The sequence below is a fragment of the Bacillus cereus group sp. MYBK245-2 genome (assembly GCF_051916145.1).
Classification (GTDB): Bacteria; Bacillota; Bacilli; order Bacillales; family Bacillaceae_G; genus Bacillus_A; species Bacillus_A pacificus.
Map to the genome: position 1 here is coordinate 173,015 of NZ_JBQAGB010000010.1, position 43,182 is coordinate 216,196.

Below are 43,182 nucleotides of genomic sequence, written 5' to 3' on the forward strand. Positions count from 1 at the left end.
CTGATTTTCCTTTCACGTAAATACGAAGCAACGCTTTACCAATTGTCTTTCCATTCGTAAAGTATGGAATGATAATAAAGTAAATAAAGATCGAACACGTTATGAAAATGAGTTCGTATATGTTCGTGTAAGATTGAATATTAGAAATAAAGAAAGAATTTCCTTTGTTTTTAATGACAGGTACAACGATGGATAAGAAAATCCAATCAATTTGCATCGCGATAAGGCGACGAACAAATCCGACTGGTTTCGTTTCCAAATTAATATGACTATCTAATTCGTTTGCTTTCGGAAGGAAGTACGTAAATATTGGTGCAATGATAAAGCCGATTACGCCGCCTAATGTATTTAAAAACAGATCGTCTATATCAAATAAGCGGTACGCACAATTGTATATACCGTATAGTCCAGTCACTTGTGTTAGCTCGAAAAAGAGTGAAAGACAAAAAGAAATACAAATTGTTTGTAAGAAACTACGTCGGAAATAATAACGTAAGTAAATACCGAATGGAACGGTTAATAGAACGTTAAATGCTACTTGTAAAAACGCAGATTCTTTTAATAGGTAGAAATAAGTAGCTGGTTTCGTTAAAATTGCCGAAGTATGATTACTAATTTCTTGTATGAAATAAAATGGTGATAGTTGCATGTGCTGCGTATTAGCCGGTTGTAGGCTACAAGTATCATATGTTTGTGGTAACGGCAAAATCACAAGAAAATAGGCATTTAATAAGTAAAGTAATAATGAGTACAAAATAAATGAACGCCATTTATTTAAATAACCGTACTTTCGGTAGTTAAATATTAAAAAAGGTATTAAGAGGAACATTGCTAAAATAGGAAATAAAATAAATGCTGTTTTTATTGGAAATATATATGCAGTCAAAATGAAGCTCCTTTCAATGAAAATTCGTTTATCATTATAACGTTAAAAGAACCTTAAAACAAAATTAAAATATTTCGAAATAGAAAAAATTACAAATTTCAATGGAATTAAGTTATACTAAATTTAATATAATGATATTATGATTATTATAAGTTGAGAGAGGGTACAAAATATGCGATATGAGCTTTTTTCTGTAAGTGGGGATCATATTACAACTTTTGAAAGTGCATGGCGTTTTCAAGAGGGAGAACAGATTTTTGTTCATGATGATCAAATAAAACGAAATTTTATTATTATCCGCCTAACGCATGATGTATTTCAACAAAATAAACATGTTATTCGTTTGTATTGTCAAGAAAAGAAAGTATATGCATAAAAAAACGAGTCGTTCTAGTGTAATAGAATGACTCGCTTTTTGATTTGTAAGTTTCACCTTATAAGAAAATAAGAGTAAGTACACCTACGATAATGCAATAGAAAGAGAAATATTTTAAATTTCCTTTTGCCATAATGTTCATAAACCATTTTAATGAAATATACGTCATGATAAATGTTGCAATAAATGCAACGATATATGGTACGAATAGTGTATCTAGATTTGGATCTTTTGCAATGTCTGTAATACTTAGTAATAAACCACCTAAGCTAACAGGGATATATAGTAAGAATGAGAAACGAAGAGCCGTTTCTTGCTTCATACCAAGTAACATCGCAGCTACGATTGTTGCACCTGATCGGCTTATTCCAGGAATTAGTGCGCAAGCTTGTGCTAATCCGACGATAATTGCGTCTTTCATAGAAAGATCGCCATCATTTTTACGTCCACGCAAGTTTCTAATAATCCAAAGTCCGACAGCGGTAATAAGAAGGGAAATCCCAACCATTTTCACACCTTTTAAGTACTGATCGATGTAATCTTTAAATAAAACACCAATAACACCTGCTGGAATGGTCGCAATAACAAGGTAAATAATAAAGAAGAAATCTGATTTTGCATCTTCTGCTCTTGTAAATATATAAGATAGACCATTCTTTGTTAGACGAATTAAATCATTTCTATAAATAAGTAATACAGCTAATAATGAAGCTGAATTAACAAGTAGTTCAAAGCTAAACCCCTCTATTTTTAGTCCTAGCAAATGCTGTGCCAAAACGAGGTGACCGCTTGAAGAAATCGGAATCGGTTCTGTTAGTCCTTGGAACAGACCAAGAATTAAATATTTTAAAATGTAGTAAAATTGTTCCATAATAACCTCCTTGTTTAATAGTCGAAAGAAACAACTTGTCCATTATAACAAAGATACGGCTCAATATTGAGAAGAAATAAATATTCGAAATATAATAAAAATCCCTCATAACAGTATAAGGGATTTTTACTATTAATGAGAAACTACTGTTTCTTCAAGACTTTTCGCTAATTGAACATCGACTTTCTCAGCATCATGAATGTGATTCATAATAGTAGTATTTAATTTTTGGAACATTTGTTGTGTATTAGCGAATTCTCGTAATATATCATCATTACAAGTCTTTTGGTTTTCAATAGCTTTAATAACATTTGTAGCGCCGTTTTGTAACGTTTGAATCATAATTAAAATATTTTCGATTCTAGCGTTTGTATCGGCACTCATTTCTACACCTTCATCGACTAAATGCAAATTATCTTTTGTATTATCGTATGCTTTTTCAATTTCTTCTTGAATTTTTTTCGTTAAGTTGCCGATGTTTTTTGTACTTTCAGCGGTACTTTCTGCTAGTTTTCTTACTTCATTGGCAACGACAGCGAATCCTTTACCGTGCTCTCCAGCACGAGCAGCTTCAATACTTGCATTTAAAGCAAGTAAATTTGTTTGTGCTGCAATGTTTTGGATGACTTCTACAATTTGCTCAATTTCTTTTGAGCGTTCACTTAAATGATTCATACTATTAGACGTGCGCTGGGATTGTTCACCTAATTTATTAATTACAATAAGTAAACGATGAACAGATTCTTTTCCTTCGTTAGAACAATCAATAATTTCTTCAATAGATTGAATTAAGCTTTGTTCTTTTTGTAGCATTTCGTTATTCAATTCATTGGAATGTGTAGTGCGTGTTGAAACATTTTCGAAACATGAGCTTAATTGTTGAACTAAATTTTGAAGTGTATGGTGTTGATTATTTACAAGTTTATGTTCTTGAATAACGCTGTGTACACGAGTGTGGATAGAAGAAATAGTCTCTTGTTGTTCAATATCCTTTTGTTTTAATTCTGCTTCTAGTTCTTGTATACGACTTTCTAATTGATCAATTTTATGTTGGAGTGATTTCTTTTGAGTAAACATAGATTTATTTCAACCGCCTTTAGAAGTTATATTTTCTCTATATTTGGATTTTAGCATCTTTTATAATTTTTAAATATAGGAATTGTTAAATATTTAAGAATCTATTACATTTTATGCATAATTCCCTTTTTTTCGTCATGAAAAATAAACTGTATTTAATGGTATTGTAAACAAACTGTAAAATAAATCATGTATAACTGTATAAGAAGGGAGTCGGATTATGAACTATTTTAAGCGAATCAGTAGTCTAGTATTAGCAGGCATTATAGGTCTTTCTAGTACAGTCGCTGTTAAAGCAGAGTCAAACGACGAGAAACTTAACAACATGCAACAGCAATTGCAGCAAAACGATGCAGAAATGCAAAAGAAAGAGCAAGAGAAGCAAGCTGTTAGTAAAGAAATTCAAGGTATCGAAAACGAACTACATAATTTAAATAATACAATTGCAAAAAATAAAGAGGATCAAGCTGCTATTCAACGTAAAATCGATGAAACACATAAGCAGATTGAACAAAAAAAGAACGAAATTGTCGTTTTAGAGGATAAAGTCCTTGCTCGTAAGGATATTATGAGAAAACGTATGGTTTCTGTTCAAAACAGTTCAAATACAAGTTTAGTAGTAGAAGTTGTAGTAGAGTCAAAGAACTTTGCAGACTTCTTACAACGTATGAACGCAGTTTCTACTATTCTAGAAGCTGATAAAGAAATTTTACGTCTACAAGAACAAGATCTTCGTCAAATTGAAGAAGATAAGAAAACAATTGACGAGAAAGAAGCATCTTTAGTAGTAGACAAACAAAAATTAGCAAAAGCACAAGCTGAACTGCAAGATAACTTGAAAAAACGTCAAGCTAACTTACAAACAGTTCAAGCTAAATATAATCAGGTTGCAAGCCAACTTAATTTAGCTGCAGAAGAAAAAGCTAAAATCGAATCAAACATGAAAGCAGTACAAGAAACAATTGCTCGTGAGCAAGAAGCAGCAAGAATTGCAGCGGAAGAGCGTGCGAAAGCAGAAGCAGCTGCAAAGGCTGAGCAAGAAGCTTTAGCGAAAGCACAAGCAGAAATTGCTGAAAAGCAAAAGCAAGAGAAAGCTAGTAAACCAGCTGAACCTGTAGCAAAAAATACAGAAACAGAGTCTAAGCCTGATACGAAACCAACTCAAGGTGGAAAAGAATTTTACGTAACAGCAACCGCTTATACAGCTGACCCATCTGAAAACGGCTATAAACCGGGTGAAACTGTAAAATCTAGGTTAGGACATAATTTAACTGCAAATCCAAACATGAAATTAATTGCTGTAGATCCATCTGTTATCCCACTAGGTTCTACTGTATATGTAGAAGGATATGGAACAGCAATTGCTGGAGATACTGGTAGTGCAATAAAAGGGCATATTATTGATTTATTAATGCCAAACTCAGCTCAAGCTAATGAGTGGGGTAGAAGAACAGTTAAAGTTAAAATTTTAAATTAATATGCAATCCAACTTTACAATATGTGAAGTTGGATTTTTTTGTAAAAACAATGTTAAGTTGAGTTTACATTTTGTTAAGGATAGCATACAATGATGGTGAGAGGTGGTAAATTTGACCATTTTAAATAGAGTGAAGGAATTAAGAGCTCGATTTAATTTTTCGCAAAGTGTATTAGCAGAAAAGGTTGGAGTGACGAGACAAACAATCGCGGCAATTGAAAAAGGGGATTATGTTCCTTCATTGTTATTAGCGCTTACGATTTGCGATGTGTTCGAGCTCAAGATGGAAGATGTGTTTGTTTTAAATAAGGAGGGGGAAGAGGATGAATAGACTTGTATTTTCCTATATGTTGAATGTACTCTTAATGGTATTAGCAGGTTGGGCATTTATTGAGTTGTATTATTTTACTATCGAAGTTGCGAATTTTATTCAAACGAAGAGGGTACCATTTGAAGTTTCGGTGAGTTTAATGCCAATAGGATTGCTTTTAATATTTGGTATTGTATCGACTGTTCTTTATAAAATTCAAAAGAAAAAATATAAAGAGCTATCATATTGGATGTTTCCACTATTATTTCCTCAAGAAGACGAGCGGGAAAAGGCAATTACAGAAAAGGCTTGTCGTACTACATTTATGTCACTATGGTACGTGTTGCCTTGTGCGGTTGGTTTTTTAACGCTTTCTCCAATTGCTAATCTATATGTTCCTGCATATCCAATATATATTGCATTTAGTATTTTCTTTATTCAAATGACAATTTTCCACGTATCTTTATATCGAAATAAAATCGCTTAAAAAGAAACCTTCTTGCATCGGCAAGAAGGTTTCTTTTCAGCTTATACTTGTACATATAGCAATATTATCTTATCATTTTATATAGAGTAAGATTTTGTAAGGGAAAGGAATTGTATATGAATAAGCAAAGAATTTATAGTATAGTAGCAATCCTCCTATTTGTTGTAGGTGGTGTATTAATCGGCAAGCCATTTTATGATGGATATCAAGCTGAAAAGAAACAGACTGAAAATGTACAGGCTGTCCAAAAGATGGATTATGAAAAACATGAGACGGAATTTGTAGATGCTTCCAAAATTAATCAACCAGACTTGGCAGAAGTAGCGAACGCATCTTTAGATAAGAAACAAGTAATTGGTCGTATTTCGATTCCAAGTGTTTCATTAGAACTTCCTGTTTTAAAGTCTTCTACTGAGAAAAACCTATTATCAGGTGCAGCAACAGTAAAAGAAAATCAAGTAATGGGAAAAGGTAATTATGCATTAGCAGGACATAACATGTCTAAAAAAGGTGTTTTATTTAGTGATATAGCGTCTCTAAAAAAAGGCGATAAAATTTATTTGTATGATAATGAAAATGAATATGAATATGTGGTTACTGGTGTATCTGAAGTAACTCCTGATAAATGGGAAGTTGTTGAGGATCACGGGAAAGATGAAATAACACTAATTACATGTGTATCTGTGAAAGATAATTCTAAACGTTATGTTGTTGCTGGTGATTTAGTAGGAACGAAGGCGAAGAAATAAAAAAGATGAGGGGAAATCCCTCATCTTTTTTAATCCATCCATTTTACTAACTTCTTAGAAATTAATAATAAAACACAACCTAAAACGATTGCTACAGCGCCAATAACTGTAAATACTTCAGCATACCCAAGTGAAGTTGTGAAGCTTGCAAGTTGTCCACCTAAAATGTTAGCGATTCCTGAGCTTGCTAACCATACTCCCATTAATAAAGAAGCAAGTTTTACTGGGGCAAGTGCACTAACCATTGATAGTCCAACAGGTGATAAGAATAGCTCACCTAACGTATGGAAAAGATACGTAAAGACGATAAATAGTAAGTTTGCTTTTTCTGTAATGTTATGTTCATCACTACCTGTTTTTAATGTAGCAATAACGAGAATGATATAACCGATACCGAGCAAGATCATACCAAGTCCCATTTTAGTTGGGATTTTTAAATCCCCACGCTTGCGAGTTGCAAGTTTTGCCCATAATGCTGAAATGACTGGAGCAAGTAAAATAATAAATAATGGATTGACCGATTGGAACCAAGATGTTGGAATTTCCCATCCGAACACAGAGCGGTCTACAAATTTGTTTGTATATAATGTTAATGAGCTACCAGCTTGTTCAAAGCCAGCCCAGAAGAAGACAACGAAGCATGTTAAAATGACGATAACTGCAGTACGTTGTTTTTCTTTTTTTGTTAACGGTGTATCACCTACTGATGGTTGTCCATCTGTTGTTTGTAAATCGCGAGTTGGTTTTTTACCAATATCACCAAGGAAGCGATTGGATAGTGTTGTAAATAAAATTTGTCCAATGATCATTCCGATTGAAGCGGCTAAGAATCCGTAACGGAATCCGTAATGTACAACGCCATCAACCGTTGTTTTGAATAAATTTTCTGATAAAAATCCGCAAACGAGTGGAGCTAAAAATGATCCGACATTAATACCCATATAGAAAATGGTAAATGCACTATCACGTTTTGGATCGTTCTCTTCATATAATTCCCCAACCAGTGTAGAGATGTTCGGTTTGAAGAATCCGTTACCGATAATAATAAGCGCTAATCCGAGGTATAGGCCGACTTGGTTTTGCAAGGCAAATAGTGTAAGGTTACCGATTGCCATTGTTATACCACCAATTGTGATTGCTTTTCGTCTACCTAGGAACCGGTCTGTTAAGTATCCACCAATCATTGGTGTGAAATAACAGGCTCCAGTGTAAAATCCGTAAATAGAGAGTGCCCATGCGGGACTAAACCCAAGACCACCGCTTACTAAAGCTGTCGTTAAATATAATGTTAATAATCCTCGTAATCCATAGTAACTAAATCTTTCCCACATTTCTGTAAAGAAGAGTAAGTATAAACCTGGAGGATGTTTCTTTTTTCTTTGTTGTTCTTTTTCTAGTTGTATCGCTGATTCCATGTTATTTTCCTCCTGACACAAACAAAAACAAAGTTAATAATTTTGTACATTTAATATTTTACCTTATTAAATATTATAAGTCAATAAAGGTTGATTTTTCAGAAGAAATTGGAAAAGGGATATAGCTATAGAATGAGTGTTTCTTTTATGTTAGACTATGGACTATGTTTTCTTTGTAAAGAAGCGGTTTATTGCACTTTTTTATATGTGAAATTGATTTCATAAAAGGTGAAATTATAGAAGGAGAAAGAGATGAAATTGTTACAGAAAAAAGAAATTTTACTTGTTAGTCTTATGTTATTCTCGATGTTCTTTGGAGCGGGGAATCTTATATTTCCACCTTTCCTTGGGTATGAAGCAGGGGAACATGTGTGGATTTCATTAGTAGGGTTTATTATATCAGCAACAGGTCTTCCGATATTGGGAGTTATTGCGATTGCAAAAGCAGGAAGTTTTCAAACGCTAGCGGGTAGAGTTCATTCTTCATTCGCCATTATTTTTCCATGTATCGTGTATGTATTTATTGGACCAGGCCTTGGCATTCCGCGTGCAGGAAGTCTCGCTTTTGAGATGGGACCGGGTCAGTTATTCCCGGAAGCAGGTAGCGTAATCTTATTATGTTACACAGTTATTTTCTTTAGTATTGTGTACTGGTTAAGTTTATCCCCGTCTAAATTAATGGGGTTGTTCGGAAAAGTTTTAACACCGTTATTATTAGGTATGATTGCTCTTATCTTTATAAAAAGCATGTTTACATCAGTAGGTAGTGTGAAAGAGGCTGCTGGAAATTATGGACAAGCGCCTATGTTCCAAGGGTTTTTAGATGGATATTTAACGATGGATGCATTAGCAGCTTTAATTTTTGGGATTGTGATTGCAAATGCTCTTCGTGCAAAAGGTATTGAAGATGATAAAGGTTTAGCGAAATATATGAGTATTGCTGGAATTGGTGCAGGACTATTATTATCTATTATTTATGTCATACTTGGATATGTCGGTTCAATGAGTGGGTCATTGGGGATATTTGATAATGGCGCGCAAGTGTTAGCACAAGTGATGACTACATTATTTGGACAAGGCGGAGTCGTTTTATTAGGACTTATTTTTACGATTGCGTGCTTATGTGTTTCAATCGGACTTGTTACATCTTGTAGTCAATTTTTCGCAAGTGCATTTCCAAAAGTAGCGTATAAAGTGTGGGCATTTATCTTAAGTTTTGTTAGTATGATTTTAGCTAATTTAGGATTAACACAAATTTTAAAAGTATCAGTACCAATTCTTGGATTTATTTATCCAGTTGCATTGACGCTTATTATTTTAGGGCTATTCCATAAGTATATTGGAAAGTATGTATGCATATATCCAGTTACAATTGTGATTGTAGCAGTATTTAGTGCAATCGATATTTTCAATAAAAATGTGATGATGAATCAGTGGACATTAGTATTGAAATACATTCCGTTTTATATAGAAGGTGTTGGGTGGATCATTCCAGCTATTATAGGTGCTTGTATTGGTGTTATCGTGAGTAGTGTTTTAAATAAGAAGAAATGAGTAAAAAGGTGTTTTCCTATTTCGGAAAACACCTTTCTTTTTTTGGGAAAAATAGTATTGAAAATGAATAGACTAAGAGTATGATAAAGATAATTGGTAATATATAGGTTTCGAACGGATGATGAGGGGGGAGCGCATGAAGGAGGATTTAAATAAGAAAATAGAAGCACTCGAAACGGCAATTGAAACGATGCAAGAAGCACTTTTTGAATTGAAAGCAAAACAAAGAGAAATAGAAGTAGAAAATGCTCAGCAACATGTTAGTAAGGAAAAGAAAGAATATATTGAAACGGTGATGGAGGAAAAACAAAAAGTAGAAGTAGCTACAATAAAAGAGCCTGTGCAAGAACGTGAGGTAAAACAAGTGGATATATCTGCTTTTAAGCCGGAACCATTTAATATTATTAAGTTTTGCCAAACGTGGTTACCACGCATATTTGTCGGTATTATGTTGCTTGGAGTAATTTGGTTATTTAAAGCAGGGGTAGATGCAGGATTATTAACACCAGCAATACGAATTGTGTTTGGTATTGTCCTATCAATCGGTTTTTATTATATAGGGGATATTCAAATTAAACGCGAGCGGCAAGCATTAGGGTTAGTACTAGCAGGAGGAAGTATTACGGGTATAGTTTTAACGACATTTGCGGCACATTATTTATATGGATTTATTCCAGCGAGTGTTGCGTTTGTATGTAATATTGCATGGGTCATTTTAGGTATTTATATAGCGAAGAGGTATCAATCGGAATATCTTACTATATTCGTAGCGGTAGGAGCTTTCTTCGTGCCGTTCTTATTAAATAGTACAACTCCTAATCCGTATGTTTTCTTTGGATATGAGATGATACTAACGCTCAGCTTATTATGGTATGCGTTGAAAAATCGTTATCAGTATTTATATATGATTTCTTATGTTGTTGCTGCTATTGTTCTTTTTGTCTTCTTTGCTGTTATGTCAATGTTAGTAGAGGATTTGCAAGTCCAGTTAACAGTAGTTTATGGTTTAATTCACTTACTATTATTTTGGCATATGTTTACGGAGAGAAGTTTTATAGTAGAGCCACGCTTGGCGATATTTAGTGCGAATGCAGTCTTCTTTATATTAGCCATTTCAAAAATACCTGAATTTACAACATGGGGATTAATGATAAGTGCACTCGTGCACGCTATTATGTTTGTGTTTGAATATAGGAAGAATAGACATTCTACATTTACAAATCTTTTATTTGGTTTCGCAATGGGAGCATTTAGTTTAGCGATTTTATATGAGTATAGTTTAGTGAATGCAGCGATTGTACTATTATTACAAGGTTTCCTTGGTATGTTTACTTCTATTAAAGGAAAACAACAGATAAAATTGTATGTTAGTGCGACGGTTTACGCAATTGGAATGATACAGACTATTTTTAGCCCGTTTGATCAATTTATTTCGGCAGGCTTTGTTGCCCATCTTATTTTAATTGGAACGCTCTATTATTGCATGAAACAAGCAAAAGAAGTATTAGCAAGCTTTGGCAAGTATGTGTATTCTATAGCACTCTATTGGTTTATGGTGATTGTATTTATTACAATTACTAGAATCGGTGAAGTTTTGTCCACAGATGGAAGCATAATAAGCATATCTGTATCGTTATTATGGATGGTATATGCATTATTTGCAGTTTGGTTTGGACGGAATAAAAATATGAATGAAATATTGTATGCAGGCTTAGTCGTGTTAGTCGTAACGATAGGAAAGCTATTTCTTCTAGACTTACCAGAAGTTTCAATGATGATTAGGGCAGTGTTATTTTTAATAGTAGGTAGTATAGGTATCGTTATTTCAAGAATGTTTTTCTCAAAAGAAGAGAAGTGAGAAGAAGGCAATCCATATCTGGATTGCCTTTTTCATTATTTCTTATTAATCGTTACAGCTTCATTATATTTCGCTGTTGTATTTTGGCGTAAACGAAGTGTTGCTTGTCCAGTCGTATTTGGATCGATTTGTACGTTCACAATTTTTTCAGCAGAACCTAAGCTATTTGTTGTGAAAGAAAATGCACTACTATATCCGAAAGTAGATGGCCAAGTGCCGTTTGTATTTTGAACTTTTGCTACTTGTGTACCGCCAGTAGTGAATATACCTAAAGAGTAATTAGTGTATGTTGTATTTGGTAATAAGTTATTTACTTGAATTTTGATTTGGAACACTTCATTGTTTGGTAGAGTGCTAGGGTGTGTAACTACGTAGTCATTTGCTGTTACTGCACCGTTATAGCCATATGAACCAGGTTTAAAAGTATTTGTATTAAACCATTGATAACCTGCATTTGGCGCACTCCAAGGTTCAGGTTGTGGCTCAGTTGATAAGCTTGGTTGTTCAAATGTTTGTAAAGTGGTAGGTAAATCAAGTTGTAAACCATTTACTTGATCTAAACTTGTAAATGTTTCTTTATTCGATAGCCAATTTACGATATTTTCTAGTAAGATAGCATCGTTTTCTTCTTTATATCCATCGTAAGTTTTCTTTGTTTGACCAGAGTCTTCACGAACGTATTTTGGCGTAGCATCTTCAACAGGAGAAGAGTCTCCAATAAAGGCAGCTTTTCCAAGTCCTACTTTTGCGATCGCAGCATAAGGACCTTCTGCAACACCACCGCCGTTATATACACCGCTATCGACAGCGTTATTCCATTTTGACGGATTCTCTGGAAGATAAACAATTCCTTTTGCTAGTTTTGGATTTGTAATTGCTAAAGTAGAACCAGCATGCATTGCTACAGATGAAACCCCTTCTGTAATTCCGAATGATTGTTCAGGTGATACAATATTTTTAGCGGAAACATCACCGATTGCATTATAGCGGAAGCGAATACCGAAGTTGTCAGATAGCCAATCAGAGCTTTCTACTCCTTGCATAGCTTGTGAATTGGCTTCTTCGTTAGACATTCCTTTTGCTGGATTATCCCAAGCACCGCGTCTATATCCGTTAAATACTTCAGAAGAGTCCCAACGATTTTTATTACGATCTGCATTATAATGATCGGCAATGAAGAAGATACTACCGCCATTTTTCACGTATTGTAACATAGCATCTTGTTCAGATTTTTTGTAAGGAATATTTGCTTCTGGAACGATAAACACATTGTAGTCTTTTAAATCTTCGTATGTAATCGGTGTTGATTTACGTAGTTCTTTTACATGATAGCCGTTTTGGGCAATGCCGTTTCCGAAATCAGAAAAGCCACCATCAATAACCCAGTCAGCAGTCCCGGCAGTTTGACCGTGTGTATTATCGAATAATACTTTTTTCCCATTGTTTTGATTTACAACTTTTGCAGCAATTTCAGGAGCTGGGTCTACAGAGCTTTCTGCATAAGTAGACGGTATGAACGAAGTCCCTATACTTAGTGTAATTGCTGTTGCTAAAGAAAATGTAATCCATTTTTTATTCTTCATAGAAGAATCCCCCTAATAATAAATATATGTGCTTTAATAATGTAATTTATTTTTCTGTAAAAATAAAGACGGAAAACATAAAAAATATTAAAAATTTGTAAAAATACAGTGAAATTTGTTGAGAAATATTTATAGAGATTTAAAAATATCCCTTCCAAGTAATAAGGAAGGGATGTTTTGCTTAACTAATTTTTGAATTAGGTGTTTCATCAATTTTATGAAAACCTTTCATGTAATACACGACAGCTAAACCGATAAGCCAAATTGGTCCAACAATTAATGCAATCCTTGTATCTTCTGAATACGCCATTATACATAATACGAGTGCAAGGAAAGCAAGTGAGAAATATGAACTTAATGGGTATAAAGGCATTTTATACGATAACTTTTGTTTGTTTTGCGTCGGCAAACTTTTACGGAACTTAATTTGAGCGACTAATATAATACCCCAAGTCCAAATTGCCCCGAAAGTTGAAATACTAGTGAGCCATGTAAATACTTTTGCAGGCACAAGATAGTTTAATATAACACCAACGAGTAAAACGATTGCTGTTGCTACAATTCCTTGACTTGGAATGCCATTTTTATTTAAACGACCGAATCTTTCAGGAGCTTTTTTCTGCTGAGCTAATGTATACAGCATGCGGCCTGTACTAAATAAACCACCATTACAAGAAGAAAGAGCTGCTGTTAATACGACAAAGTTAATAATTCCTGCTGCTTTTGCGATACCGATTTGCTGGAATGTTAATACAAATGGACTTCCTTTCTCACCAAGTTCGTTCCATGGATAAATTGCCATCATAACGAATAGAGCCCCAACGTAGAACAGTAATATTCTCCAAAATACGTTATCGATTGCTTTTGCGAGTGTTTTTTTCGGGTTTTGCGCTTCACCCGCTGTAACGCCGATTAATTCAACGCCTAAATAAGCGAATAGCACCATTTGCATGGAGAGGAGTAACCCAGAAAAACCATTTGGGAACCAGCCACCATGTGACCAAAGGTTTGAAATGCCAGTAGCGATACCACCGTTTCCGAAGCCAAATAAAATAATACCAGCCCCAACTACTATCATACAGATAATTGTGACAATTTTAATGAGAGCAAACCAAAATTCAAGTTCTCCAAATACTTTTACAGATAAAAAGTTGAAAGCACTCATTAATAATAGAGCGAGTAAAGCCCAAGTCCAGCGCGGAATATCTGGGAACCAGTACTGCATGTAAATGCCAGCAGCCGTAATTTCAGCCATGCAAGTAACAACCCATAAGAACCAGTAGTTCCAACCAGTAATATAGCCAGCTAGTGGTCCAAGATAATCATATGCATATTTACTAAAAGAGCCAGCAACAGGTTGTTCAATTGCCATTTCTCCGAGTGCTCGCATAATGAAAAAAATAACGAGTCCAGCAATCATATAGCCTAGTAAAATAGAAGGGCCAGCTAGTTTAATAGCAGAAGCAGATCCTAAAAATAGTCCAACGCCAATAGCTGAACCGAGTGACATTAAAGTAATATGTCGTTCTTTTAAACCGCGGTTTAAAGTTCCAGATTTGTTTGTGTGCTGCATAAGAAGAATCCCCCTTGTAGAGTGAACGATATTTGAATGCGTTTACTAAATATTTAACTATTTCAAATTATAAAACATTTCTATCTGTTATGCTACAAAAATAATCATTATTAACTGTACTACATCTGTGCTTGTCAGACTTAAACTTAAAATTCGAACTATTAGCGAATATATTGACTCTTCTTTTTATTGATTGTTAAGATTAAGTATTATATTTTCTCACATACTAGTAAGAAAAGAATGTGTGATAATAATTTAGATGTAGGAAGGGTACATAACCATGTTTCAATTACAAAAATATAACACTTCTGTGAAGCAAGAGCTTTTAGCTGGCATCACAACTTTTTTTACATTTGCGTATATTCTTGTCATCAATCCGAAAATATTATCTGATGCAGGTGTACCATTTGATCAAGCTTTTACGGCAACGATTATTGCGACTGTTGTAGGGACGCTATGTATGGCGTTTTTAGCTAACTATCCAATTGTTATTGCTCCAGCTATGGGAATGAATGCGTATTTTGCTTATTCTGTTGTTCAACAGGCAGAGGGGATTACATATGTCATTGCGTTTTCAGCAGTATTTGTAACAGGTATCATTTTTCTTTTATTATCTTTCACTTCATTTAGGCAAAAGCTTATTGTCGCAATTCCTGATAGTTTAAAACATGCAATTGCAGGTGGAATTGGGTTATTTATTGCTTTCATTGGATTACGTCTATCTGGAATTATCGTTGATCATCCATCTAACTTAGTTACGATTGGTGATTTCCATTCTCCAGCCGTTATTTTAACTTTAGTTGGTTTGATTTTAGCGGCGGTATTAATGGCATTGCGTGTGAGCGGTGCATTATTTATTAGTATGATTGTGACAGGAATTATCGCCTTCTTTACAGGGCAGCTGAAGTTTACGGATAAAATTGTTGCGATGCCTCATTTACCAGAGGGGATTATCGTTTCAAATCCAATCAACGCCTTTTCAGATGTAATTGAATACGGATTATATGGCGTTGTATTTTCATTTTTACTTGTACTGTTATTTGATACAACAGGAGCATTACTCGGTTTAATTAAACAAGCAGGTTTAATTACAGATAATACAGAGAAACGTTTTGGTAAAGCATTTATTGCGGATGCAATTGGCGGTACTACAGGCTCTATCTTTGGGACAAGCCCAACAGCAGCGACGATTGAATCGTCAGCTGGTATTGCTGCAGGTGGTAAAACGGGATTAACAGGTATTGTAGTAGTCGGCCTAACGATTATAACGGCATTCTTTAGCCCTGTTATTGCTTCTTTATCAAGCGTAGCCGCTATTACAGCTCCTTCATTAATTATTGTAGGTAGTTTAATGGCACAAAGTATTCGTGATATTAATTGGAATGAATTTGAAGATGCATTACCAGCATTTTTAATTTTCGTTGGTATTCCGTTAACGTCTAGTATTGCGAATGGAATTGCAATTGGATTTTTAGTGTATCCAGTCTTAAAAATTGTGAAAGGGAAAGGGATGGAAGTACATCCATTACTATACTTATTTACAATTTTATTTGGATGTCATTTATTCTTATAATATAGGAGAGGGGGCTTCTTATGAGGGGCTCCTTTTTTGTGTATAATAAAGTGAAACTATAAGTAGTTACGAAAAATATAAATTACATAATGGAATATATATGTTACAATAAGGTGGAGGTGGAACATGGATGGCTGTAAGTAAAATAAAAGTCGCGCGTGTTCAGTTAGATTTAACACAGCAACAATTAGCAGAAAAAGTAGGCGTTACAAGGCAAACGATTAGTTTAATTGAGAAGGGGAAATACAACCCATCTTTAGATTTATGTTTGAAAATTTGTTATGCAGTAGATAAAACTTTGAATGATTTATTTTGGGAGGAAAAGGAGTGAGGGGATGAGAATCGTGAAAGATGAACGCTTAATGATTGAGGGGCTAAAACATATTAGACTCGTTTTCATCTTACAAAATATTGTCATACTAGGTATTGTTTTTTATCGCTACGTTTTGCAAGATGCAGGATATGAAAGTGTTTCGGATTTATTAATGGTATTTATGGTCGGGATAGTAGTTATTAATTTTTTAAACTTGAAAAATTCAGTGGAAGTGTATGAGCATACGGGCGGAGTATCACGCAGTTATCTTATGAAGCTATTATTCATTCCTGTAGGTATTGTTATTGGTATTTTAGCTATTTGTATCGTTGTAACACCAGATATTTCGATAAAGGAAATCAGTTTGACAGGACTTATTATGTTAGCTTGTTTTTTAGTTCCTAGTCTGTTTATATACATATATATGAAAAAGATAAAAAGTGAAGATTGAAATATAAGAAAAGCTTTCCCGTATTGTGGAAAGCTTTTCTTATATTCTTTTATATAGTACTTTATGAAGACCAATTGGTTCAATTTCAAAGATTTCACCATGTTCTTGGAAGCCTAAGCGCTTGTAATAGTCAGACACAGTAATTCGGCCATTACACCATAATATATTTGCTTGACGCTCTTGTAAGATTTGTTCTGCTTTCTGAATTAAGGAGCTTCCAGCGTGGTTGTTTCGAAATTCAGGTAATGTGGCCATTCCTCGTAGACGATAATGAATACCTGTAGGTAGGTCAGGATATATTTCTTTTGAGAAGGAAGCGATACTAATTAGTTTATCATTTATAAATGCCCCTAGGTGAAAGCTGTCTGTTTCATAGTCGGAAGGATATTTACAATCTGCTAATGTTTGACTCGGGCGCAAAATTTTTTGACGTAATACGTAAGTTTCAGATCCGTCAATATTTTTCACGGTAATCATATTAACATCCTTTCTTATAACGCTTTTTCTGTTAATTGTATAAAGAAATAGGCAGGTGCGGCGAAAAGTCCGAGTATGCTAGCGGTTCCGAGAAGGAGTGAAAGTAAGAGGCAAGAGTACTTTATTCCATTCGACTTTTTCCATCCGTAACTACAAATTTCAATACTAACACCGATGAGAATAATGGCACCTAGTATTTCGGCTAATAATAAAAGAGCTAAAGTTACAATAGACATAATGTGATCCATCCTCATAATATGTGATAGTAACATTTTACCATATGAAATGGAAAAAAATGCCCCTCAATTATGTGAGGGGCATTTTTTTATTCTAATATGTTTTTTAGTGTATCGATATGTTCTTTTGAGCCTGTTACAAGTAATGTATCACCGTGTTGTAGTCTTGTATCACCATGTGGGATTAATGCTTTATTTCCACGATAAATTTGAATGACTAGTACATCACCTAAAAATGGAAGGCGACGAAGTGCAACACCGTTATATTTATTGCTACGTAGTTCAACCTCACGGACTGTTTCGTTTGCTGTTGTAATTAAGCGAACGAGACTCGGTTTATCAATTAGCGCACGTAATAGAATACGTGTAGAGTTAATTGTTGAGAAGACAGCGATATGTTCTTGTGTTGCTTTTTCTTGTAGAAGTGGATCTTCTACACTTGCAATAACATGTTCAACACCTAGTTCTTTTGCGTGTTCTGCTAATAATAAGTTTTGCTCATCATCACTTGTTGCAACAACAACTCGGTCTGCATGAAAGGCTGTTTGTTCAGTTAACGATGCAATTGTGATGTCATCTAATTTCACGATAGGGAAGTCATGTGATTTCGCTTCCTGATCATTTATTTTGTTTTGACGCATCATATATAGTGTTACGTCATAATCTTCTCGTTTTAAATCAAGTGATAACGGAAGGGTAATTCTGCTCGCACCAATAATAGAAACTTTTGGTTTTGGTGTTTCCACTTTTGGGAACATCTTTTTAAATAATATAGGCGCAAAAATACAAGTAATAACTGCGCTTAAAATAAGGGAAGCAGATAAACTTGGACTGATGATCCCTAACTTTTCACCAATTTGTGCAGCTGCAATAACTAAAGAAAGTGTCGATGTTAATAAGATGGCACTCCCCAGTACGATATTACGTGGATACCATTTTCGTAAAACGAGTGATGGTAACAGTTTTGAGATAAAGAGTCCTACAATTAGAATTGGAATCATGAGCATACTAGAAGGCTCTTTAAAAATAGACCAAACCTCTAAATTTACACCAACCATTACGAAGAAAATAGGAATGAAGAAACCGTATCCGATAGAATCCAGTTTTTCAACCATATCTTCATTTGGTGATAATAATGATACGAGTACACCTGCTAAGAAGGCACCTAAAATATTTTCAGCTCCAACGGATTCAGATAACCCAACTAATATTAAGATGAGTGCAAAAACAGCTCGTGTATCAATTTGTACACTTCCAGCTTTTAAGCTATCCAAGTATGGAATGTTTTTAAAACGTTTTGCAACGAAGTAAATAACAATACCAGCGCCGAATAGAAGAAGAAGGAGCCACATGCTTTGGCCGCTCTCGGAATTTAATCCGACGAATACAGCGAGTAAAATCATTGTAACTAAATCCGCAATAACAGCGACTAATAAAATGATTTGCCCAATTGCTGTTTTTCCTAAGTTATTCTCTTTTAATGTTGGTACGACAACACCTAAAGAGATTGTTGAAATGATTAAAGTCATAAACATTGCATTATCTACAAATCCTAGCCATACGAATAGTAGTGATAGGGCATAAGATAAGATGAAAATAAAGAAGAAGATAATGCTTGCTGCTTGGAATGTGTTTGGTTCGTTTGTCGTGTTCTTTTTCCCTTTTTGTTTAAAGATAGAAAAATCAATTTCTAAACCGCTTAAAAACATAAGAAAGATAAATCCTAGTGTCGATAAGACTTGAAGCCACATATCTGGCTCAATAATATTAAACCCACTTTTACCTACAAAGATTCCTGCGATGATTTCTGCAACAACGACAGGAAGTGCTTTTAATTTAAAGCGTTGTAACAAAAGGGGAACGAAAAACGCGATTGCAACGACAACCATAAGTGATAGAACAGAAGTGTGATGTTCCATTGCGTTCTCTCCCTTCAAATAAATATAGTACCTATTTAGCCATATAATAGGTAGAAAAGCAACGCATATGGATTCGATTTCATAAAGAAAGAGTTTTCTTAACATTTGTCATAATAAGTATATTTTTCATGATTCTGTTGTTAATTCCGTAATGTGGATGTAATAGGGGAGGGAATAAAAAAAGACTGCTGAGCAATCTCAGCAGTCTTTTCCATGTACATTACATTGAGAAGAAGATCCATACAGTTAAACCAACTGTTGCAGTTGCAACGAAGAAACTGTAGATCATAGTAAGAATTTGAACTCTTCCTTCTCCTTCTTTTAAATGCATGAACATAATTAATTGTAACAACGCTTGCGCAACAGCCATTATGATAATGGTAGTTAAGATCGTTGATAGTGGCAGGGTTGTGTAAAGTGCCACGTATAAAGCTAGAAACGTTAGTGCAAGCGATAAAATAAATCCGAAAACGTGTGACCAAGGGAATCCGCTATGCGCATGCCCGTTTGCTTGGTTGTTATTTTGACCCATTTACGCCACCATCCCGTTCAAGTAAACTAGTGTGTAAATAAAGACCCAAACTAGATCAAGGAAATGCCAGTATAAGCTGATAATGAATACTTTACGAGCTGTAACTGGTGTTAAACCTCGTTTTAAAATTTGGATAATAACACAAATTGCCCAAATGATACCGCCTGTTACGTGGGCTCCGTGTGTTCCAAGAAGAACGAAGAATCCAGATAGGAAAGCACTTGTTTGAATTGTTGCGCCTTCACCAATATACATAATGAACTCTTCAATTTCGAAGAATAGGAAGCCTGCACCTAAAAGTAATGTAAGGACGAACCATCCAAGCATTGCTTTTTGGTTGTGCTTACGCATTTCGTGAATCACGATACCACATGTGAAACTACTTGTTAAAAGTAGTAATGTTTGAATTAAAAGCGTTTTAAGTTCAAACAGTTGTGCTGGTGTTGGACCATCTGCCGTACGACCAGCAAGTACTAGATAAGAGGCGAAAAGTGTTGCGAACAGCATAATTTCAGCCCCAAGAAAAATCCAGAATCCTAGGATATTCAATCTGCTTTGTTCGGATTGATATTCCAAGGGTAAGCTTTTATCTAAAGCCGCCATATCATTTCACCTCTCATGCTACATGTTCTGATTTTTTAATTTCATCAACACTAATATAGTAACCTTCATCGTAATCGAATGAACGATAGATTAAGCAAGCTAAAATACCAATGCCGCCGATTGCTGCAAGCCAGAACCAGCTAAATACTAATGCGAAACCTGCAAGACCGAAGAATCCAGACGCAATAATAGGCACGCCAGAGTTACTTGGCATGTGAATTGGTTTAATATCTTCTGCTGCTGGTGTAACTGTTTCTCCGCGTTTCTTCATGTACCAGAAAGCATCAGCTTCTTTGATTTCAGGAAGTTTTGCGAAGTTGTAATGTTGTACAGGAGATTGAGTTGCCCATTCAAGTGTACGGCCATCCCATGGATCTCCAGTTGTGTCACGTTCTCCGTGACGAGCACTCCAAATTACGTTGTAACAAAGAAGTACGAAACCAATACCCATCATTACTGCACCGACAGATGCGATTTGGTTTAGCCATCCCCATCCAAGGCTTTCAGAGTAAGTGTACATACGACGAGTCATACCGTCTAAACCTAAGAAGTACATTGGGAAGAAACAGATGTTGAATCCGCTCATAAAGATCCAGAATGTCCATTTACCTAGGCGTTCATTTAACATATGACCAGTCATTTTTGGATACCAGAATGTGAATCCAGCAAGCATAGCGAATACTGTACCTGCGATTAATACGTAGTGGAAGTGAGCGATTAGGAAGTAGCTGTTATGGTACTGATAATCAGCTGCTGCCATACCAAGCATAACCCCTGTAACCCCACCGACTACGAAGTTTGGAATAAATGCCAATGACCAAAGCATTGGAACTGTAAAACGAATACGTCCTTTATACAGTGTAAACAACCAGTTAAAGATCTTAACCCCGGTTGGAATCGAAATCGCCATTGTCGAAATCGAGAAGAATGAGTTAACCGCTGGACCTGCACCCATCGTGAAGAAGTGGTGAAGCCATACGACGAAACTTAGTAAAGAAATTGCAACCATTGAGTATACCATCGCACTGTAACCGAATAGACGCTTACGTGAGAATGTACTAATGATTTCAGAGAAAATACCGAATGCCGGTAAAATAACGATATATACTTCAGGGTGACCCCATACCCAGAATAGGTTGGCCCATAACATTGGCATACCGCCGCTCGCCATCGTAAAGAAGTGAGCATCGAATAGACGGTCAAATGTCATTAATGCAAGAGCAACTGTTAATACTGGGAAAGCGAAAATAATGATAATTGTTGTAATTAAGATTGACCAAGTAAACATTGGCATTCTCATTAAAGTCATACCAGGTGTACGCATTTTTAAGATAGTAACAAGGAAGTTAATACCTGTCATTAACGTACCGAGACCTGAAATCTGTAATGCAATTGCGTAGTAGTTATTTCCTACACCAGAAGTAAACTCTGTACCTGCCATTGGGAAGTAAGAAGTCCACCCAGCGTCTGGAGAACCACCAATTACGAAAGCGATGTTGAATAACATTGCTCCGACAAAGAATAACCAGAAACTTAAAGCATTTAAGAACGGATATGCAACGTCACGAGCACCAATTTGTAATGGTACTACAAGGTTCATTAATCCCATAACGAATGGCATCGCCATGAAAAGAATCATAACTGTACCGTGTGTTGTGAAGATTCCGTTATAGTGTTCAGCGTTTAAATAAGTTGTTTCTGGGAATGTTAACTGTGCACGGATCATTAAACCGTCCATACCACCACGGAATAACATAATAACCGCAGAGATAATATACATGGCCCCAATTTTTTTATGGTCAACAGTTGTTAACCATTCGTCCCAAAGCCATTTCCATTTTTTATACTTTGTTAGTACGAAAATGATTGCTAATGTCACAAGAACGATAGAAGCGTCTGCACCGTAAATAATCGGGTCACCTGTGACAAAAAATTCATCAAGCTTCACTTTGTTCACTCCAATCTGTTGGAATTATAGCTATTATTTTTTGTTTTTGTAGTAGTTGTAATCACAATATTCAAGTGATTTTGGATCTACATAACTTAAGTGATGGCTAGAGAATGTCATACGACCAACTACACCAGGTTTAACAATTTCGTTGTACTTATCTTCTGTTAGTTTAGGAGCAGTTTGTTGTACTTCTTTAACCCACTTGTCATATTTCTCTTTAGTTTTTGCTTCAACTTCGAACTCCATGTGAGTAAATCCTTCACCAGAGAAGTTCGCGCTACGCCCTAGGTAAGAACCTGGCTTATCAGCTTGTAAATAAAGGTCCATAATCATGCCATCCATTGTGTACTTCATACCACCAAGTTCTGGTACCCAGAAAGCATTCATTGGGCCGACAGAAGTCAGTTTGAATTGAATTGGTACACCAGCTGGGATGTTTAAATAGTTAACGGTTTCAATTTTTTCCTCTGGGTAACTGAATAACCATTTCCAGTTTGCAGATGTAACATAAATCTCCACTGGTTTAATATGTTTGGACTCTTTCGGAACCTCTTCCGAAGCATAAGTTGCTTTTACTGTTGGAATCGATAATGCGATAACGATAATAACAGGAACAAGCGTCCAAATGATTTCTAATAATGTGTTACCGTGTTGTTCAGGTGGCTCATAGTCCATATTCTCTGGTTTTTCACGATAACGAATCAAGATGACTGTAAACAAGATGAATACAATTGCGATAATTAATGACATAAGCAAGAATGACCAAACAATTAAATCATACTGTGCTTTTGCAACAGGTCCTTGCGGATTTAATACTGCGAGTTTTTTATCACAGCCACCGAGGAACAGAAGTAATGATAACGGAAGAAGCGAAGCCAACTTCCAAAACGCTTTCTTTAGTTGCACGATTGAAAATCTCCTTTCTCCTTGGATTGAAACTATGCCAATAAAACAATATAAACCTATTAATTTATAGAAGGCAATAGTTTTTGAGATATTGTTAAAAAATAGACACAAATGCACACTTTTTAAGGTGAATATCATTTGTAACTTGATTACATTGTAAACTATTTTCCAGAGAAAAATGCGATTGTGAAAATTTTAAGATAAATAAAGTTATACCAGGATACCCAAGAAATAGAAAAAAGCTATCTTATGATAAGAAAGATAGCTGAATATTTTGTATATTTAGTTTACTTCTTTTTTTAGACTTATTTGTTGTTCAAATGTGACAATTTTTTTATATTTCACTTGATATAAAATGTAACAAATAACCATAAATGGAATACCGCAATAAAGAGCGATTCTCTGATCTGGAATGAAAGCTAAACTTACAAATGTAATGAAATTGAGTGAGAATGCTACGATTGGAACGAGCGGATAAAGTGGTGTGCGATATTTTAAATCATTGATGTCACCACCGTTTTTCACGAAGTTTCTACGGAAGAAAAACTGTGAAGCCGCAATTGACATCCAAACGACAACGGCAGCCATTGCTGCGATAGATGTTAAAACTAAAAAGACAGTATCTGCTGCAAATATACTTGTTAATAGGGATAGACTTGCAAAGATTAGACTGAAAATCAATGCGTTTAATGGTACACCTTTTTTCGTTAGCTTCGTAAATGCTGGACTTGCCATTCCTTGTTTTGCCATTGCCCAAAGCATACGTGAATTTGCGTATAGACCAGAATTGGCTACGGATAATACAGCTGTAATAATAACAAAGTTCATAATGTCTGCTGCATATGGAATACCAGCTACATCAAATACAAGTACAAATGGACTTTCGACTAGATTAGCCTCTTGCCACGGGAGTAAACCTACAACAACTGATATGGCTAGGACGAAGAAGAATAGCGTTCGCCAAATGGTATTTTTGATTGCTTTTGGAATTGTTTTTTCAGGATTCTCACTTTCTCCTGAAGCGATTCCGATTAATTCTGTTCCTTGGAAAGAATAATTCACTGTAATCATCGTAAGAAGAACAGCCAATGCACCATTCGGAAATAATCCGCCATTTTCAGTGAAATTGTGAAGCATTGGAGCTGGTTTTCCGTTAAAGTCTAGTAGACCGAACATAACTGCACCACCGAGTACGATGAAAATAACGATGGTTGCGACTTTTACACTAGCGAACCAAAATTCTGCTTCTGCATATGCTTTTGCTGATAGAGCGTTTACAAGAAAGAGTGCTGCTGCAAATGTAACACACCAAATCCACGAAGAAACATCTGGAAACCAGCGTTTCATTAAAATACTTACAGTTGTTAACTCTACTCCAACTGTAACAGCCCAATTTAACCAATACATCCAACCGACAACAAAACCAAAACCAGGTGAAATAAATTTGCTTGCATAGCTTTGGAATGAACCTGCTTCTGGCATAGCAACAGATAATTCACCAAGACATAACATCGTTAAATACATAACAAATCCACCGACTAAAAATGCAAGAATAGCACCACCAGGGCCGGCGTTATGGACGATTTGACCAGATCCCATAAATAGGCCAGTTCCGATAACACCACCAAGTGCAATCATAAATAGGTGTCTACTTTTCATTGTACGTTTTAAATCTGTTTGTTCTACTTGTTGATTCATATGCCCCTCACCCCGTTATTTTTTATATGTGTTAACTGGTTTTCATTCTGAGTCTTTAATCATTAGTGGGGGATATGACACATACTCGGTTTATTTACTATGAAATGAATGGAGTATGTAAAAAACGAACTATGACTAAATACCCTAAGAATGTTTTTATTAACAAGGTGATATCTTCACTATGTTAATTATTTCGATTTTAGCAAAAAAATTCAGAAAAGTATATTGTTTTTTCTTTTTATTAAAAATAATTAGAATTTTATAACGATGTAGTTGTGAACAATAATTCACAGAATCTTTCTAGCAAACTAGTAAGAAGAAAGGTACAATGGTAAGAGGTATGTCTGTAAAATAATAATTAATGGAGTTTTGTTTAAAATGAAAAAGTTAAAATATCTTTTTGTTTTTGGAATTATATTTGCTGCAGCGTTTTTTATAGGGAAAGATAAGATTATACAAAAGGCACAAGTGCTACGCTTAGATTTTCTATCTGAAATGAAAGAAGCGGCTATGATTGAAAATGTTCCGTTTATAAAGCAGTTACCAGAATTACCTCGTGGATGTGAAGTGACAAGCTTAGCTATGTTGCTACAATATAAAGGTGTACAAGTAGATAAGATGCAACTTGCTAGTGAAATTCATCGAGTTCCATTTGAACAAAATGGTTTGCGCGGAAATCCTTATGAGGGGTTTGTTGGAAATATTTATACGAAAGCTGAACCAGGATATGGTGTATACAATAAACCAATCTTTAATTTAGCAGAAAAATATGTTTCTGAAAAAGTAATTAATTTAACAGATAGAGACGTGAAAGATCTATATAAAGTAATTAGTTCTGGTTCTCCAGTATGGGTTATTATTAATACAACGTTTCAGCCGCTAGCTGAAAGTAGTTTTGAAACATGGAATACAAGTTCTGGTGAAGTGAAAATTACATATTTTGAGCATAGTGTAGTAGTAGTTGGATACGATCAAAACTTTGTATATGTAAATGATCCACTAAAAAATAATCCACGTTTCGCTGTTCCACGAGCAGAGTTTGAGAAAGCGTGGGAGCAAATGGGGAAACAAGCAATTACTATTTTATAATAATGAAAAAGCCATCTTTTGATGGCTTTTTATTTTTAAGTAACCATGACAGAAAATTCAGAATATTCTTTTAAAAGTTAACAATTCACGTTATAATAACATTTAACTTGGTGAAGAAGGGGAGAAGAGAAATGGATGTTGCAAAAGAACTTGTTTTGTCAAAGGATCAGTTGGTTGAGTGGAGAAGGCATTTTCATAAGTATCCAGAGTTATCTTTTCAAGAAGAGAAAACATCGCAGTTTGTATTCGATATACTTCGGGAAATTCCATGTTTAGAAGTATCAAGACCTACTAAATATAGTGTAATGGCAAGGTTGATTGGAAAGCAGCCTGGTAAAATAGTTGCGGTTCGAGCTGACATGGATGCTCTTCCTATTCATGAAGAAAATGAGTTTGACTTTATTTCTACATATCCGGGTGTAATGCATGCATGTGGCCATGATGGACATATAGCGATATTACTTGGAGTTGTACATAAGTTAGTAGAAGCAAGAGAGAAGATTAAAGGGGAGATTCGTTTTCTATTCCAACATGCTGAAGAAAATTTTCCTGGTGGTGCAGAGGAAATGGTTGCAGCGGGTGTAATGGAAGGGGTCGATTATATTATTGGTGCTCACCTTTGGGCATCGTTAGAGGTTGGAAAAGTAGGTGTAATTTATGGTCCCGCAATGGCTGCTCCAGATGTTTTTAAAATTATAATAGAAGGAAAAGGTGGCCATGCTGGAATCCCTCATGAAACAGTTGATAGTATTTCAATCGGTACACAAGTGGTTTCGCAACTTCAGCAAATTGTATCTCGGCTCACGAATCCGTTAGATTCTCTTGTAGTATCTGTTACGCAATTTCACGCTGGGACAACTCATAATGTGATTCCAGAGCAAGCGGAGATTGAAGGGACAGTGCGGAGTTTAAGACATGAGTTGCGAGAAGAAACAGAGAAAAGAATTGAACAGATTGTAAAGCATGTGACGGAAGCTTACGGAGCGAAATATACGTTTTCGTATGAATATGGATATCGTCCAGTCGTAAATGATTATGAAGTTACAGAGATTATTGAGCAAACAGCATTACAGCTTTATGGAAGGGAACGAGTTACTCGTTTACAGCCGACGATGGCTGGAGAAGATTTTTCAGCGTTTTTACAAAAAGCACCAGGTACATTCTTTTTTATCGGTGCAGGAAATAAAGAGAAAGGAATTATATATCCTCATCATCACCCTCGTTTTACGATTGATGAAGATGCATTACCGATTGGTGTGCAAGTCTTTGTATCATCGATTATGAATTTCATAAGTAAAGGAGAATGAGATGAAGAAAATACACGTATTAGCGCTTATTCCAGTTTTTTGTTTAGTTGTTGGACCCGTATTTGCTAATTCAGTTACTCCTTACATATTAGGGATGCCATTTTTATTATTTTGGGTATTATTATCAGTGCTTATTACATCTTTTTGTATGGGGATTGTGTACGTATTTGATCCTGCTAATAAGGGGGATGTAAAATGACCGCATTACTTATCATTATTTTATTTTTGTTTCTCGCACTATTTTTAGGAATTCGGGCACAACACGGAAAAGATATGAATTTAGAGCAATGGTCAGTTGGAGGAAGAGGCTTTGGTACTATTTTTGTTTTTCTTCTTATGGCAGGTGAAATTTATACGACATTCACATTTTTAGGCGGGAGTGGATGGGCGTATAGTAAAGGAGCACCTACTTTTTATATTTTAGGTTATGGTGCGTTAGCTTATATTTTATCTTATTTTTTATTACCACCAGTTTGGAAGTATGCAAAAGAGCATAATCTAGTTTCACAGCCAGATTTTTTTGTGAAGAAATATAAGAGTCAGGCACTTGGCCTTATCGTTTCTATCATTGGGGTTATTTCGATTATCCCATACCTTGTTTTACAGTTAAAAGGATTAGGAATTATCGTTTCGGAAGCGTCTTATGGAAGGGTATCGCCAGTTATAGCAGTGTGGATTGGCGCAATTGTTATAACGATATATGTAATGGTTTCAGGTATACACGGCTCTGCTTGGACGGCCGCTTTGAAGGATATTATGATCCTATTTATCGTTATGTTTTTAGGTATATATTTACCGCACCATTATTACGGAGGATTTCAGCCGATGTTTGAAGCCGTAGAGGCAGCAAAACCAGGATTTTTATCTTTACCTGATGAAGGAATGAGCATTTCTTGGTTTGTTTCTACTATTGTATTAACAGCTCTCGGTTTCTATATGTGGCCCCATACATTCGCCTCTGCTTTCTCTGCAAAAAATGAAAAAGTATTTCGTAAAAATGCGGCCATTATGCCACTGTATTCTTTAGTTTTACTTTTCGTGTTCTTTGCAGGGTTTGCAGCTATCTTACAAGTTCCTGGATTAAAGGGAGGGGATGTAGACCTTTCGTTATTCCGTCTGGCTCTTCAAACTTTTGATCCTTGGTTTATTGGGATTATTGGTAGTGCCGGAGTTTTAACGGCATTAGTTCCAGGTTCTATGCTTGTCATGGCTGCTTCTACATTATTAGCGAAAAATATTTACCGAACAATGGTCCCATCTGCTTCGGATCGACAGGTGGCAAAAACAGCGAAATTATTTGTTCCTGTAGTAACGCTTGTAGCTGTTTTGTTTACTTTTAAAGGTGGAGAAACGATAGGAGCACTTCTTTTAATGGGATATAGTATAGTGACACAGCTTTTCCCTGCACTTGTATGTAGTCTGTTTCCACGTCAGGTTATTACGAAGCAAGGAGCGATTGCAGGGATGGGGATTGGGTTGTTAGTGGTTGCGTATATTACTTTATCGGGTTCAACTATAGCTACGATGTTTCCGAATTTCCCTCAATATATAAAAGATTTAAATGTAGGTATAGTCGCGTTGTTAATGAATATAATGGTGATGTTTATCGTTAGCGGGTTCACGAAAAATGTGTCTATAAAGACAGACAATATAATAGTAGAAAAGTAATTCTTATGCTAGAGCTATCTTTGAAAAGAGATAGCTCTTTTTTGTATATATTTTCTTCGATTAGCGGAATCTAACTAAAAACTTGTTGAAAAGGAAGTTAGGTGGGGGACTTGTTAGAGCTAAAAGGTAACTTATTTGAAGTTATGAAAAAAATTAGGGATGAGTTAGGTTCACCGAATGATTTAACAATTAGGGAAGTTGCCCTTGCTGGCAGTTTTACACGTTGTGCTGTTATTTTTCTGTGTGGGTTAACAGATAAGGATAATGTTTATAAATATGTAGTTCGTACACTTCAATATGAAGAAGTACAAAAAGAAGCAGCTATCGTTCAAACTTTATTGGATCGTTTTATTTCTATTGCAGAAGTTGGTAAGAAGACAACATTTCCGGATATTATAAATGCGATTTTAGCGGGAGATACAGTTATATTAATTGATAATATTCAAACTGCTATCGTGATTAATAGTAGAGCTTGGGAAAAAAGAAGTTTAGAACCGCCAGTAACAGAAGATTTAATACGTGGACCGAGGATAGGATTAAATGAAGATATTAACGTGAATAAAATGTTAATTCGCCGTAGTTTACGTGACCCAAAGCTGAGATTTCAATCTTATATTATGGGAAAGAGATCCCAAAAAGAAGTGACTTTAGTATATATAGAAGACATTATTAATCCTTACATTGTAAAAGAGCTAGATCGGCGTCTTCAATCCATAGTGACAGATGTCGTTTTTGAGACGGGTACAATTGAGCAATTAATTCAAGATAATAATTTGTCGCCGTTTCCGCAGTTTTTGAATACGGAAAGGCCTGATAATATTGTGGCCTCATTAGCGAAAGGAAAGGCAGCTATTTTGGTGGATGGATCCCCGTTTGCGCTTATAGCTCCGCTAGTATTTGTCGATATTTTTCAATCTGTGGAAGATCATTATGAGCGTTGGGTAATAGGAACTTTATTAAGAATTTTGCGGATGGGTTCTGGTATAGTGGCAATTTTAATGCCGGCGATGTATGTAGCGCTCGTCTCATATCACCAAGGACTTATTCCTTCTAAATTGGCTTATTCGATTGCTGGAGCAAGAGAAGGTGTTCCGTTTCCTGCCTATATTGAAACGTTAATGATGGCATTAACGATGGAGTTAATACGAGAAGCAGGAATTAGGTTGCCGAAACCGATGGGACAAACAATTGGGATTGTAGGTGGTCTTGTAATTGGAGAGGCAGCGGTGAATGCAGGAATTGTAAATCCGTTTTTAGTTATCATTATTGCGGTTACAGCTATTGCTACATTTTCACTTCCGGTGTATAGCATCACAATTACGTTTCGGATTTTACTTTTCGTCTTTGTATTAGCAGCAACGGCTTTTGGGTTGTATGGAATCATTCTAGCTCTTATTGCGCTTGCTGTTCATATTACAAATTTAACAAGTGTTGGTGTACCGTATACAACTCCAATTGCTCCTGCATTTTATAAAGATTGGAAAGAAGAGTTTATTCGCATGCCAAAATCAATGTTGAAAGAGAGACCGGAATATTTACAAACAAAAGATTCTACAGTACGTCCAAAGGAGCGAGAATAATTGAAACCATTTGAGTATGGCGATGAAGAAATTGGATCTCGGGAAATTGGGTTTGCGGTATCATCGACCATTATTGGTATAGGCGCATTATCTATGCCAAGGGATATTGCTAACCAAACATTATTTTCAGATGGTTGGATTATTTTGCTTTTGGGTGGATTAATATGTGCAGGTTTAGGTTGGTTTGTAACGAGGGTAGCTATTTTATTCCCGAAACAAAACTTTGTTCAATATACAAGTGCGCATTTGACGAAGCCTGTTGCGTACACGATTAGTAGCATTTTAGTATTAACGTTTGCTGCTTTGACAGCATATGAATCGCGAATGATTTCAATTATTTCCCAAACGTATTTGTTTAGTGATACACCAATACAACTACTGTCTTTCTTTTTCTTATTAGTTGTTATTTATGGAATAGCAGGATCTAGAGCAGCTTTATTAAGGTTAAATGTTCTATTTTTACCTATTGTTTTAATTGCGATAGTGCTTCTTTCTTTATTGAATATAAATTTAATGGAAATAAATAATTTACTACCAGCCTTTCAAACGAAAGTGAGTCAATATGCTGTTGGAGTTAAAAATTCTATTTTTACGTTTATTGGATTTGAAGTAGCTCTGTTTTATGCTGTGTTGCTGAATGATAAGGCGGCAAAAAAAGCACCAATGGCAGTTGCGAAAGCGGTAATGGTAAATGTGTTGTCGTACATTTTAATTTATGTAACTTGTATTAGTGTTTTTACGTATATGACAACTCGTGGATTGACGTACCCAACAATTGAATTAGGGAAAGAAATTGAAATTGGTGGAGGGTTTTTAGAAAGATTTGATGCAATTTTTTTTACAACTTGGATTATTACTATTTATAACACTACAGCAATGTATTATGATGTCGCATCATTATTATTTTGCGCTATGTTTCCGAAAGTGAAGAAACATATTTTCATTTTTGTAAGTGCCCCGATTATTTTTATGGTGAATATGATACCTAGTAGTTTAAATGCTTTATCAAATTATGGAACTTATTTAGCTTGGATAGATATGGGGTTTGTCGTGTTAGCACCTTTGTTAGTTTTTATTGTATATAAAATAAGAAGAAGGAATGGTAGAAATGAAACACCTTCTTAAAATTATAATGGTTATGGTTTTAGTTGGATCTATCAGTGGGTGTTCTGAGCTAGAAGAAATAGAAGAAAGAGGATTTGTAGTAGGTGCAGCCTATGATATCGTGAAAAAAAAGAAATCGAATCCGATTATGAAAGGGACGTATCAGATGGTGCTTCCCAGTAAGCTAGCGCAACAAGGGGGACAAGGTGGTGGAGATAGTGAAAATTATATTAATGTGAGTGCGAAAGCAGATAGTGTCTTTGAGCAAATCCGAATTATTGCTAAAAAAATTAGTCGAACATTATTTTTTCCGCATATACAAGTCATTATTTTTTCGGAAGAATTACTGGCGAATCCGTATGTTTTGCAAAATACGTTAGATGTATATATTCGCGATCATGAAATGAGGAGAAATATTCGTTTGTTTGTTTCGAAGAAGAATGCCGAATCTATTTTAAAACAGAGTGCAAAACCTGAAAATTTACCGGCGCAGTACATTGATATGTTAGCTGAACATCCTCCGAAAAATGCCCAAATGATTGAGGCTGCAAGAATTGGTGAGGTTCAGGAAAAGATGATTGCGAGCCGAAGCTTCGTATTACCTATTCTTGAATTAACAAAGCAAGGTGTACAAATGAACGGGGCAGCGTTGTTTCGTGGGAAGGATAATAAGTGTGTAGGTAGTTTGAATGGGGAAGAAACATTAGGAATGAATTATATAGTAGGTAAAAAAATTGGAGGTTTTTTTACTATCCGCAAAAAGAATCAACTTATTACATATGAAATTCATAAGTTGCGTCGGAAAATTAAAGTATCTACAACAAATGTTACAAAACCAAAGTTTAATATTCACTTATTTTTGGAAGGTACAATAGCTGAGTTACACTTTAGTGATCATAAAAAGGTCTTGAATGAAAAACGTTTAGAGAAGGATATTTCGAAGGAAATGGAGACGCGCATCCGAAAATCCGTTCAGCTTGTTCAAAAAAAATATAAGGTAGATGTATTAGAATTAGGGGAAGTGTATAAGCGGCATAATTATAAAGAGTGGAAAAAAATAAGTAAGAATTGGGATCAAGGTGAAAATTACTTTAGTGATGCTGAGGTTACTGTTCATGTTCATCCAACAATTGAACATACGGGTTCAGCTTTACCAAAAAGAGTAAAGTAAGGTGATGGAGGTTGTTTACTGGATTAGGGATTAGTTGCACAATATTAATGGCAGTTCTTCCGGGAGCTATATACTACATTCATAAAAAAATTACAACGTATGGAGCGCAGCCTTGGAATAATGATGTGCAAAAAAAGAAACCTGAATAATTTCAGGCTTCTTTCGCACAAAGCATATGTGAAGGGGGATACCTTCTATGTATGCTTTGTTTTTATACAAGCCCTAACCAATGTACCAATTGTGTAGAGAGGAATGTCACAACAATAGCGATAACGGTAGGGATTGCAAACGATAAGAATGTCCATTTTGCACTTTTTGTTTCTTTATATATGTTAACCAGTGTCGTTCCACATGGGAAATGAAGAAGTGAGAACAACATTGTGTTTAACGCCGTTAACCAAGTCCAACCATTTTCTAAGAATAGATTTTTAATTTGATTAAAATCATCTATTTCAGTTAAAGCTCCGGTTGATAAGTAAGACATTAATAAAATCGGGATAACAATTTCGTTCGCTGGTAGTCCAAGAATGAACGCAGCTAGAATAAATCCGTCAAGTCCTAACATTTTAGCGAATGGATCTAGGAAGTTTACAAAATACATAAGTAGGCTTGTGTCACCGATGAAAATATTAGCAAGTAACCAAGTTAATGCAGCCGCAGGAGCAGCTACAACAACAGCTCGTTTTAAAACATAGACGGATTTATCGAGTGTTGCACGCACAATTGTATTCCAAACCTTTGGCTTACGGTATGGTGGTAACTCGAGTGTGTAGTGAGTTGGAACGCCTTTTAAAGCTGTTTTTGATAGTACCCAAGAAACGGTTAATGTCATAACGATACCAATTACAACCATTCCAACTACAACTCCAGCAGTAACCAATGTTTGCATACTACCTGTATAACCGGCAGCCATAAATAATGAAGCCATTAAAATTAACATAGGCCAGCGACCGTTACAAGGAACGAAGTTGTTTGTTAAGATTGCAAGCATACGTTCACGTGGTGATTCAATAATACGTGTTGACATAATGGCTGCTGCATTACAACCAAAGCCCATTGCCATTGTTAAAGATTGTTTACCATGTGCACCAGAGCGTTTGAATAAGCGGTCCATATTAAACGCAACTCGTGGTAAGTATCCGTAGTTTTCTAATAGTGCAAACATAGGGAAAAAGATGGCCATAGGTGGTAACATAACGCTAATAACAGCACCGATACCACGGAATAAACCAAGTATTAAAATGCCATGTAGCCATTCAGGTGCATGTGCTGCTTGAAAACAAGATGTTAAATATCCTTCGGCCCATCCGAAGAACTCAGCAATCATATCAGATGGTACGTTAGCCCCTGCAATTGTAAGATAAAAAATGATAGATAAAATACCAAGCATAATTGGGAATCCCCAGATTGGAGATGTGAAAATTTTATCTAGTTTTTCAGAACGATACAATTTATCCGTATTTGTATATTGAACAGATTCTTTACATATGCTTGCAGATGTTCGGTAAATATCTCCGACAATATCATCTCGTATATCCTCTTTTGATAGTGCTTGTGCATGTTGAATAATATAGTCTAATGGAAGAGCTTTACTGGCTGAGTGAGATTCCATTCATTACGACCTCCCTTACAAGTGGTTCATTATGGTGTTTTTGAAGTGTAGTTAAGAAATTTTTATCTCCATCTAATATACGTAACGCAATCCAGCGTGCTGGATACGTATCACCGAACACTTTATAAATTTGTGGTTCTAATTCCTGAATCATATTCTCGATTTTTTCGCTGTAAGAAATTTTAATTGGTGTTGGAATTAGCTTTTTATTTGCTACTTTGGCAATAACATTTAGTAAATGACCGATGCCTACTCGGTTACGAGCGGAAATTTTAACTACAGGTACACCGAGTGATTTTGCTAATTTCTTTTCATCAATAACGATGCCTTTTTTCTCAGCTTCATCAATTAAGTTAATACAGATGACTACGTTGCTCGTCATTTCCATCACTTGGAGTGCTAAATTTAAATTTCGCTCCATAGCAGTTGCATCGACAACAACTACAGTTACTTCTGGTTTTTCAAATATAATATAATCCCTTGCTACTTCTTCATCTGCAGAATTTGAATATAGTGAGTAAGTTCCAGGTAAATCTATTAATGTATATTTACTACCGTTATGTTCATATTCCCCTTCAGCTTTTAAAACAGTTTTTCCTGTCCAGTTTCCAGTATGTTGTTTTAAGCCTGTTAAAGTATTAAATAATGTACTTTTCCCGGTATTCGGGTTGCCGGCTAAAGCAATGCGATGTTTGCTCATCTGAAATCATCTCCTATTAATATCCCGAAAATAAGGGAGCTTTCTTCCTTACGTAGTGCAATAGTGGTGTTGCTTACTTGATAAGCGACCGGATCTCCAAGTGGACTGCGTTGTAATACTTTAATTGTTGCCCCAGGGATAAATCCTAAATCTAATAAACGTCGTTTCATAGTTCCTTCTAATTGTATCTTCTCAATTTGTACAAACTCTCCTGTCTTAAATTCGGAAAGTGGTTTTATATTAGCCGATACCATAAAAGTTACCTCATCTCTATATTGTTAGTTTAAGTTTAAAAAGTTTCCTTAGGTAAACTTTTTGTTAGTAATATAGTAGACTACATTGGATGATGCTGTCAATTGGTACTTTAAAAATATTCATTTATTTTTAGAATTGTTCCAATTTATTTAGTTGTACTAAAAAATATTACTGAAATTCTGTGTAATGTGCATAAATTAGGCGTGTAAAAGTAACAAAATACAGCGGAATTGTAAATGTAACTTTAACTAAAAGGGAAAAAGAGCGAAAAACATTTACATTTAATTTACATTGTTAAGAGTAAATTTACATTACAGCTTAATTAGTGTGGATTTTGTTGGGTTCTTTAACTATAAATGTTGGGATTCCTAGTTTTTAAGGATTATTATCGTCATTTACTTAAAATTAAAAATTGCTTAACACTCACATAATATTATTGTCCTACAATGAATTTGTGTTCGAAAGAAGTAGATAAATGTGAAAAGTGATAATCCAAATGGGGGTACAAGACATGGTCATGAAAAAGGGTATTAAATTTTCTTTAGCAGCTTTAGTGGTAGCGGGTTCATTAGTGGGATGTGGAAAAGCAGAAGAGACATCAGGTAAAGATGCTAAAGGAAGCGATAATGCAAAACAAGAATTGTCAGGTACGATAGCAGCTGCAGGCTCTACAGCACTTCAACCTCTTGCAGAGGAAGCTGGAAAGAAATTTATGGAGAAAAATTCAAACGTTTCTATTCAAGTGCAAGGTGGCGGTAGTGGAACTGGAATTAACCAAGTAGCTTCTGGTGCGGTCCAAATTGGTAACTCAGATGTTCCATCTGCAGATAAAATAAAAGATGCTGATAAGGCGAAAGAATTAGTAGATAACAAGGTGGCGGGTATTGCATTCGCACTTGTCGTAAATAAAGATGTAAAAGTTGATAACTTAACAGTACAACAAGTACAAGATATCTTCACTGGAAAAGTAACAAACTGGAAAGAGGTAGGCGGGAAAGATGAAAAAATCAACGTAATTAACCGTCCAGCTTCTTCTGGTACACGTGCTACATTTGAAAAAACAATTATGAAAGATGCGAAAATTAATGACGGAACTGGTACTACACAAGATTCTAACGGTGCAGTAGAGCAAGCGATTAATTCTACTCCAGGTTCAGTAAGTTATTTAGCAATGTCTTACATGGTTGGCGAGAAAAAAGGTGCGCTACAAACAGTGAAAATTGATGGTGCTGAACCAAAAGTTGAAAACATTGCGTCTGGTAAATATCCATTCTGGTCTTACGAGTACATGGTCACGAAAGGTGAAGCGAAAGAAGCAACAAAAGCTTACATTGACTATGTAAAAGGTAAAGATTTTGAAAAGCAAGTAGAAGATATGGGTTATATTCCAATGTCTAAATTAAATAAGTAATAAAATTTATGGGGCTGGCTGCAAGGCCGGTCCTGTTCATTTCAATTTATGAAGTGGGGTCTGTCCTGTGATGAAGGGGAAAAAACAAATTAATTACGTGAAAAGTGAATATATAGGAAGATCACTTGTTACGTTTTGTGGTATTTTTATTGTTTTAGTTACATTAGCTATTATTGCGTTTATTTGCGGTAAAGGAATTCAATCTTTTACGCAAAGTGGTATCTCGTTTACTGAGATGTTAACATCGACAAAATGGAGTCCAAATGCTGATGAGGGAACTTTCGGGGCTGTAATTTTCATTGTAGGTTCAACGGTGGTTTCGTTAGGTGCGGTTATTATTAGTGCACCAATTGCTATAGCTCTTGCTATATTCATGAATTTAATTTCGCCGAAGTTTGGAAATAAAGTATTGAAGCCTGTTTTAGAATTATTAGTTGGTATTCCTTCGGTTGTATACGGATTATTAGGGGTTACAATTTTAGTACCGCTATTACGTGATTCGTTTGGGGGAGTAGGGTTTAGTTTAATTGCAGGTATTATTGTCCTGAGTATTATGATTTTACCTACTATTGCTAGTATCGCTTCTGATGCAATACGCTCTGTTCCATTTGATTATTTAGAAGCTTCTTATGGTTTAGGATCAACGAAATGGCAAGCGATTAGCCGAGTAATTGTTCCTGCTGCGAAAAAAGGGATTTTAACAGGTGTTGTTTTAGGTTTAGCGCGTGCTTTTGGTGAAGCGTTAGCGGTTCAAATGGTAATTGGGAATACGGTTAAATTACCAGAAGGAATATATAGTCCGACAGCAACGTTAACTGGTATTTTGACAATGGATATGACAAATACATTAAACGGAACTGCTTGGAACAATGCGCTATGGACTTTAGCAATGATTTTACTTGTTATTTCATTCCTGTTTATTTTAGTTATTCGAGCAATTGGGCAAAGAGGTGAGCGATAATAATGAATGCAAGGACGGTAAATAAAGTTTGGACAGGTATCTTTTATGCGGTTGCGGCTTTAGTCGTAGCTTTACTAGTGTTCTTAGTATTTGAGATTTTACAAAAGGGATGGGGTTTTTGGGATCCTAATTTCCTGTTTGGAGAACCAAGCAATACAAGAGCTGGTGGTGGGATTGGTCCGCAGTTATTCAATTCATTCTATATGCTTGTTATAACGCTTATTATATCTATTCCACTTGGATTAGGCGCTGGAATATATTTAGCAGAGTATGCAAAACAAGGACGTTTTTTAAACTTTGTTCGTTTATGTATCGAGACAATGGCATCTTTACCTTCTATTGTTGTTGGTTTATTCGGTTTGTTAGTGTTCGTTACAATGACAGGATGGGGATACACAGTAATGGGTGGTGCCCTTGCTTTAACGATTTTAAACTTGCCAGGTTTAACACGTGTTTGTGAAAATGCGATTTCAGAAGTTCCTGCTAATGTGAAAGAGGCGAGCCTTGGGTTAGGTGCAACAAAGTGGCAAACGATCACTCGTATTATTATCCCGTCGTCATTACCGCAAATTATTACAGGTGTTATTTTAGCGGCAGGTCGTATATTTGGTGAAGCAGCAGCATTAATTTACACAGCGGGTTTAACATCTCCAATTTTAAATTCAGCAGCGGACTTCTCAAGTCCTGCTCATCCTTTAAATCCATTTAGACCAGCTGAAACGTTAGCGGTTCACATTTGGAAGTTAAATTCTGAAGGGATTATCCCAGATGCGAAGTTAATTGCGACAAAATCTGCAGCTGTATTAATTATTATGGTATTACTATTCAATGTTATTTCACGATTAGTAGCATCTATATTGCACAAACGTTTTACAGGAGCGAAAAGAAAAAGTAAAACGACGAAGAAGGTAAAAGCAGCATAAATGATAAAGAGGAACTCTCTATTTATAAGTAGGGAGTTCCTTTTGTGTTTTAGTATAGAAGGAATGGAAGTAACGGGAATTGAATTATATAGATGAACAGGTGCAAATGAAGGGGTGGAGGAATTGTTTTTTCTGCAAATGTCAGGATTTCCTGGATCGGGAAAATCGACAGTTTCTAAGTATATAGCGAAGTTAACAGGTGCTGTAATTGTAGATCATGACGTTTTGAAATCGGCATTGTTACAATCGTTAGAAATGAAAGGGATTGAATCGACGGTTGTTGGAGGAGTATCATACGATGTTGAATGGGCATTGATTGATTCTTATTTAGAACAAGGGCATAGTGTGATATTGGATAGTCCATGTTTGTATGAAGGGATGGTTGAAAAGGGAATAAAACTGTCTAATAAACATGGTATAAAATATAAATATATCGAATGTTATCTTAATGATATGGAAGAGATTAATAATAGGCTGCAAACACGTAAGCGTATGGTCAGTCAGGTTGGACGAGTGGATTCCGAAGTAGCTTTTAAAAAGTGGTTAGATGGTAGTAAAAGACCTTTATATAGTGAATATCTTATTGTGGATTCTAGTGAACCGCTAGAGCGGTATGTGGAAAAAATGATGGATTATATGAGCAGGTAGAGAAAAAGCGTTATCTTCATTCATGAAGATAACGCTTTTCTTTTAAATATCAGGTGTTTCTGTAGAAGTGTTTATTTTTCTACGAGAGCGCCTTTTTCTCCCGATTTTATCTAATAGTTCATACATAACTGGAACGACTACTAATGTAAGAACAGTTGAGACTGCCAAACCACCGATAACAACAACGGCTAGGCTTTTTGATACCATACTTCCTGCTTGTGATTGGCCAAATAGGAGTGGGAGCATAGCAACAATTGTTGTAATAGCTGTCATAATAATGGGACGTAATCTAGTGGAACCTGCTTCGAGTAAGGCTTCTCGCGTTTCCATACCATGTTCCCGGTTTTGTTGTACTCTTTCTATTAATACGATAGCGTTTGTAACGACAATCCCGATTAACATTAATGCACCGATCAAGGAATTTACATCAACTGGTGTTCCTGAAATGATTAATCCTAAAATACCGCCGACAGCAGCTAATGGCAAGGAGAACAAGATTGCAAAAGGAGCACGTGCCTGCCCGAAGGTAATGACCATAATTAAATATACAATCCCAATTGCAATCCCCATAATCTTGAATAAATCTGTGAAGTTCTCTTGCATAGATTCAGTGGCGCCTGCGATATTTACTTTTGCTCCGCTAGGTAAATCTAGGCCGGCTATCGCTTTGTTCACTTCAGTGCTTACCTTGCTTAAATCTTCATTTGAAGCTTCTGCGGTAATTTGAATGGTTTCTTTTCCATCTTTATGGAAAACTTCTGTTTGAAGTTGCTTTTCTGAAATAGTTGCAATGTCTTTTAAAGGAATTGGTCCATTAATAGGTGATAGTATGTTTGTGTTTAAAATGTCTTCTTGTTTAGTAATACTTTCTTTTTTATGTTCTATCATAATAGTAGTTTTTTCGTTATTGATTGAAAGTTCACCAATAGGTGATTTCTTCATAAGGAATGCCACTTGTTGAGCTGCTAATTCTGGTGTTAATCCTAGTTGTTCGGCCTTTGTTTGATCAACATGGATTTGCCATTCTTTCTTAGAGTCATCTAAATTCGTTTTTACTTTAGAAAGATCATCCATATCCTTTAGTTTTGTTTCGACGATAGTAGCAGCCTCTTTTAAATTCGTTTCGTTAGTGGCTGTTACGTTGAATTGCAAATTATTGCCGCTGCCAGAGCTTGAATAACTCATTTTTATATAATCAAGTTCCGCGGGTTCAAAAGTTTTATGTTCTTTCTTTAACTCTTTAATATACTGATCAATATCAGAACCTTTTTTAAAGACTACCAATATACTTGCGAGATTATTTTTCGTCGTTTGCCCCCATTGTGCATCTTCTGCGCTAGATCCCATTCGTAAAATAACATCCGTTACATCTGAATTAGAAAGTAGCTTCTTTTCGAAATCAAAAGCTTTTTGTTTTTGTGTTTCAGGAGCGTAATCAGCCGGAAAAGTCATGTTAATAGATAACATTGTGTCGTCTTCAGATTTTATATTCGCTTTCGGTAGTAATATATAGGCGGCGATCGATCCTGCGAATAATAAAAAAGAAGTAAGTAGAATAATGAATTTATGCGAAAGAGCCCACTTTAATGTAGCGACATATCGTGGTGAAGAACTTGGTTTTTTATGTTTTGTTTTTTTGAGTAGTAAAAAAGCCATAAGTGGAACAACTGTTAGTGCAACGATTAAGGATGATAGTATAGAATATACGACTGCTAATACCATAGGTAACATTAATTTTCCGATTACTCCTGATACGAGACCAATAGGTAAAAAAACAGCGACCGTTGTTAAAGTAGAAGAAGTAATTGCGACGGCGACCTCTTTCGTTGCATCGAGAATAATATCTTTAGAGAAAGATTCTTTTTGTAAACGTCGGAAAATATTCTCAATGACAACGATGCTATCATCGACGAGACGTCCAACTGCAACGGCTAAACCACCAAGTGTTAGAGTGTTAAGTGTGATGTTAGATTGGTGTAGTAAAAAGAGTGTTAATAAAATAGATAATGGAATACTGACAACAGCAATGAGTGTCGTTCGGAAGTTGCGTAAAAAGATTAAGATAATTAGAGTTGCAGCAATTGCTCCAAGGATTACTTCTTTTCCCATACTAGTAACAGCATTTTCAACTTGTTCATGAGTTGACGCTAAAAGTTTAATAGAAAATTGATCTTTATATTGTTTACTTATATCTTTAATTTTTTTATCGATTTCTTTTCCGATTGCAACTGCATTTTTACTTGGCTCTTTCATGATGATTAATCCAGTGCCTTCTTCGCCATTTATATGTGAGATTGTATCGTAGTGTTGTTTAAGTTCAATTTGAGCAACATCTTGCAATTTTACTTGAGGTGCAACGGTGATGTTTTTAATGTCATCTATATTTTTTATATCTCCGATGACACGAAGGTTATATTCTTCTTTATTAACGGTAACAGCTCCAGCTGGAGTGGAAGTTTCTTTTCCTTGTAAAACTTTTAATATTTGTTCCGGTGTTACGTTTTTATCTTTTAATTGGTTTGGATCTAGTATAATAGATAATTCAGAAGTTGATTTTCCGAAAAACATAACGTTGGCAACACCATCAATGCTTTCGAGTTGTGGTACGATTTCTTTTTCGATTTGTTTTTCATCTGCTTTTGAAAATCCGTTTTGCTTTTGGATTGCAATTTGAGCGAGTGGAATCATAGAAGTATTTAATTGGCTAACTATCGGTTTTGTTGCATCTTTAGGTAATTTAATTGTAGTAAGGGCCTTCTCAACTTCACGTGTGGCATCTTTCATATTTGCTTTGGATGTATACGCGATATCGATGCGTGATAATCCTTCGTGAGTAGAAGAGGTGATGTTGTCAATGTGTTCTAAGTTGCGAAATTGTTTTTCAAGGGGAGCGGTTACTTCTTTTGTCATTGCTTCGGCGTCGAGTCCTGGAGATAAGGTTGTAACGGTGACTGCGGGATTATCGATACTAGGTAAAAATTCCATAGGTAATTTAGAGCCGGAATAAACACCGAGTATGGAAATGAGAAAAACCATGATGATAACAGCGGCGCGGTTTTTTAATGAAAACTTCGTTAACCTATCCATAAAGTAATTCCTCCATTGGCTTATTTGTAGTTGAGTACGTCTTTTCTTACTATATAACAAAAAATGGATATTTTTCATTAATTAAATGTAAAAAAATTCTAACAATAATCTTAAGTTGATGTTTCGTTGGAATTTTGTTATCTATCCCGCCGTTGGTCGGGCGATAAAATTCTCACCTCGAATTCGGTTGGGGTGGAGCTATCTGCCAACAACTGGTTCTTTCAATTAGTAATGATTTGTGTGGAGGGACAAAAAATCAACATGTTCGCATTATTAGGAAGTGGCGAAGCTATTTTCTTTTTAAATGTGGACTTTAATGTAGAAGAGAATGAAAAGGTGGGAGGGATTATGAAAGACAGTTTGGTTAATTAGAGTGTATTGGTATACAATCAAAATACTTATTTTCAGTAGAGAGAATAAAAGGTTTTACTATAGAAGAAAGTAGGATAGATAATTTTTTTGTTTTTTTTATAAAAAACACTTGTTATTTAAAAACCATGATGGTATATTAATAAACGTCGCTGATGCGGAAACGTAGAAAACGACAAAAAAGAAATTTTAAAACTTAGTTGACATCGAAAAATGAAGATGTTAATATGATGAAGTCGCTTCTGAAGCGATGGACAAGTTCTTTGAAAACTGAACGAAACAAACAACGTGAAACGTCAATTTTTATTTTAGATGCTAGACAAACTAACTTTATTGGAGAGTTTGATCCTGGCTCAGGATGAACGCTGGCGGCGTGCCTAATACATGCAAGTCGAGCGAATGGATTAAGAGCTTGCTCTTAT

40 protein-coding genes and 1 rRNA gene (1 of these 41 running past the window's edge) are annotated in these 43,182 nt (G+C 35.5%); 23 read left to right on the plus strand and 18 right to left on the minus strand.

Translation table 11 applies throughout. From position 1 onward, the window contains the following. Positions 1-886: the 5' portion of a VanZ family protein gene (locus ACTFRN_RS17745; RefSeq protein WP_000127966.1), read on the minus strand. Its footprint begins 266 nt before the window's first position; the window shows 886 of its 1,152 coding nt (coding positions 1-886); the start codon lies at positions 884-886; the stop codon falls past the left edge of the window. Positions 887-1,058: 172 nt separating this feature from the next. On the opposite strand from ACTFRN_RS17745, the gene ACTFRN_RS17750 reads away from it, so the two are divergent. Beyond that, positions 1,059-1,262: a hypothetical protein gene (locus tag ACTFRN_RS17750; protein ID WP_001268330.1), complete on the plus strand. Its 204-nt coding sequence runs from the start codon at positions 1,059-1,061 to the stop codon at positions 1,260-1,262. A gap of 58 nt (positions 1,263-1,320) precedes the next feature. On the opposite strand, the gene ACTFRN_RS17755 is transcribed toward ACTFRN_RS17750, so the two are convergent. Together ACTFRN_RS17755 and ACTFRN_RS17760 are read right to left on the minus strand one after the other, a co-directional pair. Continuing rightward, positions 1,321-2,133: an undecaprenyl-diphosphate phosphatase gene (locus ACTFRN_RS17755; RefSeq protein ID WP_000434782.1), complete on the minus strand. Its 813-nt coding sequence runs from the start codon at positions 2,131-2,133 to the stop codon at positions 1,321-1,323. A 132-nt stretch (positions 2,134-2,265) separates the two neighbouring features. Continuing rightward, a complete protein-coding gene (locus ACTFRN_RS17760) occupies positions 2,266-3,210 on the minus strand; it encodes a methyl-accepting chemotaxis protein (protein ID WP_000495025.1) in 945 nt (314 codons plus the stop codon). Between the two features lie 220 nt (positions 3,211-3,430). Between ACTFRN_RS17760 and ACTFRN_RS17765 the strand changes: the two genes are divergently transcribed. From ACTFRN_RS17765 to ACTFRN_RS17780, 4 genes are all read left to right on the plus strand, one after another. After that, entirely contained in the window at positions 3,431-4,687 is a 1,257-nt protein-coding gene (locus ACTFRN_RS17765; protein WP_014893311.1) for a 3D domain-containing protein, read from the plus strand. A 112-nt stretch (positions 4,688-4,799) separates the two neighbouring features. Further along, positions 4,800-5,018: a helix-turn-helix transcriptional regulator gene (locus ACTFRN_RS17770; RefSeq protein ID WP_000154009.1), complete on the plus strand. Its 219-nt coding sequence runs from the start codon at positions 4,800-4,802 to the stop codon at positions 5,016-5,018. Continuing rightward, positions 5,011-5,484: a hypothetical protein gene (locus ACTFRN_RS17775; protein WP_001081111.1), complete on the plus strand. Its 474-nt coding sequence runs from the start codon at positions 5,011-5,013 to the stop codon at positions 5,482-5,484. Before ACTFRN_RS17770 ends, ACTFRN_RS17775 begins: the two co-directional genes overlap by 8 nt. Before the next feature lie 116 nt (positions 5,485-5,600). Further along, the gene (locus ACTFRN_RS17780) at positions 5,601-6,233 is read left to right on the plus strand and encodes a class A sortase (RefSeq protein WP_001041722.1); all 633 of its coding nucleotides are present in this window, start codon (positions 5,601-5,603) and stop codon (positions 6,231-6,233) included. A 29-nt stretch (positions 6,234-6,262) separates the two neighbouring features. Here ACTFRN_RS17780 and ACTFRN_RS17785 read toward each other — a convergent pair whose 3' ends face one another. Beyond that, complete coding sequence (locus ACTFRN_RS17785; RefSeq protein WP_000443132.1) at positions 6,263-7,648, minus strand: peptide MFS transporter; 1,386 nt, start codon at positions 7,646-7,648, stop codon at positions 6,263-6,265. A gap of 252 nt (positions 7,649-7,900) precedes the next feature. Here ACTFRN_RS17785 and brnQ1 point away from each other — a divergent pair, with 252 nt between their 5' ends. Continuing rightward, positions 7,901-9,202 (plus strand): branched-chain amino acid transport system II carrier protein BrnQ1, encoded by a 1,302-nt coding sequence (gene brnQ1 / locus ACTFRN_RS17790; RefSeq protein WP_074615642.1) that lies wholly within the window; start codon positions 7,901-7,903, stop codon positions 9,200-9,202. Between the two features lie 136 nt (positions 9,203-9,338). Next, positions 9,339-11,060, plus strand: coding sequence for a DUF2339 domain-containing protein (locus ACTFRN_RS17795; protein ID WP_014893310.1), 1,722 nt, complete (start codon positions 9,339-9,341; stop codon positions 11,058-11,060). Between the two features lie 35 nt (positions 11,061-11,095). On the opposite strand, the gene ACTFRN_RS17800 is transcribed toward ACTFRN_RS17795, so the two are convergent. Both ACTFRN_RS17800 and ACTFRN_RS17805 read right to left on the minus strand, forming a co-directional pair. After that, positions 11,096-12,643, minus strand: a complete 1,548-nt coding sequence (locus ACTFRN_RS17800) for a DNA-binding protein (RefSeq protein WP_000791519.1) — start codon at positions 12,641-12,643, stop codon at positions 11,096-11,098. Positions 12,644-12,824: 181 nt separating this feature from the next. Continuing rightward, the gene (locus ACTFRN_RS17805) at positions 12,825-14,216 is read right to left on the minus strand and encodes an amino acid permease (protein WP_001164906.1); all 1,392 of its coding nucleotides are present in this window, start codon (positions 14,214-14,216) and stop codon (positions 12,825-12,827) included. A gap of 280 nt (positions 14,217-14,496) precedes the next feature. On the opposite strand from ACTFRN_RS17805, the gene ACTFRN_RS17810 reads away from it, so the two are divergent. The 3 genes from ACTFRN_RS17810 (at position 14,497) to ACTFRN_RS17820 (ending at position 16,553) form a co-directional block, all read left to right on the plus strand. Next, positions 14,497-15,789 carry an NCS2 family permease gene (locus ACTFRN_RS17810; RefSeq protein ID WP_000487210.1) on the plus strand — a complete coding sequence of 431 codons (1,293 nt, stop codon included), beginning with the start codon at positions 14,497-14,499 and terminating at the stop codon, positions 15,787-15,789. A gap of 130 nt (positions 15,790-15,919) precedes the next feature. Then, entirely contained in the window at positions 15,920-16,120 is a 201-nt protein-coding gene (locus ACTFRN_RS17815; RefSeq protein WP_000301182.1) for a helix-turn-helix transcriptional regulator, read from the plus strand. A 4-nt stretch (positions 16,121-16,124) separates the two neighbouring features. Continuing rightward, positions 16,125-16,553 carry a hypothetical protein gene (locus tag ACTFRN_RS17820; RefSeq protein ID WP_014893309.1) on the plus strand — a complete coding sequence of 143 codons (429 nt, stop codon included), beginning with the start codon at positions 16,125-16,127 and terminating at the stop codon, positions 16,551-16,553. Positions 16,554-16,592: 39 nt separating this feature from the next. Here the strand turns inward: ACTFRN_RS17820 and ACTFRN_RS17825 are convergent, their stop codons facing one another. The 8 genes from ACTFRN_RS17825 to ACTFRN_RS17860 form a co-directional block, all read right to left on the minus strand. Continuing rightward, positions 16,593-17,030, minus strand: coding sequence for a GNAT family N-acetyltransferase (locus ACTFRN_RS17825; protein ID WP_000633754.1), 438 nt, complete (start codon positions 17,028-17,030; stop codon positions 16,593-16,595). A gap of 14 nt (positions 17,031-17,044) precedes the next feature. Further along, entirely contained in the window at positions 17,045-17,302 is a 258-nt protein-coding gene (locus ACTFRN_RS17830) for a DUF4022 family protein (RefSeq protein ID WP_011040011.1), read from the minus strand. A 53-nt stretch (positions 17,303-17,355) separates the two neighbouring features. Beyond that, entirely contained in the window at positions 17,356-19,185 is a 1,830-nt protein-coding gene (locus ACTFRN_RS17835; protein ID WP_000399976.1) for a monovalent cation:proton antiporter family protein, read from the minus strand. A 220-nt stretch (positions 19,186-19,405) separates the two neighbouring features. Continuing rightward, positions 19,406-19,717, minus strand: a complete 312-nt coding sequence (qoxD, locus tag ACTFRN_RS17840) for a cytochrome aa3 quinol oxidase subunit IV (protein ID WP_000531385.1) — start codon at positions 19,715-19,717, stop codon at positions 19,406-19,408. Next, entirely contained in the window at positions 19,718-20,320 is a 603-nt protein-coding gene (gene qoxC / locus ACTFRN_RS17845) for a cytochrome aa3 quinol oxidase subunit III (RefSeq protein WP_000729317.1), read from the minus strand. A gap of 13 nt (positions 20,321-20,333) precedes the next feature. Further along, positions 20,334-22,268, minus strand: a complete 1,935-nt coding sequence (qoxB, locus tag ACTFRN_RS17850; protein WP_000762378.1) for a cytochrome aa3 quinol oxidase subunit I — start codon at positions 22,266-22,268, stop codon at positions 20,334-20,336. A 33-nt stretch (positions 22,269-22,301) separates the two neighbouring features. After that, positions 22,302-23,177, minus strand: coding sequence for a cytochrome aa3 quinol oxidase subunit II (locus ACTFRN_RS17855; protein WP_001176167.1), 876 nt, complete (start codon positions 23,175-23,177; stop codon positions 22,302-22,304). A gap of 282 nt (positions 23,178-23,459) precedes the next feature. Then, positions 23,460-24,875, minus strand: a complete 1,416-nt coding sequence (locus ACTFRN_RS17860; RefSeq protein WP_001076070.1) for an amino acid permease — start codon at positions 24,873-24,875, stop codon at positions 23,460-23,462. 378 nt (positions 24,876-25,253) lie between these two features. Between ACTFRN_RS17860 and ACTFRN_RS17865 the strand changes: the two genes are divergently transcribed. The 8 genes from ACTFRN_RS17865 to ACTFRN_RS17900 all read left to right on the plus strand — a co-directional run bounded on the left by ACTFRN_RS17865 (position 25,254) and on the right by ACTFRN_RS17900 (position 32,943). Continuing rightward, on the plus strand, positions 25,254-25,964 hold the full coding sequence (locus ACTFRN_RS17865; RefSeq protein ID WP_000734471.1) for a C39 family peptidase: 711 nt from the start codon (positions 25,254-25,256) through the stop codon (positions 25,962-25,964). 131 nt (positions 25,965-26,095) lie between these two features. Next, positions 26,096-27,271, plus strand: coding sequence for an amidohydrolase (locus ACTFRN_RS17870; RefSeq protein ID WP_049113833.1), 1,176 nt, complete (start codon positions 26,096-26,098; stop codon positions 27,269-27,271). A 1-nt stretch (position 27,272) separates the two neighbouring features. Next, entirely contained in the window at positions 27,273-27,470 is a 198-nt protein-coding gene (locus tag ACTFRN_RS17875; RefSeq protein ID WP_014893308.1) for a DUF3311 domain-containing protein, read from the plus strand. After that, positions 27,467-28,939 (plus strand): sodium:solute symporter family protein, encoded by a 1,473-nt coding sequence (locus ACTFRN_RS17880; RefSeq protein ID WP_000125907.1) that lies wholly within the window; start codon positions 27,467-27,469, stop codon positions 28,937-28,939. The genes ACTFRN_RS17875 and ACTFRN_RS17880 overlap by 4 nt, the downstream gene beginning before the upstream one ends. Positions 28,940-29,040: 101 nt before the next feature. Continuing rightward, complete coding sequence (gene gerLA, locus ACTFRN_RS17885; protein ID WP_014893307.1) at positions 29,041-30,519, plus strand: spore germination protein GerLA; 1,479 nt, start codon at positions 29,041-29,043, stop codon at positions 30,517-30,519. After that, positions 30,520-31,644, plus strand: a complete 1,125-nt coding sequence (gerLB, locus tag ACTFRN_RS17890) for a spore germination protein GerLB (protein WP_088106347.1) — start codon at positions 30,520-30,522, stop codon at positions 31,642-31,644. It abuts the gene before it with no gap. Beyond that, positions 31,628-32,794 (plus strand): Ger(x)C family spore germination protein, encoded by a 1,167-nt coding sequence (locus ACTFRN_RS17895; RefSeq protein WP_014893306.1) that lies wholly within the window; start codon positions 31,628-31,630, stop codon positions 32,792-32,794. The genes gerLB and ACTFRN_RS17895 overlap by 17 nt, the downstream gene beginning before the upstream one ends. Positions 32,795-32,805: 11 nt before the next feature. Beyond that, positions 32,806-32,943 carry a hypothetical protein gene (locus tag ACTFRN_RS17900; RefSeq protein ID WP_000493992.1) on the plus strand — a complete coding sequence of 46 codons (138 nt, stop codon included), beginning with the start codon at positions 32,806-32,808 and terminating at the stop codon, positions 32,941-32,943. Between the two features lie 62 nt (positions 32,944-33,005). On the opposite strand, the gene ACTFRN_RS17905 is transcribed toward ACTFRN_RS17900, so the two are convergent. The 3 genes from ACTFRN_RS17905 to ACTFRN_RS17915 are packed head-to-tail and all read right to left on the minus strand — an operon-like array spanning position 33,006 to position 35,360. Next, entirely contained in the window at positions 33,006-34,406 is a 1,401-nt protein-coding gene (locus ACTFRN_RS17905; RefSeq protein WP_000443585.1) for a nucleoside recognition domain-containing protein, read from the minus strand. Next, complete coding sequence (locus ACTFRN_RS17910; protein ID WP_000033861.1) at positions 34,384-35,106, minus strand: FeoB small GTPase domain-containing protein; 723 nt, start codon at positions 35,104-35,106, stop codon at positions 34,384-34,386. Before ACTFRN_RS17910 ends, ACTFRN_RS17905 begins: the two co-directional genes overlap by 23 nt. Beyond that, positions 35,103-35,360 (minus strand): FeoA family protein, encoded by a 258-nt coding sequence (locus ACTFRN_RS17915; protein WP_000252983.1) that lies wholly within the window; start codon positions 35,358-35,360, stop codon positions 35,103-35,105. The genes ACTFRN_RS17910 and ACTFRN_RS17915 overlap by 4 nt, the downstream gene beginning before the upstream one ends. Positions 35,361-35,872: 512 nt before the next feature. Here ACTFRN_RS17915 and ACTFRN_RS17920 point away from each other — a divergent pair. From ACTFRN_RS17920 to ACTFRN_RS17935, 4 genes are all read left to right on the plus strand, one after another. Continuing rightward, positions 35,873-36,772, plus strand: a complete 900-nt coding sequence (locus tag ACTFRN_RS17920) for a phosphate ABC transporter substrate-binding protein PstS (protein ID WP_000245119.1) — start codon at positions 35,873-35,875, stop codon at positions 36,770-36,772. 70 nt (positions 36,773-36,842) lie between these two features. Then, positions 36,843-37,733 (plus strand): phosphate ABC transporter permease subunit PstC, encoded by an 891-nt coding sequence (pstC, locus tag ACTFRN_RS17925; RefSeq protein WP_011040013.1) that lies wholly within the window; start codon positions 36,843-36,845, stop codon positions 37,731-37,733. Positions 37,734-37,735: 2 nt separating this feature from the next. After that, positions 37,736-38,656 (plus strand): phosphate ABC transporter permease PstA, encoded by a 921-nt coding sequence (gene pstA, locus ACTFRN_RS17930; RefSeq protein ID WP_000994138.1) that lies wholly within the window; start codon positions 37,736-37,738, stop codon positions 38,654-38,656. A gap of 123 nt (positions 38,657-38,779) precedes the next feature. Beyond that, a complete protein-coding gene (locus ACTFRN_RS17935; RefSeq protein WP_000465762.1) occupies positions 38,780-39,304 on the plus strand; it encodes an AAA family ATPase in 525 nt (174 codons plus the stop codon). A gap of 42 nt (positions 39,305-39,346) precedes the next feature. Here ACTFRN_RS17935 and ACTFRN_RS17940 read toward each other — a convergent pair whose 3' ends face one another. Next, positions 39,347-42,391, minus strand: coding sequence for an efflux RND transporter permease subunit (locus tag ACTFRN_RS17940; protein ID WP_000375569.1), 3,045 nt, complete (start codon positions 42,389-42,391; stop codon positions 39,347-39,349). 699 nt (positions 42,392-43,090) lie between these two features. On the opposite strand from ACTFRN_RS17940, the gene ACTFRN_RS17945 reads away from it, so the two are divergent. Then, positions 43,091-43,182: ribosomal RNA gene (locus tag ACTFRN_RS17945) — 16S ribosomal RNA — on the plus strand; the annotation flags it as partial.

Bases quoted from the DNA above. Each gene is read 5' to 3' on its own strand.
- ACTFRN_RS17920 (WP_000245119.1), top strand. From the start codon at position 35,873: ATGGTCATGAAAAAGGGTATTAAATTTTCTTTAGCAGCTTTAGTGGTA.
- pstA (WP_000994138.1), top strand. From the start codon at position 37,736: ATGAATGCAAGGACGGTAAATAAAGTTTGGACAGGTATCTTTTATGCG.
- ACTFRN_RS17810 (WP_000487210.1), top strand. From the start codon at position 14,497: ATGTTTCAATTACAAAAATATAACACTTCTGTGAAGCAAGAGCTTTTA.
- qoxD (WP_000531385.1), bottom strand. From the start codon at position 19,717: ATGGGTCAAAATAACAACCAAGCAAACGGGCATGCGCATAGCGGATTC.
- ACTFRN_RS17750 (WP_001268330.1), top strand. From the start codon at position 1,059: ATGCGATATGAGCTTTTTTCTGTAAGTGGGGATCATATTACAACTTTT.
- ACTFRN_RS17830 (WP_011040011.1), bottom strand. From the start codon at position 17,302: ATGTTACTATCACATATTATGAGGATGGATCACATTATGTCTATTGTA.
- ACTFRN_RS17865 (WP_000734471.1), top strand. From the start codon at position 25,254: ATGAAAAAGTTAAAATATCTTTTTGTTTTTGGAATTATATTTGCTGCA.
- ACTFRN_RS17800 (WP_000791519.1), bottom strand. From the start codon at position 12,643: ATGAAGAATAAAAAATGGATTACATTTTCTTTAGCAACAGCAATTACA.
- ACTFRN_RS17760 (WP_000495025.1), bottom strand. From the start codon at position 3,210: ATGTTTACTCAAAAGAAATCACTCCAACATAAAATTGATCAATTAGAA.
- ACTFRN_RS17905 (WP_000443585.1), bottom strand. From the start codon at position 34,406: ATGGAATCTCACTCAGCCAGTAAAGCTCTTCCATTAGACTATATTATT.
- brnQ1 (WP_074615642.1), top strand. From the start codon at position 7,901: ATGAAATTGTTACAGAAAAAAGAAATTTTACTTGTTAGTCTTATGTTA.
- ACTFRN_RS17860 (WP_001076070.1), bottom strand. From the start codon at position 24,875: ATGAATCAACAAGTAGAACAAACAGATTTAAAACGTACAATGAAAAGT.
- ACTFRN_RS17915 (WP_000252983.1), bottom strand. From the start codon at position 35,360: ATGGTATCGGCTAATATAAAACCACTTTCCGAATTTAAGACAGGAGAG.
- pstC (WP_011040013.1), top strand. From the start codon at position 36,843: ATGAAGGGGAAAAAACAAATTAATTACGTGAAAAGTGAATATATAGGA.
- ACTFRN_RS17805 (WP_001164906.1), bottom strand. From the start codon at position 14,216: ATGCAGCACACAAACAAATCTGGAACTTTAAACCGCGGTTTAAAAGAA.
- ACTFRN_RS17775 (WP_001081111.1), top strand. From the start codon at position 5,011: ATGAATAGACTTGTATTTTCCTATATGTTGAATGTACTCTTAATGGTA.
- ACTFRN_RS17820 (WP_014893309.1), top strand. From the start codon at position 16,125: ATGAGAATCGTGAAAGATGAACGCTTAATGATTGAGGGGCTAAAACAT.
- ACTFRN_RS17795 (WP_014893310.1), top strand. From the start codon at position 9,339: ATGAAGGAGGATTTAAATAAGAAAATAGAAGCACTCGAAACGGCAATT.
- ACTFRN_RS17815 (WP_000301182.1), top strand. From the start codon at position 15,920: ATGGCTGTAAGTAAAATAAAAGTCGCGCGTGTTCAGTTAGATTTAACA.
- ACTFRN_RS17895 (WP_014893306.1), top strand. From the start codon at position 31,628: ATGAAACACCTTCTTAAAATTATAATGGTTATGGTTTTAGTTGGATCT.
- ACTFRN_RS17880 (WP_000125907.1), top strand. From the start codon at position 27,467: ATGACCGCATTACTTATCATTATTTTATTTTTGTTTCTCGCACTATTT.
- ACTFRN_RS17870 (WP_049113833.1), top strand. From the start codon at position 26,096: ATGGATGTTGCAAAAGAACTTGTTTTGTCAAAGGATCAGTTGGTTGAG.
- ACTFRN_RS17755 (WP_000434782.1), bottom strand. From the start codon at position 2,133: ATGGAACAATTTTACTACATTTTAAAATATTTAATTCTTGGTCTGTTC.
- ACTFRN_RS17780 (WP_001041722.1), top strand. From the start codon at position 5,601: ATGAATAAGCAAAGAATTTATAGTATAGTAGCAATCCTCCTATTTGTT.
- ACTFRN_RS17910 (WP_000033861.1), bottom strand. From the start codon at position 35,106: ATGAGCAAACATCGCATTGCTTTAGCCGGCAACCCGAATACCGGGAAA.
- ACTFRN_RS17835 (WP_000399976.1), bottom strand. From the start codon at position 19,185: ATGGAACATCACACTTCTGTTCTATCACTTATGGTTGTCGTTGCAATC.
- ACTFRN_RS17875 (WP_014893308.1), top strand. From the start codon at position 27,273: ATGAAGAAAATACACGTATTAGCGCTTATTCCAGTTTTTTGTTTAGTT.
- qoxC (WP_000729317.1), bottom strand. From the start codon at position 20,320: ATGGCGGCTTTAGATAAAAGCTTACCCTTGGAATATCAATCCGAACAA.
- ACTFRN_RS17765 (WP_014893311.1), top strand. From the start codon at position 3,431: ATGAACTATTTTAAGCGAATCAGTAGTCTAGTATTAGCAGGCATTATA.
- ACTFRN_RS17825 (WP_000633754.1), bottom strand. From the start codon at position 17,030: ATGATTACCGTGAAAAATATTGACGGATCTGAAACTTACGTATTACGT.
- ACTFRN_RS17785 (WP_000443132.1), bottom strand. From the start codon at position 7,648: ATGGAATCAGCGATACAACTAGAAAAAGAACAACAAAGAAAAAAGAAA.
- ACTFRN_RS17940 (WP_000375569.1), bottom strand. From the start codon at position 42,391: ATGGATAGGTTAACGAAGTTTTCATTAAAAAACCGCGCCGCTGTTATC.